Source organism: Arthrobacter antioxidans (genome assembly GCF_023100725.1).
Lineage (GTDB): Bacteria > Actinomycetota > Actinomycetes > Actinomycetales > Micrococcaceae > Arthrobacter_D > Arthrobacter_D antioxidans.
Map to the genome: position 1 here is coordinate 1191858 of NZ_CP095501.1, position 54968 is coordinate 1246825.

Annotated in this window: 54 protein-coding genes, 2 tRNA genes, 1 pseudogene and 1 riboswitch (2 of these 58 cut by a window edge); of the genes and pseudogenes, 33 read left to right on the plus strand and 24 right to left on the minus strand. The window is 70.2% G+C overall.

The genetic code is table 11. From position 1 onward, the window contains the following. The 6 genes from MWM45_RS05440 to MWM45_RS05465 all read right to left on the minus strand — a co-directional run. A protein-coding gene (locus MWM45_RS05440) for an ABC transporter permease subunit (protein ID WP_418909757.1) crosses the window boundary here: on the minus strand, nucleotides 1-432 show its start. 1278 nt of this gene lie to the left of the window's left edge; the window shows 432 of its 1710 coding nt (coding positions 1-432); it begins with the start codon at nucleotides 430-432; its stop codon lies beyond the left edge, outside the window. Nucleotides 433-512: 80 nt separating this feature from the next. Further along, on the minus strand, nucleotides 513-2039 hold the full coding sequence (locus MWM45_RS05445) for an ABC transporter substrate-binding protein (protein ID WP_247828575.1): 1527 nt from the start codon (nucleotides 2037-2039) through the stop codon (nucleotides 513-515). Next, on the minus strand, nucleotides 2036-3349 hold the full coding sequence (locus tag MWM45_RS05450; protein ID WP_247828576.1) for an MFS transporter: 1314 nt from the start codon (nucleotides 3347-3349) through the stop codon (nucleotides 2036-2038). Before MWM45_RS05450 ends, MWM45_RS05445 begins: the two co-directional genes overlap by 4 nt. A 32-nt stretch (nucleotides 3350-3381) precedes the next feature. Next, nucleotides 3382-4185, minus strand: coding sequence for an ABC transporter ATP-binding protein (locus MWM45_RS05455; RefSeq protein WP_247828577.1), 804 nt, complete (start codon nucleotides 4183-4185; stop codon nucleotides 3382-3384). Then, nucleotides 4182-4928: an ATP-binding cassette domain-containing protein gene (locus MWM45_RS05460; protein WP_247828578.1), complete on the minus strand. Its 747-nt coding sequence runs from the start codon at nucleotides 4926-4928 to the stop codon at nucleotides 4182-4184. Before MWM45_RS05460 ends, MWM45_RS05455 begins: the two co-directional genes overlap by 4 nt. Before the next feature lie 322 nt (nucleotides 4929-5250). Next, a complete protein-coding gene (locus tag MWM45_RS05465) occupies nucleotides 5251-5535 on the minus strand; it encodes a DUF1540 domain-containing protein (protein WP_247828579.1) in 285 nt (94 codons plus the stop codon). A 152-nt stretch (nucleotides 5536-5687) separates the two neighbouring features. Here MWM45_RS05465 and MWM45_RS05470 point away from each other — a divergent pair, with 152 nt between their 5' ends. Next, a complete protein-coding gene (locus MWM45_RS05470; RefSeq protein ID WP_247828580.1) occupies nucleotides 5688-6494 on the plus strand; it encodes a CPBP family intramembrane glutamic endopeptidase in 807 nt (268 codons plus the stop codon). A gap of 7 nt (nucleotides 6495-6501) precedes the next feature. Here the strand turns inward: MWM45_RS05470 and MWM45_RS05475 are convergent, their stop codons facing one another. Continuing rightward, the gene (locus MWM45_RS05475) at nucleotides 6502-7143 is read right to left on the minus strand and encodes a VOC family protein (protein ID WP_247828581.1); all 642 of its coding nucleotides are present in this window, start codon (nucleotides 7141-7143) and stop codon (nucleotides 6502-6504) included. Between the two features lie 166 nt (nucleotides 7144-7309). Continuing rightward, nucleotides 7310-7426, plus strand: a riboswitch (SAM riboswitch). A gap of 80 nt (nucleotides 7427-7506) precedes the next feature. Here MWM45_RS05475 and MWM45_RS05480 point away from each other — a divergent pair. The 3 genes from MWM45_RS05480 (at nucleotide 7507) to MWM45_RS05490 (ending at nucleotide 10328) form a co-directional block, all read left to right on the plus strand. Continuing rightward, a complete protein-coding gene (locus MWM45_RS05480; RefSeq protein WP_247828582.1) occupies nucleotides 7507-8823 on the plus strand; it encodes a bifunctional o-acetylhomoserine/o-acetylserine sulfhydrylase in 1317 nt (438 codons plus the stop codon). 6 nt (nucleotides 8824-8829) lie between these two features. After that, complete coding sequence (gene metX, locus MWM45_RS05485) at nucleotides 8830-9972, plus strand: homoserine O-acetyltransferase MetX (RefSeq protein ID WP_247828583.1); 1143 nt, start codon at nucleotides 8830-8832, stop codon at nucleotides 9970-9972. Nucleotides 9973-10085: 113 nt separating this feature from the next. After that, nucleotides 10086-10328: a hypothetical protein gene (locus tag MWM45_RS05490; RefSeq protein WP_247828584.1), complete on the plus strand. Its 243-nt coding sequence runs from the start codon at nucleotides 10086-10088 to the stop codon at nucleotides 10326-10328. Nucleotides 10329-10351: 23 nt separating this feature from the next. On the opposite strand, the gene MWM45_RS05495 is transcribed toward MWM45_RS05490, so the two are convergent. After that, entirely contained in the window at nucleotides 10352-11170 is an 819-nt protein-coding gene (locus tag MWM45_RS05495; RefSeq protein ID WP_247829145.1) for an SGNH/GDSL hydrolase family protein, read from the minus strand. Between the two features lie 137 nt (nucleotides 11171-11307). Between MWM45_RS05495 and MWM45_RS05500 the strand changes: the two genes are divergently transcribed. Continuing rightward, entirely contained in the window at nucleotides 11308-11988 is a 681-nt protein-coding gene (locus MWM45_RS05500) for an alpha/beta hydrolase (RefSeq protein ID WP_247828585.1), read from the plus strand. A gap of 18 nt (nucleotides 11989-12006) precedes the next feature. Here the strand turns inward: MWM45_RS05500 and MWM45_RS05505 are convergent, their stop codons facing one another. Beyond that, nucleotides 12007-12243: an RNA-binding S4 domain-containing protein gene (locus MWM45_RS05505; RefSeq protein ID WP_247828586.1), complete on the minus strand. Its 237-nt coding sequence runs from the start codon at nucleotides 12241-12243 to the stop codon at nucleotides 12007-12009. A gap of 40 nt (nucleotides 12244-12283) precedes the next feature. On the opposite strand from MWM45_RS05505, the gene MWM45_RS05510 reads away from it, so the two are divergent. Then, a complete protein-coding gene (locus MWM45_RS05510) occupies nucleotides 12284-13246 on the plus strand; it encodes a DMT family transporter (RefSeq protein WP_247828587.1) in 963 nt (320 codons plus the stop codon). A gap of 122 nt (nucleotides 13247-13368) precedes the next feature. Here MWM45_RS05510 and MWM45_RS05515 read toward each other — a convergent pair whose 3' ends face one another. Beyond that, nucleotides 13369-14991 carry a M28 family peptidase gene (locus tag MWM45_RS05515; RefSeq protein ID WP_247828588.1) on the minus strand — a complete coding sequence of 541 codons (1623 nt, stop codon included), beginning with the start codon at nucleotides 14989-14991 and terminating at the stop codon, nucleotides 13369-13371. 278 nt (nucleotides 14992-15269) lie between these two features. Between MWM45_RS05515 and MWM45_RS05520 the strand changes: the two genes are divergently transcribed. Further along, nucleotides 15270-16658 carry a glycine--tRNA ligase gene (locus MWM45_RS05520; protein WP_247828589.1) on the plus strand — a complete coding sequence of 463 codons (1389 nt, stop codon included), beginning with the start codon at nucleotides 15270-15272 and terminating at the stop codon, nucleotides 16656-16658. Continuing rightward, nucleotides 16658-17569: a GNAT family N-acetyltransferase gene (locus MWM45_RS05525; protein ID WP_247828590.1), complete on the plus strand. Its 912-nt coding sequence runs from the start codon at nucleotides 16658-16660 to the stop codon at nucleotides 17567-17569. Before MWM45_RS05520 ends, MWM45_RS05525 begins: the two co-directional genes overlap by 1 nt. Before the next feature lie 39 nt (nucleotides 17570-17608). On the opposite strand, the gene MWM45_RS05530 is transcribed toward MWM45_RS05525, so the two are convergent. The 4 genes and pseudogenes from MWM45_RS05530 to MWM45_RS05540 form a co-directional block, all read right to left on the minus strand. Further along, the gene (locus MWM45_RS05530; RefSeq protein ID WP_247828591.1) at nucleotides 17609-18424 is read right to left on the minus strand and encodes a lysophospholipid acyltransferase family protein; all 816 of its coding nucleotides are present in this window, start codon (nucleotides 18422-18424) and stop codon (nucleotides 17609-17611) included. 100 nt (nucleotides 18425-18524) lie between these two features. Next, nucleotides 18525-18788 carry a DUF1295 domain-containing protein gene (locus tag MWM45_RS17685; RefSeq protein ID WP_336296693.1) on the minus strand — a complete coding sequence of 88 codons (264 nt, stop codon included), beginning with the start codon at nucleotides 18786-18788 and terminating at the stop codon, nucleotides 18525-18527. 71 nt (nucleotides 18789-18859) lie between these two features. Beyond that, a pseudogene (locus tag MWM45_RS17690) lies at nucleotides 18860-19057 on the minus strand (DUF1295 domain-containing protein); the annotation flags it as partial. Between the two features lie 37 nt (nucleotides 19058-19094). After that, nucleotides 19095-19829, minus strand: a complete 735-nt coding sequence (locus MWM45_RS05540) for an alpha/beta hydrolase (RefSeq protein WP_247828592.1) — start codon at nucleotides 19827-19829, stop codon at nucleotides 19095-19097. A gap of 121 nt (nucleotides 19830-19950) precedes the next feature. Between MWM45_RS05540 and MWM45_RS05545 the strand changes: the two genes are divergently transcribed. The 6 genes from MWM45_RS05545 (at nucleotide 19951) to MWM45_RS05570 (ending at nucleotide 27788) form a co-directional block, all read left to right on the plus strand. Next, nucleotides 19951-21321: a YibE/F family protein gene (locus MWM45_RS05545; protein ID WP_247828593.1), complete on the plus strand. Its 1371-nt coding sequence runs from the start codon at nucleotides 19951-19953 to the stop codon at nucleotides 21319-21321. Then, nucleotides 21318-22661 (plus strand): tRNA dihydrouridine synthase DusB, encoded by a 1344-nt coding sequence (gene dusB / locus MWM45_RS05550; protein WP_418909738.1) that lies wholly within the window; start codon nucleotides 21318-21320, stop codon nucleotides 22659-22661. Before MWM45_RS05545 ends, dusB begins: the two co-directional genes overlap by 4 nt. Before the next feature lie 70 nt (nucleotides 22662-22731). Continuing rightward, nucleotides 22732-24015: a deoxyguanosinetriphosphate triphosphohydrolase gene (locus MWM45_RS05555; RefSeq protein WP_247828594.1), complete on the plus strand. Its 1284-nt coding sequence runs from the start codon at nucleotides 22732-22734 to the stop codon at nucleotides 24013-24015. 73 nt (nucleotides 24016-24088) lie between these two features. Then, nucleotides 24089-26029: a DNA primase gene (gene dnaG, locus MWM45_RS05560; RefSeq protein WP_247828595.1), complete on the plus strand. Its 1941-nt coding sequence runs from the start codon at nucleotides 24089-24091 to the stop codon at nucleotides 26027-26029. Nucleotides 26030-26083: 54 nt separating this feature from the next. Then, nucleotides 26084-26156 (plus strand) — tRNA-Asn (locus MWM45_RS05565). Nucleotides 26157-26270: 114 nt separating this feature from the next. After that, entirely contained in the window at nucleotides 26271-27788 is a 1518-nt protein-coding gene (locus MWM45_RS05570) for an SDR family oxidoreductase (RefSeq protein ID WP_247828596.1), read from the plus strand. A gap of 36 nt (nucleotides 27789-27824) precedes the next feature. Here MWM45_RS05570 and MWM45_RS05575 read toward each other — a convergent pair whose 3' ends face one another. Further along, nucleotides 27825-29054, minus strand: a complete 1230-nt coding sequence (locus MWM45_RS05575) for a multidrug effflux MFS transporter (RefSeq protein ID WP_247828597.1) — start codon at nucleotides 29052-29054, stop codon at nucleotides 27825-27827. 304 nt (nucleotides 29055-29358) lie between these two features. On the opposite strand from MWM45_RS05575, the gene MWM45_RS05580 reads away from it, so the two are divergent. From MWM45_RS05580 to MWM45_RS05610, 7 genes are all read left to right on the plus strand, one after another. Beyond that, nucleotides 29359-30795 carry a sugar porter family MFS transporter gene (locus MWM45_RS05580; RefSeq protein ID WP_247828598.1) on the plus strand — a complete coding sequence of 479 codons (1437 nt, stop codon included), beginning with the start codon at nucleotides 29359-29361 and terminating at the stop codon, nucleotides 30793-30795. Nucleotides 30796-30953: 158 nt separating this feature from the next. Next, nucleotides 30954-31760, plus strand: coding sequence for a phage holin family protein (locus MWM45_RS05585; protein ID WP_247828599.1), 807 nt, complete (start codon nucleotides 30954-30956; stop codon nucleotides 31758-31760). Between the two features lie 104 nt (nucleotides 31761-31864). Beyond that, the gene (locus tag MWM45_RS05590) at nucleotides 31865-32488 is read left to right on the plus strand and encodes a CDP-alcohol phosphatidyltransferase family protein (protein ID WP_247829147.1); all 624 of its coding nucleotides are present in this window, start codon (nucleotides 31865-31867) and stop codon (nucleotides 32486-32488) included. Further along, on the plus strand, nucleotides 32476-33351 hold the full coding sequence (locus MWM45_RS05595) for a DMT family transporter (protein WP_247828600.1): 876 nt from the start codon (nucleotides 32476-32478) through the stop codon (nucleotides 33349-33351). The genes MWM45_RS05590 and MWM45_RS05595 overlap by 13 nt, the downstream gene beginning before the upstream one ends. Before the next feature lie 51 nt (nucleotides 33352-33402). After that, nucleotides 33403-34632 (plus strand): glycosyltransferase, encoded by a 1230-nt coding sequence (locus tag MWM45_RS05600; RefSeq protein ID WP_247828601.1) that lies wholly within the window; start codon nucleotides 33403-33405, stop codon nucleotides 34630-34632. Between the two features lie 62 nt (nucleotides 34633-34694). Then, nucleotides 34695-34768 (plus strand) — tRNA-Ile (locus tag MWM45_RS05605). Between the two features lie 205 nt (nucleotides 34769-34973). Continuing rightward, entirely contained in the window at nucleotides 34974-36164 is a 1191-nt protein-coding gene (locus MWM45_RS05610) for an acyl-CoA dehydrogenase family protein (RefSeq protein ID WP_247829148.1), read from the plus strand. On the opposite strand, the gene MWM45_RS05615 is transcribed toward MWM45_RS05610, so the two are convergent. Then, nucleotides 36161-36976, minus strand: coding sequence for a murein hydrolase activator EnvC family protein (locus MWM45_RS05615; RefSeq protein ID WP_247828602.1), 816 nt, complete (start codon nucleotides 36974-36976; stop codon nucleotides 36161-36163). The two genes, MWM45_RS05610 and MWM45_RS05615, sit on opposite strands and share 4 nt — an antisense overlap. A gap of 288 nt (nucleotides 36977-37264) precedes the next feature. Here MWM45_RS05615 and rpsB point away from each other — a divergent pair, with 288 nt between their 5' ends. The 6 genes from rpsB (at nucleotide 37265) to MWM45_RS05645 (ending at nucleotide 42394) form a co-directional block, all read left to right on the plus strand. Continuing rightward, nucleotides 37265-38221, plus strand: coding sequence for a 30S ribosomal protein S2 (gene rpsB / locus MWM45_RS05620; protein ID WP_247828603.1), 957 nt, complete (start codon nucleotides 37265-37267; stop codon nucleotides 38219-38221). A 76-nt stretch (nucleotides 38222-38297) separates the two neighbouring features. Further along, nucleotides 38298-39134 (plus strand): translation elongation factor Ts, encoded by an 837-nt coding sequence (gene tsf, locus MWM45_RS05625; RefSeq protein WP_043447389.1) that lies wholly within the window; start codon nucleotides 38298-38300, stop codon nucleotides 39132-39134. A 177-nt stretch (nucleotides 39135-39311) separates the two neighbouring features. Then, on the plus strand, nucleotides 39312-40052 hold the full coding sequence (gene pyrH / locus MWM45_RS05630; RefSeq protein ID WP_247828604.1) for a UMP kinase: 741 nt from the start codon (nucleotides 39312-39314) through the stop codon (nucleotides 40050-40052). Nucleotides 40053-40169: 117 nt separating this feature from the next. Next, entirely contained in the window at nucleotides 40170-40727 is a 558-nt protein-coding gene (gene frr, locus MWM45_RS05635) for a ribosome recycling factor (protein WP_043447395.1), read from the plus strand. After that, nucleotides 40727-41737, plus strand: a complete 1011-nt coding sequence (locus tag MWM45_RS05640; RefSeq protein ID WP_247828605.1) for a phosphatidate cytidylyltransferase — start codon at nucleotides 40727-40729, stop codon at nucleotides 41735-41737. Before frr ends, MWM45_RS05640 begins: the two co-directional genes overlap by 1 nt. A 78-nt stretch (nucleotides 41738-41815) precedes the next feature. After that, nucleotides 41816-42394 carry a DivIVA domain-containing protein gene (locus MWM45_RS05645; protein WP_247828606.1) on the plus strand — a complete coding sequence of 193 codons (579 nt, stop codon included), beginning with the start codon at nucleotides 41816-41818 and terminating at the stop codon, nucleotides 42392-42394. A gap of 1 nt (nucleotide 42395) precedes the next feature. Here the strand turns inward: MWM45_RS05645 and MWM45_RS05650 are convergent, their stop codons facing one another. The 4 genes from MWM45_RS05650 to MWM45_RS05665 are packed head-to-tail and all read right to left on the minus strand — an operon-like array spanning nucleotide 42396 to nucleotide 46217. Continuing rightward, complete coding sequence (locus MWM45_RS05650) at nucleotides 42396-43895, minus strand: sodium/solute symporter (RefSeq protein ID WP_247828607.1); 1500 nt, start codon at nucleotides 43893-43895, stop codon at nucleotides 42396-42398. Next, on the minus strand, nucleotides 43888-44274 hold the full coding sequence (locus MWM45_RS05655; RefSeq protein WP_247828608.1) for a DUF485 domain-containing protein: 387 nt from the start codon (nucleotides 44272-44274) through the stop codon (nucleotides 43888-43890). Before MWM45_RS05655 ends, MWM45_RS05650 begins: the two co-directional genes overlap by 8 nt. A gap of 16 nt (nucleotides 44275-44290) precedes the next feature. Further along, nucleotides 44291-45010 carry a LytR/AlgR family response regulator transcription factor gene (locus MWM45_RS05660; RefSeq protein WP_043447407.1) on the minus strand — a complete coding sequence of 240 codons (720 nt, stop codon included), beginning with the start codon at nucleotides 45008-45010 and terminating at the stop codon, nucleotides 44291-44293. 19 nt (nucleotides 45011-45029) lie between these two features. After that, complete coding sequence (locus tag MWM45_RS05665) at nucleotides 45030-46217, minus strand: histidine kinase (RefSeq protein ID WP_247828609.1); 1188 nt, start codon at nucleotides 46215-46217, stop codon at nucleotides 45030-45032. A gap of 211 nt (nucleotides 46218-46428) precedes the next feature. Here MWM45_RS05665 and MWM45_RS05670 point away from each other — a divergent pair, with 211 nt between their 5' ends. Then, the gene (locus MWM45_RS05670) at nucleotides 46429-46812 is read left to right on the plus strand and encodes a DUF485 domain-containing protein (RefSeq protein WP_247828610.1); all 384 of its coding nucleotides are present in this window, start codon (nucleotides 46429-46431) and stop codon (nucleotides 46810-46812) included. An 8-nt stretch (nucleotides 46813-46820) separates the two neighbouring features. Continuing rightward, the gene (locus tag MWM45_RS05675) at nucleotides 46821-48446 is read left to right on the plus strand and encodes a solute symporter family protein (RefSeq protein ID WP_247828611.1); all 1626 of its coding nucleotides are present in this window, start codon (nucleotides 46821-46823) and stop codon (nucleotides 48444-48446) included. A gap of 74 nt (nucleotides 48447-48520) precedes the next feature. Here MWM45_RS05675 and MWM45_RS05680 read toward each other — a convergent pair whose 3' ends face one another. Then, entirely contained in the window at nucleotides 48521-48997 is a 477-nt protein-coding gene (locus MWM45_RS05680) for an Lrp/AsnC family transcriptional regulator (protein ID WP_247828612.1), read from the minus strand. Between the two features lie 188 nt (nucleotides 48998-49185). On the opposite strand from MWM45_RS05680, the gene pdhA reads away from it, so the two are divergent. The 3 genes from pdhA to MWM45_RS05695 are packed head-to-tail and all read left to right on the plus strand — an operon-like array spanning nucleotide 49186 to nucleotide 52825. Next, entirely contained in the window at nucleotides 49186-50376 is a 1191-nt protein-coding gene (gene pdhA / locus MWM45_RS05685; protein WP_247828613.1) for a pyruvate dehydrogenase (acetyl-transferring) E1 component subunit alpha, read from the plus strand. Continuing rightward, nucleotides 50376-51410 carry an alpha-ketoacid dehydrogenase subunit beta gene (locus MWM45_RS05690; protein WP_247828614.1) on the plus strand — a complete coding sequence of 345 codons (1035 nt, stop codon included), beginning with the start codon at nucleotides 50376-50378 and terminating at the stop codon, nucleotides 51408-51410. Before pdhA ends, MWM45_RS05690 begins: the two co-directional genes overlap by 1 nt. A gap of 2 nt (nucleotides 51411-51412) precedes the next feature. Continuing rightward, nucleotides 51413-52825 carry a dihydrolipoamide acetyltransferase family protein gene (locus MWM45_RS05695; RefSeq protein WP_247828615.1) on the plus strand — a complete coding sequence of 471 codons (1413 nt, stop codon included), beginning with the start codon at nucleotides 51413-51415 and terminating at the stop codon, nucleotides 52823-52825. Between the two features lie 24 nt (nucleotides 52826-52849). On the opposite strand, the gene MWM45_RS05700 is transcribed toward MWM45_RS05695, so the two are convergent. The 3 genes from MWM45_RS05700 to MWM45_RS05710 all read right to left on the minus strand — a co-directional run bounded on the left by MWM45_RS05700 (nucleotide 52850) and on the right by MWM45_RS05710 (nucleotide 54616). Further along, on the minus strand, nucleotides 52850-53389 hold the full coding sequence (locus MWM45_RS05700) for an SRPBCC domain-containing protein (RefSeq protein ID WP_247828616.1): 540 nt from the start codon (nucleotides 53387-53389) through the stop codon (nucleotides 52850-52852). A 39-nt stretch (nucleotides 53390-53428) separates the two neighbouring features. Next, complete coding sequence (locus tag MWM45_RS05705; RefSeq protein WP_247828617.1) at nucleotides 53429-53896, minus strand: GNAT family N-acetyltransferase; 468 nt, start codon at nucleotides 53894-53896, stop codon at nucleotides 53429-53431. A 108-nt stretch (nucleotides 53897-54004) separates the two neighbouring features. Further along, nucleotides 54005-54616 (minus strand): TetR/AcrR family transcriptional regulator, encoded by a 612-nt coding sequence (locus MWM45_RS05710; protein ID WP_247828618.1) that lies wholly within the window; start codon nucleotides 54614-54616, stop codon nucleotides 54005-54007. Nucleotides 54617-54753: 137 nt separating this feature from the next. Between MWM45_RS05710 and MWM45_RS05715 the strand changes: the two genes are divergently transcribed. Next, a protein-coding gene (locus MWM45_RS05715; protein WP_247828619.1) for a carboxyl transferase domain-containing protein crosses the window boundary here: on the plus strand, nucleotides 54754-54968 show its start. The gene runs 1387 nt beyond the window's last position; only the first 215 of its 1602 coding nucleotides appear in the window; the start codon lies at nucleotides 54754-54756; its stop codon lies off the right edge, out of view.

Below are 54968 nucleotides of genomic sequence, written 5' to 3' on the forward strand. Positions count from 1 at the left end.
CCAGACCGCGCCGATGACCAGGAACAGGGAGGCCAGCAGGAAATCGGGCAGGGAGGTCGCCGTCGTCGCGAGAAGCCCGGCCCCTCGCCGCCGCTCACCGCGGGAGCCGCGCAGGAGTGCGGGCAGCGCGAACAACCCGGCAATCAGCAGTGCCATGACACCGGCGCAGATCATGAGCGTCACGGACACAGCCAGGGCTGTAAGGGTTCCTGGCAGAACCGGGGAGGTGGAGATCCAGGATCGGCCGAAGTCCCCGGTGAGGATCCCGGCGAACCAGTCGAGGAAGACCAGGATCGGGCCCCGGTCCAGGCCGAGTTCGGCCCGGACCATCGCCAGCGATTCAGGCGTTGCTTCCAGGTCGGCGTACCGGGCCCGCAGGACCGTGTACTCAGGGCTCTGCCCGGAGAGCCAGGGCAGCATCCCGATCACCATGACGACGGCCAGCAGGGCCCCCGCCCGGGACAGTCCGACCAGGACCGCGCTGGCAGGGAATGCCCTGGTAGGGAACCGCGTCACTGCTCGACGCGGGTGTCGCCGGTCACCAGGGACCGCTCCCGGGGGTCCCGGGCTGCGCCGTCCACACCTGCGGCTTCACCCTGGATGACGCGCTCGTGCAGCATCGGGATCGCCGCGTCCCGGGCGAGGATCTCCGCCTCGGCGGCGATGATCGCCTTCCGCCGTTCGGCGCCCGCCGGGATGGCGGCGGCTTTCTGCAGGGCTTCGTCGACGGCCGGGTCGCAGAACTGCGAGATATTGAAGGACCCTTCGCAGGCGAAGTCGCTGTACATATAGGCCACAGGATCCCCGGAGTCGAGCACCGTGGCCCGGGACAGGATGAACGCGTCGAACGCCCCGTCCAGTGCATCGGCCTCGATGAACTGGTACTCCCTCACGTCCTGCTCGACGACGAAACCGGCCGCTTCGAGCTGCTGCTCGAGATGCACGGCGACCTCGGGAAGTTCCGCACGATCCGTGAACGTGCCCAAGCTGATCCGCACCCCGTCGACAGCTGCCGGCTCGGGCCGATGCTCGAGGATTCCCTGGTAGCCAGCGTCGCGTTCCTCTGCGGCCCACGGCAGGGCGGGCCCGAGGAGTCTTTCGGCGATGTCCGCACGGCCCTCGTACACGTTCGCGACGATCGTCGCCCGATCGATGGCCTCCCGAGCCGCGGCACGCACGGCGGGGTCCGCGAACGGGCCCGATTCCGTGTTCAGGTACAGGGTGTTCGTGCGCGGCATCGGTACCTCGAACACGAGGTCCTCGTCGATCTGCGCGACCTGACTGACCGGGATGGACTCGACGACGTCAGCGGTGCCTGCGCGCAGGGCGGCGGCGCGGGCGGTGCCGTCCGGCACGAACTGGACGTCGATGCCGGACGAGGCAGCGAGTTCACCCCAGTAGTCCTCGTTCCGGTCCAGGGTCGCACTGGAGGTGCCGTCCAGTGCGGTCAGGACGAACGGACCGGTGCCGGTGCCACGCGCATCGACCGTGTCGCCGTCGTAGGCGCCGGCGGCCAGGATGGAGAGCTGGGGGCTGGACATGCGCTGCGGCACGAGCGGGTCCTCGACCGCCGTCGTGACGGTCACCGTCATCTCCTCGGTGGCCGCAGCGGTCAGGTCGACGCCGTCCAGGATCCGCGGGGTGGGTGACGCGCCCGCGGCCGCGGTCAGGGACCGGGCGACGTCCTCGGCGGTCAGCGGGGTGCCGTCGTGGAAGCTCACCCCGTCGCGGACGGTGAACGTCCATTCCGTTGGAGCGGTCTGTTCCCACTCCGACGCCAGGGATGGCTGGGCCTCTCCCAGGTCATCGAGGATGACGAGCGTCTCGGCCGCGGACCAGCGTGAGAGCTTGAAGGCGTCATCGCTGAGCGGGGTGAGGCCCGATCGGGGTGGCTGCATATGAACGATCGAGATACGGCCGTCATCCGTCTCTTCCGTAGCAGCGGTCGACTCGGAAGGCCCGGTCGAGAAGCAGCCCGACAGGGCGAGGCAACTGATGGTCGAGACAGCGACAAGGGCGAGGGAGGGGCGGTGGGTCATGACTGGACCTTCTGATCGGGAACGGATGGAAGAACGGGCGGAAGAACGGGACGTGCAGGACGTCCGGGAGGTGCGGGATGCACGGAGGTGGCGGGGAGGAAGCGGGGAAGCAGTGTCGCGCTGACGAGGGCCAGGAGGATGAGGAGCACCCAACTGCAGGTGCTGCCGAGGGTGTCGCGGAGGACACCGGTCAGGCCGTTGCCCGTCAGCACGGCGATGCCACCGCAGCTGGCGAGGAGGCCGTAGTAGGCGCCCAGTGGCTGGTGGCCTGCGAAGCGGTGGACCTGTCGCATGCCGGCGGGTCCGACGAGCATATGCCCCAGACCGAGAAGGGTGACGAGGGCGACCGGTCCGGTCAGCACGGGGAGCCCTGGCAGAAGATGCAGTCCGGTACGTCCGAGGAGGATGATCGACGCGAATCCTGCCGCGATGCAGATGAAGCCGGTGCGCAGAGCAGCAGTTGGGCCGAGGCGGGTGGCCAGGGCGGACATCGGCAGCTGCAGCGCGATGGTCAGGACCGAGGCAATGGCGAACAGGATGGCCAGCGACCCGACGCCAGAGTCACCCTGGCCGAGTTCGAGCGGGAGGGCGAAGTACAGCTGGTTGTAGGCCAGCAGGTTCACGCCGAACAGTGCGGCAAAGAGAACGAACCGGCGATCCTCCAGACAGGCGAACGCACCGCGCATCCCTGAGGTGTCAGGCTCAGGCTCAGGTTCGCCACCGTTCCCGGTCGAACCGGCGTGGTGTGGCAGGAGGACCCAGAGCGTGGCACCGACGGCAAGGAAGAGGCCCCCGGCCGATGCGGCGACCACCGGGAACCCGAAGGGCAGAAGACCGAGGCCGATGAGGGGCCCGGCAACAGCGCCGATCTCCCCGATCAGCACGAGCCAGGCGAACACATTGTGCGGCGGGGTGCCTTGTCCTCCGCTGTCTGTCGTGGTTGCTGAGGTGCGGGCACGATCGAGTGTGCCGACGAGCCCTTCGATGGCCGGTGAGAAGAAAGCACCGCCAACACCCGTGAGCACGGCGCTGAGCAGGAAGGGCCAGAAGCTGTCGGAGGCCGCGAGCCCGAAGTATCCGGCGGCGCGGATAACGCAGCCGGTGAGGATGCTGCGGCGTGACCCCCAACGGTCGGCGATGACCCCGCCGAGCAGGAACATGCCCTGCTGGCTGAAGGTCCGCGCGCCCAGGACGAGACCGACCGCCGCGGCACCAAGACCGAGGTCCTCGCTCATGACGAGGGCAAGGAAGGGGACGACCGCGTAGAAGCCGATGTTGAACACCAGCTGGGTGGGCAGGAGCAAGGACACCGAGGCGGAGTTCCTCGGAGGAGTGCTACCGGTCATCGATCGACAGCCCCCGGTAACAGTCGTGCGGCATTGAGTTCGCGGGTCGCCTCGTGCTGCGGATCATCGAGGATCTGCTCGGTGGGTCCTTCTTCCACGATCCGGCCGTCGGCCAGGACCGCGGTCCTGGCGCACACGGCGGCGATCGCGTCGAGGTCATGGGAGACGAACAGCAACCCCATCCCCTGATCGCTGATCAGCATCTGCAGGACATCGAGCACCTGATTGCGTAACGGCAGGTCCAGCCCGCTCACCGGCTCGTCCGCGAGGATGATCATCGGGGAGACCACGAGGGCGCGGGCGATCGCCACACGCTGGTTCTGCCCGCCGGACAGTTCGGAGGGCCGCTTCCCGGAAGCCGCCGCGGGAAGCTCCACCCGGGACAGTGCGTCGCGGATCCGGGTGGAGTGGTGGCCGTCGACGCCGAGGCAGACCAGGGGTTCACGCAGGAGCTGGTCGACGGTCATCCTGGGATCGAGACTGCTCGCGGGATCCTGGGGTACGTACTGCACCTGTTGCCGGTACCAGCGGAGCGACGTCAGCGACCCGGGTCGGATCGCCTGGTCCTGCAGGGTCACCGACCCGGAGTCCGGTGTCTCGAGGGCCAACAATGTGCGCAGAAGCGTCGACTTTCCAGAGCCGGAGCCGCCGACAAGTCCGACGCTGCTGCCGCCGGAAACCTGCAGCGACACCCCATGAAGGACCTCCGTCGCCGCACTCCTGCGGAAGGCCCGCCCGGGCCGCGACAGTGAGAGCCGTAGATCCCGTGCCGTGAGCGTCGCGGTAGGAGTGGAAGTCATGCGGCCGTGATACCTTCCCCGCCAGGCGCAGGCCGTGCGGACTGCATCAGCGCACGTGCGCGCGGATGCGCAGTACTGCCGGCGAGGTCGACGAACGAACCCTCACCGACGACCATCCCGTCATCGATGACCACTGCCCGGGAACACAGGGAAGCGGCCGCCGCGACGTCATGGGTGATGAGCAGGATGCCGGTGCCGGCTTGAGCTGCTGTCCGCAACGCCGAGAGCACGAGCTGCTGTGACACGACGTCGAGGGCCGTCGTCGGTTCATCCGCAACCAGGAACGAGGCACGACAGGCCAGCGCCTGAACGATGCAGACGCGTTGCCTCTGTCCGCCGGAGAGCTCCATCGGGAAGCTTCGCAGGACCCGCAGCGGGTCAGCGAAACCGACCTCCTCGAGCATCGACGCAACCCGACCGGTCGCCGCTTCCCGGGTTGTGGCGGCACCTGATCGAAGGAGAACGGGAACGAGTTGCCGATCGATCCGCACCAGCGGATGAAGAGCAGTCAGGGAGTCCTGACGCACCGCGGCCACCTCCGGGCGGAGCCTCGTGGCACGACGAACCTCCCGACCATGGATCACCAGACGACCAGTAACGTGCGCGCTTCCCGGGAGGGATCCCGTGATGGCCGCGGCCGTCATCGACTTGCCCGACCCGGAAGCCCCGATCAAGGCCACTGTTTCACCAGGAGCAACCGCCAGGGTCACATCCCTGATGATCCGGCGGTCCCCGATGCGCACCGACAGACCACGGAGGGTAAGACCCACCCCGCACCCACCCTCCCATTATTGATTACCGTTCTCACCAACGGTAACGAAATGAGGATGGTTCTCAAAACGGTGACAGTCCTTCGAGCCGGGTAGCGTCCCGGTGCGGGCTCGTGTCGGGATGGGCACGGCAGGCAAAGCGGGTGCGGCCAGCGGACAATTCCTGCGGGACAGGCGCGAGGGGGTCAGGCACGCCGCCGCAGTGATGGGACTGACTGAGCCGGCCGCGAGCTGCCCCTGGGAGGTGAACCGTCTGGGGTCGACTCCGCCGAGTGTCGCTGGATCGTGATTCGCGCTACCGGTGGGTGTAGGTGAGGCAGTCAGCGTTGTCGGGTCCTGGGCCAACGCGGACTTCGGGCGCGTTGCACATCAGATGATCGTTGTGGGTGCATTCGGTGCGCTGGCACGCTCCGACGCCGGCCAGGACCTTGGGCAGGCCGCCGTGGACACCGATGTCGATGAAGGTGGCGCACGCTGCGTGGTCCTCTTCTCCGCCTACTGTGATGGCGGCTGCGTTGCAATGGGAATGGTCGTTGAAGGAACAACTGGCGACACTGCATTCTGCAACTTGTGTGCTCATGACAAAGGTCCTCCCTGGTTCAGCTGCCCGGCCGGGCAGCCTCCTGCGTCCACGGTAGGCCTGATGGAGGCGATCGAAAAGACCCAATCGGGTGACGTGATCTGCGACGGGATCCGGGGACAGGCTGTCCTTCCCGCTGGCAGGATAGCGTCATGACTGCCGAGTCCTCGTCCTCCACCGCGCCCTCCGCAGCGGACGGTCCCGCCGGCCCTCCGGCCTCGCGGCGACACATCACCGCCGAACTGCTGATCGTCTTCGGGCTCTCGCTCGGGCAGTCCGGCGTGTACGCCGTCGTCAGCCTGGCGGACAAGCTCACGCGCGGGCCCCTCGCCGGCCAGACCACCACCCTGAACCCGGTGCTCAACGAGCGCGAGTACTTCGACCTCGCCTACCAGCTCCTGGACATCCTCTTCGCGCTGATGCCCGTGGCGCTCGTCCTGTTCCTGCTCAGCGGCCCCGGCGTCTCGGCCGTCCGGCGCCTGGGCCTCACCTTCGAGCAGCCGCTGCGCACCGTCGGTTTCGGCGTGGGCCTCGCCGCGATCATCGCCGTCGGCACGCTCGGGGTGTACGCGGGAGGCCGCGCGCTCGGCATCACGACGGCGCTCGTGCCGGCCGCGCTCGACGACTACTGGTGGACCATCCCGGTGCTCGTGCTGTCCGCACTCCGGCACGCGGTGCTCGAGGAGGTCATCGTGGTCGGCTACCTGTTCATCCGCCTGCGAGACCTCGGCTGGTCCACCCCCGCGATCATCATCACGAGTGCCCTCATCCGGGGCAGCTACCACCTCTACCAGGGGTTCGGGCCGTTCATCGGGAACGTGCTGATGGGCCTGCTGTTCGCCTGGTTCTACACCCGGACGCGGCGGGTCATGCCGCTCGTGATCGCCCACGCGCTCATCGACATCACGGGGTTCGTCGGCTACGCGCTGCTCGGGCCCGCCCTGGGGATCGGCGCGTGATCGGAGGCTAGATCTCGACGCGACCGCTGTCGGTCTCGAACGTCACCGACATGACGCCGGGCGTCCCGTTGGGGGCGATCCACTGGACCTGCACGTCGTCGAGCGTCTTCTCGACGTCCGTCCCGAGCCAGTCGGTCACACGCTCCGACGAGCCGGCGATGGTGAGGCACTCCAGCTTCACCGAGGCGGGCCGCGCCTTCGAGGGATGGAGGTCCTCCGTGCCGTCGTCCCAGCGGAGCAGATAGGGGACCTGGGGGTCCGCGATGAGCCCCTTGATGCCGATCTGCTGCCACGTGAGCTCCTGGCCGTCCGGGAACTTCCGGTTGCCGGGTACGGCGCTGCGTCCGAGGCGCTCCTCGAACGGTGCCAGATCGTCGACGGCGACGCACCAGCCCATCCAGCCGCCGCCGGCTTCGGAGCGGGCGCGGACGGCCTGGCCGAACGGGGCCTTGTCCGACGCCGGGTGGTTCAGTACCTCGACGACCTCCAGGTACTGGCCGTTGACCAGGGGGAAAATCATGTTGCGCGTGCCGAAGCGGGGGTGCACACCACCCTTCACCGGCTCCACGCCGAGCTTGGCCGAGATTCGATCGGCCGTCGCGGCAAGTCCATCGGGTTCGCAGGCATAAGATACATGGTCCAGGCGCATGCGGCTATCTTGGCACTAAGTGATCTGGGTCTCGACTAAGGGTTGCCTTACTCCCTGGGGCGTGTCGGGGGAGAGGGCTGGGACCGGATCGGGAGTGCTCCCGCGGGCCGCTTCACGGAGGGTCACACGGTTGCCGGATCCGCCCGGATCGGCTTACATGAATGCAGGTCATGAGTGCCAGCACACAGCCCCGGCTTGCTGGCCGGCAACCCTCCAACCGCGGTGGGGTGCCCCGGGTGAAGACCAGGTCCGGCGTCCCATCGGCGCCGTTCAAGCGCGGGCTCCTGCGGGGTCCGGTCTCCCGGAGCGGCGTCCGCCGGCCGGAGCATCGGACAGGCGGAGCCCCTGATCAGAGGGAACACCATGTCCAACGATTGGTCCTTTGAAACACGCCAGATCCATGCCGGCCAGGTGCCGGATGCCGTCACGGGGGCGCGTGCGCTCCCCATCTACCAGACCACCTCGTTCGTCTTCCCGAGCGCGGAGAGCGCCGCGAACCGGTTCGCCCTGACCGAACTCGAGCCCATCTACACGCGGATCGGCAACCCGACCCAGGAGGTCGTGGAGACCCGCATCGCGAGCCTAGAAGGCGGCGTCGGCGCCCTGCTGCTGGCCTCCGGCCAGGCCGCGGAGACCTTCGCGGTCCTGAACATCGCGGAGGCGGGGGACCACATCGTGGCCAGCCCCAGCCTCTACGGCGGCACCTACAACCTGTTCAAGCACACCCTGAAGAAGTTCGGGATCGAGACCACGTTCGTCGAGGACCCCGACGACCTCGGGCAGTGGCGCGCGGCGGTCCGCCCGAACACCAAGCTCTTCTTCGGCGAGGTGGTCTCCAACCCGCGGCAGGACGTCCTCGACATCGAGGGCATCAGCGCCGTCGCGCACGAGCACGGCATCCCCCTGATCGTCGACAACACGCTGTCCACGCCGTACCTGATCCGGCCCATCGAATGGGGTGCGGACATCGTGGTGCACTCGGCCACCAAGTACCTCGGCGGCCACGGCAACGCCATCGCCGGGGTCATCGTGGACTCGGGAAACTTCGACTTCGCGCAGGACCCCGAACGGTTCCCCGGGTTCAACACGCCGGACGAGAGCTACCAGGGGCTCGTCTACGCCCGGGATCTCGGGGTGGGCAGCGCGCTCGGCGCGAACCTCGCCTACATCCTCAAGGCCCGCGTCCAGCTGCTCCGCGACCTCGGGTCGGCCGTCTCCCCGTTCAACGCCTTCCTCATCGCGCAGGGACTCGAGACCCTCAGCCTGCGCGTCGAACGCCACGTGCAGAACGCACAGGCCGTCGCCGAGTGGCTGGAGGGGCACGACGGCGTCGAGCGTGTCACCTACGCGGGCCTGGCCTCGAGTCCCTGGTACGAGCGCGGGAGGAAGTACGGGCCCAACGGCACGGGGGCGATCGTGAGCTTCGACATCGCCGGAGGGCTGGAGGCGGGGAAGCGCTTCGTCGACGGCCTCGAACTGCACTCGCACGTCGCGAACGTGGGCGACGTGCGCTCGCTGGTCATCCACCCCGCGTCGACGACGCACAGCCAGCTCGGGGCGGAGGCCCAGCTCACCGCGGGCGTGCGACCCGGCCTGGTGCGGCTGTCCGTCGGCCTCGAGAACCTCACCGACATCCTCGCCGATCTGGATGCGGGCTTCCGCGCCGCCAAGGGAGCCTGACCGTTCGTGACCACCTACCCTCCTGCTCCGCTGCCCGACTGGACCCACGACGCACCGCCCCACGGGGACGGGCTGCTCCGTTTCGCGTCGATCGGTCCGCTGGTCCTCGAGACCGGGGGTGAGCTGCCCGACGTCCAGCTCGCGTTCGAGACCTGGGGCAGGCTGAACCGGGACGGCTCCAACGCCGTCCTCGTGCAGCACGCCCTGACCGGCAGTTCGCACGTGGCGCGCGGCGCCTCGGAGGAGGAGGGCTGGTGGGACTCCCTCGTGGGCCCCGGCCGCACGGTGGACACCGACCGCTACTTCGTGGTGTCCGTCAACATGCTGGGAGGCTGCTACGGCTCGACGGGGCCGTCCAGCCTCGCACCCGACGGCGAGCCGTGGGGTGCACGGTTCCCGTTCGTCACCATCCGCGACGCCGTCCGCGCGGAGAGCCTGCTCGCCGACCAGCTCGGGATCGGCCGCTGGCACTCCGTGCTCGGCGGGTCGATGGGCGGCGCCCGGGCCCTCGAATGGGCACTGATGTTCCCTCGGCGCGTGGAGCGGTGCGCCGTCATCGCCTGCACTGCCGCCAGCTCGGCCGAACAGATAGCGTTCGCCCAGGCGCAGTTGCAGGCCATCCGGCTCGACCCCGCCTACCGCGGCGGCGACTACTACGACGGCCCGCATCCGGAGGCGGGCCTCGGCATCGCCCGGCGGATCGCGCACATCACCTATCGCGCGGAGCAGGAACTGGAAGCACGCTTCGGTCGTGCGGAGCAGGACGCCGAGCAGCCCCTCGGGGCCGTCCTGCCCGCCGACCGGGGCCGCTACCGGGTGGAGAGCTACCTCGACCACCAGGCGGACAAGCTCGTGGACCGCTTCGACGCCAACAGCTACGTGATCCTCACCGAGGCGCTCATGAGCCACGACGCGGCGCGCGACCGCGGGAGCCTCGGGGACGTGCTGGGGGCGGCGACGTCGGAGTTCTTCATCGCCGCAGTGGACACCGACCGGCTGTACTTCCCCTGGCAGTCGCATCGGCTCGCGGCCGGCCTGCCCGGCGACGTCCCCGTCCACATGATCTCCTCGCCGATGGGCCACGACGCCTTCCTCACCCAGATCCACCAGCTCGACGACCAGCTCCGATCGGCGTTCTACGGCCGGTAGCGGATTCCGGCGGCAAGCACCTAGGGTGGAAGTAAGCCTGCTTAGGAAGTGGTGGCGGGCGCGGGCGGGGCGAAGGCGCCGGCCGATCGATCTGCGATGAAGAGGAGCTGTTCATGGAACTGAGCACCATCGGCTGGAACCAGGAAGCCCGCGACAAGATCCTGCTCGACGCCGACCGCGCGCTGCAGGGCGCGGTGAAGGAGGCAGCGGAGACCATGGACGGGAAGTCCCGCGACGAGGTCTACGAGTTCCTCTTCCAGAAACTGCAGCCGCAATTCGTCGACTTCAAGCCCGGGCCGGACCTCAGCGCCTGCGCCGACGCCGTGGCCAAGGGCGAGGTCTCGCTCGACGGCTGAACGCCGGCGGGTGCCGGCCGGAGCTAGTCCGCGGCACCCGGCGGCATGCCCGGTCCGAAGATGGGCCCGGGCTCGGGACGCTTCGCGATCACGCCGTCGCCGGAGGACTGGTGCCGGAGCCGCCGCAGGACCCAGGGCATGAGGTGTTCGCGCGCCCAGACCAGGTCCTCGCTCCGCGCCGCCCGCCAGCTCCGCGCCGGCAGGTCCTTGGGCTGCAGCGGCAGCAGGGTGTGCCGCACGGCGAGGGTGTCGAGCACCATGGCGGCGATGGTGTGGTGCCCGAGGGGGGAGAAGTGCAGCCGGTCCGCGGACCACATCTGCGGGTTGGTGAGCTGGCGGAGCGCCCACAGGTCGGCGATGACCGCTTCGTGCCGGGCGGCGATCGTCCGGAGGTTCTCGTTGTAGATGGCGGTCTTCGACCGCACGCTCCCGAGGACCGTCTCGCGGACGTCGGGGCCCGTGACCAGGACGACCGTCGCGCCCGAAGCGCCCAGCGTCCCGACCACCGGGTCGAGCTTCTCGGCGAGCAGGTCGGGATCGCCGGCGCGGCGCAGGAGGTCGTTGCCGCCGGCCGAGATGGTGACGAGGTCCGGGCGGAGAGCCAGGCCTGCCTCCACCTGCTGGTCGATGATCTGCTGCAGCAGGCGCCCCCGCACCGCGAGGTTCGCGTAGGCGAAGTCCGCCTGGCCGCGCGCCAGCTCCTCAGCCGTCCTGTCCGCCCAGCCGCGGTTGCCGCCGATACTCTCCGGGTTGGGGTCGCCGATGCCCTCGGTGAAGGAATCTCCCAGCGCCACGTACCGGTGCCACGGGTGCGGGTCGGAGTGGAGGTCGGGGTCGATCATCGGGCCGTCCGGAACGGGTGCGGCGTCGGGGGTCAGCGGGGTCTCGGCGTTGGAAGGGGTCACCGGGCCATTCTGCAACGGGCGCCGTTCGTGCGCCAGCGAGCGGCCCTGCGGGAAGAGGTGGAAGGATGGGAAGCATGACTGAACCTGCCACCGGCACTGCTGTGCCCTCCACCGACGCCCTGACCCCGGTGGTCCTGTGGTCGAAGCCGGAATCCGAGCGCGGGGGCACGCCCCTGCTCGTCCTGTTCCACGGCTACATGGCCGACGAGCAGGACCTCATGGGCCTCGCCGACCACCTGCCCGCCGATTTCACCGTGGTGTCCGTCCGCGCGCCCCTGCCGGCGGGGCCGGGCTACTCCTGGTTCCCGCTCTCCCGCGAGCTCGACTACTCCGTGGAGCGCGTCGTCGAGAGTGTCACGGCGGTGTCCGGCTGGCTCGACTCCGTCCGTGGGAACCACTCCAGCGTCAGCCTCCTCGGCTTCTCCCAGGGCATGGCGGTCGCCACGTCGCTCCTGCGGCACCGGCCCACGGACTTCGCGTGCGTCGTCGGGCTCTCGGGGTTCACCGTGCCGTCGGAGGGCCATGCGTTCTTCCGTGACGACGACGCCGCAGCCTCGCCCGTGCAGTTCTTCTGGGGACGCGACCAGGAGGACCAGGTCATCACGCCGGAGCTGATCGAGGTCACGCATGCCTGGCTGGTGAAACACACGAAGCTGACGAAGATCCTCTACCCGAACATGTTCCACAGCATCAACCAGCAGGAACTGGCGCACGTCCGGGAGTTCCTCACCATGACGGTGCTCGGACGCCGCTGACCCCGCCGGGCGGTCGGCTCACGCCCCGGCGCGGCTGATCCGGATCGTCTCGCCGTTGACGCTGACGGTATCCCCGGCGTGCAGCTGCCGGCCGCGGCGCTCCTCGATCTCGCCGTTCACCTGCACGAGTCCGTTGTCGATCAGCGTCTTGGCCTCGACGCCGTCCTCCGCGAGCGAGGCGAGCTTCAGCGCCTGCCCGAGCCGGATCATGTCGTCGCGGATGGGCAGTTCAGCGATGCCTGCGTCGTCGTTCATGCATCCCATCATGCCGGATGCGCCGCACTAGGCTGTACGGGTGTCTGATGCCCCCGCGCTGCCCCCTGCCCTCGGCTTCCCGCTCGCCCTCGCTGCCGGCCTCGCGATTCCCGTCCAGGGCAGGATCAACGGCGCCCTCGGCACGGTGCTCGACGACGGGATCGCCGCGGCGCTGATCAGCTTCGGGACGGGACTCGTCATCATGACCGCCCTCACGCTCGCGCTGCCGAGCGCGCGGGCGGGAGCGCTGCAGATCATCCCGTCCGTGCGGGAGCGGCGGTTCCCGCCCTTCTACATCGCGGCCGGGGCCATCGGGGCGTTCTTCGTGTTCTCCCAGTCGCTGACCATCGGGATCCTCGGCGTCGCCCTCTTCACGGTGGCGACGGTCATGGGCCAGTCGCTCAGCGGGCTCCTCGTCGACAAGGCCGGGATCGGCCCCGGGGGCAGGCGCGCCGCCACGCCCATGCGGGTGATCGGCGTCGTGCTGACGGTCCTGTCCGTCATCTGGGCGGTGTCCCCGCGGTTCGGGGCCGCCGGCGAGGTCTCGGCCTGGCTGGTCCCGGTCCTGCTGCCCGTCGCGGCGGGTGTGCTCATGAGCTTCCAGCAGGCCATGAACGGGACGGCGGCACTCCACTACGGCACCCCGCTCGCCGCCACCCTCATGAACTTCATCGCGGGCACCGTGGTCCTGCTGTCGGCCTGGCTGATCAAGATCGCCCTCGCGGGGCCCGGCAATCCGCTGCCCACCGAGTGGTGGTACTACCTCGGCGGGCCTATGGGATGCATCTTCATCGCGCTGGGCGCGCTGCTGGTGCGCAGCCTCGGGGTCCTGCTCACGGGGCTGTGCATGATCGGTGGCCAGCTCGTGGGGTCGCTCCTCCTGGATCTCGTGGTTCCCGCGCCCGGCACCATCGTGGTGTTCGCCACGGTGGCCGGCACGCTCCTGACCCTCGCGGCGATCATCCTCACGACGCTGCCCTGGCCGCGGCGCGTCCGGGCCTAGCGTCACCGGGCCCAGCGTCCGCCGGGTCCAGAGTTCACCGGATCCCGCGTCCACGGGGGAGGGCTCCGGCACGCAGCAGGGGCCGGCCCCGGAGGACCGGCCCCTGCCGTGAGCGGTTCCGGCTAGCGGTCCGCGACCTCGTGGTCGTGGTCGTGCTCCGGGTGGAGCCCGCCGCCACTCTCGGTGCCGCCGCCGAGGGGGTTGCCCTCGAAGCGGTCCTTCGTGCCCTTGCCCTTCACCGGGGCGCCGGCGCCGTTCACCTCGACCGTGCTCATGGCGTAGCTGATCGTGAGGTGGGCGACGGCATCGCTCAGCTGGTCGAGGGCCTCGATGCTGAGGTTGTTGGTGTCGTCGCATGCCGCGTGGTAGCAGGCGTCGTAGGGAGCGCCCGCTTCGCCGCCGAAGAGCTCTGCCTGCTCGGCGGTCTTGATGCCCTCGGCACCGGTGAACAGCCCGCCGGCCGGGATGCCCTCGGCGATGAAGGGCCCGTAGTCGCTGCGCCCGCTGAACGCGGTCTCACCGGAGGCCAGGCCCACCGAGGCGAAGTAGTCGTGGAAGTCCTGCTCGATCTGCCCGGAGCCTGCGGGTCCCGCTGCGGCGCCCGGGCCGACGGGGAAGGCCGAGTTGTCGCCGTCGTACACGAAGCGCCCGAAGTTCGGCGAGCCGATCATGTCGAAATTGAGGTACAGGCCCACGGAGTCCAGCTGGTCCTTCGCGACGAGATCGGTCACGTAGTGCTCGGCGCCGAGCAGGCCTTCCTCCTCCGCGCCCCACCAGGCGAAGCGGACCTTGTTCTCGGGCTTGACCTTGCTCATGCCCTCGGCCACGGCGAGGATGCCCGCGCTGCCCGTCCCGTTGTCGTTGATGCCCGGGCCGGCGAGGACGCTGTCCAGGTGCGCCCCCACCATCACGACGTTGTCCGGGTTGCCGGTGGCCGTCTCGGCGATCACGTTGTACGTCTCGCGGTTCTCCGAGACGGTGTCCACCACCACGCGGCCGGTCACGCCGTCGCCGATCAGGTCGGTGCCGGCCGCGAAGCTCGCCCCGACGACGGGGATTCTGACGAGGTCCGGCGCTCCGAGCGTCCCGGCCACGGGACCGGTGTTCGCCCCCACCCCGGTGTTGAAGATGACGACGGCGCTGGCGCCCGCCGCCTCGGCGTTGGCGGCCTTGACCGCGAAGGTGCAGCTCCCTCGCTGGACGAGGGCGATGGCCCTGTCCGGGAACCCGACGAAATCGGAGGCCTCGCAGCCGCTGGTGCCGGTCGCGCTCGCCGTGCCGGTCGTGTCGACGGCCTCGACGACCCCCGCCGCCGCACCGGCGCCGGAGAAGGTCATGGTGGCCACGTCGTCGGGGCCGTAGGTGACGCCGTCGGGCGTGGTCTGTGCCAGCACGGCGGGGCTGAGTTCCGCGAAGTACGGGAAGGTGAAGGGCTGGACGGTGGGCTTGTAGCCCGCCGCGGTCAGCTTGCCCACGATGTAGTCGACCGAGTCGGAGTAGCCCTCGGTGCCGGAGGCCCGGGTATCACCGTTGGCTTCGGCGATGGCGTCCAGGGCGGTGAGGTGACCCACCACCTTCTCCACCGTGACGGCGGTCCGGAGTTTCTTGGAGGAGTTGTTGTTGCTGTTGTCGAAGGTCGGGGCTGCATTGGCCGCGAAGCTGCCTCCGGCCACGAGGGCAACGGTGCCCGCGAGGGCCAGCGCCGAGCGCCCGAGGCGGGAGCGCGGCGGTAGGGATGTGGTCATGGGATTCCTCAGGGTGCGAGCGCCCGGTCGGTCCGGACTGACGTGACATGGATCACACGTCACATTGGACCCAACCTAGGAACACAGGGGGCGCCGCGTCAAGGACCGGCGGGCCACGGGATGCGAGCCGCCGGGCGGAACGGGCCCCAGCCGCGCGGGACGGACCCGGTAGGCTGGCGGGTAGCCTCCGCGCCCGTCCACCGGGCCGGATCACCCGATCCACGCGACCCCCACCAGCGGACCGCACCCAGCGGCCTGCCCAGAACTGGAGACACACCATGGCAGCAGCCAAGTCAGCACTCGACCCCATCATCTCGCTCGCCAAGCGGCGCGGCTTCGTGTTCCAGTCGGGGGAGATCTACGGCGGTTCACGGTCTGCCTGGGATTACGGGCCCCTCGGTGCGGAGTTCAAGGAGAACATCAAGCGGCAGTGGTGGCAGACGATGGTGCGCGGCCGCGAGGACGTCGTCGGGCTCGATTCCGCCGTCATCCTGCCCCGCCAGGTCTGGGAGGCCTCCGGGCACGTCGAGGTCTTCAGCGACCCGCTGGTCGAGTGCCTCTCCTGCCACAAGCGGTACAGGGCCGACCACCTCGAGGAGGAGTACGAGGAGAAGAAGGGCCGCGCCCCGGAGAACGGGCTGAAGGACGTCACCTGCGCGAACTGCGGCACGCGGGGCCAGTGGACCGAGCCGCAGGAGTTCTCCGGACTCCTGAAGACCTTCCTCGGCCCCGTGGCCTCCGAGGAGGGCATGCACTACCTCCGCCCGGAGACCGCGCAGGGCATCTTCGTGAACTTCAACAACGTGCTCACCACGGCGCGCAAGAAGCCGCCGTTCGGGATCGGGCAGATCGGCAAGAGCTTCCGCAACGAGATCACGCCGGGCAACTTCATCTTCCGCACGCGGGAGTTCGAGCAGATGGAGATGGAGTTCTTCGTCGAGCCGGGCACCGACGAGGAGTGGCACCGGTACTGGATCGACCAGCGGTTCTCCTGGTACACCGACCTCGGCATCAAGGCCGACAACCTGCGCCTCTTCGAGCACCCGCTGGAGAAGCTGAGCCACTACTCCAAGGGCACCACGGACATCGAGTACCGCTTCGGGTTCTCCGGTTCCGAGTGGGGCGAGCTCGAGGGCATCGCGAATCGCACCGACTTCGACCTGTCCACGCACTCCAAGCACTCGGGCACCGATCTCGGCTACTTCAACCAGGCCACCAACGAGCGCTACACGCCGTACGTGATCGAGCCCGCCGCCGGCCTGACCCGCTCGTTCATGGCGTTCCTCGTGGACTCGTACACCGAGGACGAGGCACCCAACGCCAAGGGCGGCGTGGACAAGCGCACCGTGCTGAAGCTGGATCCGCGCCTCGCCCCGGTCAAGGCCGCCGTCCTGCCGCTCAGCCGCAACGAGGACCTCTCCCCGAAGGCGAAGGACCTCGCGGCCCAGCTGCGGAAGTCCTGGAACATCGACTTCGACGACGCCGGGGCCATCGGCCGCCGCTACCGCCGCCAGGACGAGATCGGCACGCCGTTCTGCATCACGGTGGACTTCGAGACCCTCGACGACCAGGCCGTCACCATCCGCGAGCGCGACAGCATGACGCAGGAGCGCGTGTCCCTCGACAAGGTGCAGGGCTACCTCGCCGAGCGCCTGATCGGCGCCTGATGGCCCTGGACTACCGTGCCTGGCAGGACGGGGACGACCTCGAGCTGATCCAGCTCTGGGGAGGCCCCGAATCGGCGGCCGCCGAGCAGTTCCGCGGCTCGTTCCGCCCGCCGTCGGACAGCCCCTGGAACCGCTGCATCACCGCGGTGGACCATGGCGTCCCCGTGGCGGCCGGCTGCGTATACGGGGCGGCGCTCCACCCGGACCGGCTCTGGTGCTACATCGAGGTCGCCGAGGACCACCGGCGTGCCGGCGTCGGGTCGACGCTCCTCACGATGCTGCAGCACGAGGCCGCGGCGTCGCCGTCGGGCGTCACCGTCCTGCGGTCGAAGGTGTCGCCGGGGACCACCGGCGCGGCGTTCGCCGAGGCCACCGGGTTCGGCACCCTGCAGCGCTCGCGGCTCGTCGTCGTCGGGCCCGGGGCCCTCGCGGCGCCCGCCTTCGATGACGCGGCCGGGCCGCAGCTCGAGGAGGCGGCCACCGGGTCCGTGGAGCTCACCCGGGCCCTCGCGGCCTTCTACGAGTCAGTCCACGCCTGGGACCGGGCGGACCTCAGCCTGGGCCGTGCCCAGCAGCTGTTCCTCGGGGACGCGAGCGGCGCCGGGGGAGCGATCGTGCTGCGGGACCGGCCGAAGGCCGACGGCGGGGCCATCGCGGCCTTCGCGGTCAGCTACACGCAGGCGCGCACCGATGATCCGGCGGACGTGCTGCTCGGCTACGACACGACCCTGCCCCCGCAGGAGCAGCAGGCCGCCGTCGCCACCCTCATCGCGATGCTCGTGCACCAGTACCCCATCCAGCTGGAGGTCGACGACGCCATGGAGGCGCTGGCGGCCGTCGTCGACCCCCTGCTGGCCACGGGCGCGGCACGGCTCGCCGGGCCGGAGACGCTGGTCGTCGCGACGGGCTGAGGACGCTGGTCGTCGCGACGGGCCGGGGACCGGGGCGCGTCAGCCGCGGTCGTGCCGTCCGGCCTCCTGGTCCGCGAGGTCCGCGGCCTCCCGCTCGGTCACGGTCATGGCCCCGCCGCCGAGGTGCGCGGGCATCCACCAGGCGCCGGGCTCCGGGGTCACCGGGAAGTCGGCGATGCACGTCTCGATGCCGTCCTGGAGCTCCCGGCGGAGCTTCTCCGTCTCCTCGGCGACGTCGAGCCCCGGCGCGTGGCGGATGGCGGGGCTGATGTGGACGCGGACGGGGGACCTCCACGCGCGCCGGAGGGAGAAGCCGTGGCCGCGGGTCAGCAGCCGGTGGGAACCCCAGACGGAGACGGGGATCACGGGGACCCCGGCCTCGGCGGCGAGCCGTACCGCGCCGGTCTTGAGCGCGCGGACGGTGTAGCTGCGGGACACCCCGGCCTCGGGGAGGATCGCCACGTACTCGCCGGCCCGCAGCTTCGCGAGGGCGTCGTCGTACGCGGGCGCGCCCGCCTTCCGGTCCGTGACGACGTGCCCGAGGCCGAAGACGAACGGGCTGACGAACCAGTGCTCCGCCGCGCGCCGGGAGATCATGTAGCGCGCCTGGATGCGGGCGTGGTTCCACAGGACGAGTTCCGCGAAGGCGAAGTCCAGGTAGCCGAAGTGCGTGATGACGACGACGGCGCCGTGCCCGGGCACGGCGCGGCGCGACCGCCCGTTCAGCGGGTCCGACGCGGGCAGGTTCTCCGTCCCGGTGACCGTGACCGGCAGGCGCAGCGCCGCGAACGCGGTCTTGCCCGCATACACGACGAACCGGTACATGCGGTCGCTCTGCCGCGGTTTCCATCCCATGCTCAGATCCCTCTTCCTGCCCTCGGTGGTCGCGGGAAGAACCCGCTGGTGCTCTCTATGTACTCTTTGTACCCCGGCCGGGCGGACATCCGCTGCTCGGTCAGGGGTTTTCCGGTCTTCGCGGCGAGGGCCCAGCCCATGAGGGCGGGGGAGAGGACGTCAGCACCCCGGGCCAGGAGTCGGCGGCCACGAGGAAGAGCCCCGTCCGGACCAGGGCGTCGCCGAAAGAGTTCGGGTGCCGCGTGTACCGCCACAGGCCGGTGTCGAGCACCGTCCCGCGGCGCGACGGGTCGTTCCTGAAGGAGGCCAGCTCGTGGTCACCCACGGCCTCGAGGACCAGGCCGGCGGCCCAGACCGGGAGCATCTCCTCGTACCGGGGTCCTCCTCGCCGCCGCGGCCGCGCCAGCCGATGAACGCGGCGAGCCGGAGGCCCCAGACCGCCACGAGGACCAGCACGAGGGTCCGCCGTCCGTCGTCGCCCTCGCCCGCCGAGGCCAGGAACACGACGACGGCGATCACGCCGTGGCGTCGCTGCGCGGTCGCCACGGCGGAGGTGAGCGCCATCAGCAGGACGACGGCGTCGATCGAGAGGCCGAGGCCGCCGAGGAAGGAGGAGAGGGCGAATCCGGTCATGGGCACCGTCGGGGGGATCGCGGGTGGGGGGAGGGGGTCATGCGGTGATGTCGAGCGGATCCCCGGCGCGGAAGAGCGGGGCGGACCGTTCGAGGACGCGGCGGTCGATCACCGCACCGGTGTCCTCGGCGAAGCGGCCCAGGAGGAACGAGGTGCTCATGCCGTGCCAGACCGGCACCGTCCGGAACATGAAGTGGCCGGCGCCGAGCATCCGCACGTAGCGCACGTCCGCCGCCACCGGTTGGGCCCGGCGGGCGAAGGCGAGCGACGCCGTCGGGCTCGTCCACCGGTCGGTGTCACCGTGCATGATCAGGAGGCTGCGGCCGCGGACCGGCTCGACGGGGCTCGAGGGCGCAAGCCACGGGGCGAGGGCCGCGACGGCGCGGACCTGCGGGTGCCCCGCGGCGGAGAGCGCCGTCAGACCGCCCATCGAGTGGCCGAGGAGGTAGACCGGCACGTCCGGGTGCTCCACGCTGATCCGCCCGAGCGCCCACCGGGCGTCCCGGAGGGCCGACCGGTCCTCCCCGTTCCACCCGCGGACCCGGTTGCGCAGCGTCCAGACCGCGAGTCCCTGCCCGCCGCCGCCGGAGGCCAGGCGCGCGGCGAAGGGGCGCATCCGGAGGGGGCTGAGGTGCGTGGGCCGCACCGCGTCGTAGCTGTCCGCCCGGCCGCCGTGCAGGACGAGCGCCACACCGCGCACCTCGGACGCCGCGCCGCCGATCGAGAGCACGGGATCCCTCTCCCGTGCCGGGGGTGTTGCCTTCGCTGCCACGTGCCACCTCTCTCCGCCCCGGACGGGGCTGCCTCGGCCCGGGGCGGGCTCCCTGCGTAGAATCGCAGACGGTGCCCGGCACGCCTGTCACCGCACCATCCAACCAGCCCGACCACCGAGGATGCCCGTGGGCCACAGCCACCAGCACACCAGCGGGAGTTCGGAGCCGTCCGCCCCCGCGATTGCCGCGCGGCGCCGGGCGAACCTCCTGCTCGCGGCCATCCTCGTGCCCCTGGGCGTGGTCACGCTCATCGCCATGATGCTCCTGTGGCCGAGCGGGGACCGCAGCTCGCTCACCGTCGCCAGTCCGTACGCGACGGCGGAGGGCGTCAGCTTCGACCGCGGCACGGTCCGCGAGGTCCGGGAGGCGGACTGCCCGTCCTCCCGGCCCACGGTCGACGCGGGCGGGACGGCGCTCACCTGCACCGTCGCCTACACGCAGCCGGCCCTCGGGGGCGACCTCGTCCCCGTCGAGGTGACGCCCGAGCTCGCGAAGGCCGAGGCCGTCGAGCCGGGCGACGAGATCCGCTACCTCGACCTGGCGACCGTCGTGCAGGGCGGGGCGGCGCCCTACGTCTTCGTCGACTTCGTCCGTTCCGTCCCGATCGTCGCGATCGCCGTCCTGTACGCCGTCGTCGTCATCGCCGTGGCGCGCTGGCGGGGGCTGCGGGCCATGATCGGCCTCGTGGGCGCCCTCGTGGTCCTCGCGCAGTTCATCCTGCCCGGCCTCGTCGAGGGTGCGCCGCCCCTGCTGCTGGGCCTCGTCGGCTCGATCGTCATCATGTACGGCGTCCTCTACTTCGCGCACGGCGTCTCCGCGCGCACCTCGACGGCGCTGCTCGGGACGGTCTTCGGCCTCGGCATCACGGCGGTGCTCGCGGCCTGGGCCACGGACGCCGCACACCTGACCGGCGTGGGCGACGAGAACGCGTACACGCTCGCGAACGCCTCGGACGAGCTGTCGATCTCCTCGATCATCCTGTGCGGCCTGATCATCTCCGGGCTCGGTGTCCTCAACGACGTGACGATCACGCAGTCCTCGGCGGTGTGGGAGCTGTACGAGCTCGCCCCGAACACCTCCGGGCGCCGGCTCTTCGGGTCCGCCATGAGGATCGGCCGCGACCACATCGCCTCCACCGTCTACACCATCGCCTTCGCGTACGCCGGGGCCGCGCTGCCGGTGCTGATCCTCGTCTCCCTCTACGAGAGGAACCTCCTCGACACGCTCACGAGCGGCGAACTGGCCGAGGAGGTGGTGCGGACCCTGGTGGGCTCGATCGGCCTCGTCCTCGCCATCCCGCTCACCACCTTGGTCGCGGTGCTGGTGGTCAAGGCGGTCGGTCCGAGGTCCGCGCGCGGTAGGCACGACGACGGCGACCCGGCCGAGGGTGCGACGCCGGCCGTCCTCGCCGCCGAGGGGGCGGGGACCCTCGCCCCCGGCGAGCGGCTGGTGGCGCTCGGTGATCGGCGCACCCCGGAGGCGGGCGCATGACGAACGCGTGGCGCAAGGCGGCGAAGGCGGCGAAGGCGGACAGGGCTCGTGCGGCAGGCAGCGCCGCCGGATTTGCGGGTGCTTGCGACAATGGAGGGGTGACCGCAGTACCCACCCTCCCCGTCCCCTCCGGCGACCCCGGCTACGGCGACCCCTCGGATGCTCCGTTCGACGCACCCGACGGCGCGCTCAGGCTCGATCTGCCGCCGCTCACCCTCGGCCCCATCACCGTCGACACGCCGGTGATCCTCGCCCCCATGGCCGGCATCACCAACAAGGCGTTCCGCCGGCTCTGCCGCGAGTACGGCGGCGGCCTGTACGTGTCCGAGATGGTGACCTCCCGCGCGCTCGTGGAGCGCAGCCCGGAGTCGATGCGCATCATCTCGCACGACGACGACGAGGCGGTCCGTTCGGTGCAGCTCTACGGCGTCGATCCGAAGACCGTCGGAGCGGCCGTCCGCCTCCTCGTGGAGGAGGACCGCGCGGACCACATCGACCTGAACTTCGGCTGCCCCGTCCCGAAGGTCACCCGCAAGGGCGGCGGTGCGGCCCTGCCGTGGAAGCTCGATCTCTTCACCGGGATCGTGCAGACCGCCGTGCGCGAGGCGTCGAAGGGGAACGTCCCGCTGACCATCAAGATGCGCAAGGGCATCGACGAGGACCACCTCACCTTCCGCGAGGCCGGCAAGATCGCGCGTGACAGCGGGGTCGCCGCCGTCGCCCTCCACGGCCGCACCGCCGCGCAGTTCTACTCGGGGCAGGCCGACTGGAATGCCATCGCGGAACTGCGCGAGGCCCTGCCGGACATCCCCGTGCTCGGCAACGGCGACATCTGGAGTGCGGAGGACGCCGTCCGCATGGTGCGGCAGACCGGCGTCGACGGCGTCGTCATCGGGCGCGGCTGCCAGGGGCGGCCGTGGCTCTTCGGCGACCTGGTGAACGCCTTCGAGGGCAGCTCGTCCCGGCACCGGCCGGGCCTCGGGCAGGTCGCCGCCACGGTGTACCGGCACGCGGAGCTGCTCGTGGAGACCTTCGGCAGCGAGATGATGGGACTGCGCGACATCCGCAAGCACATGGCCTGGTACTTCAAGGGCTACGTCGTCGGCGGGGACCTGCGCGCCAGGCTGGCCACCGTGCCCACCCTCGAGGTGCTGCGCGGGCTCCTGGACGAACTCGACAAGGACTCGCCGTACCCCGGGCAGGACGCCGAGGGGCCCCGCGGCCGTGCCGGCTCACCCAAGAGGACCGCGCTGCCCGAGCGCTGGCTCGACGGCCGCGTCCTCAACGCGGCGCAGCAGGCGGACATCGCCGCCGCCGAGGTGGACGTATCCGGCGGATGACCGCCCTCCCGCAGTCCACATCGGTGCGGGCCTGCACGCACACCCTTCCCCGTTGCGCTAGAAAGGCACCATGAGTTTCCGCGATCCGTCCGTCCCCCCCGGCTACAGCGCCGGGGACACCGAGCGGTGGGTGGAGGAACCGCCCAAGAGTTCGCACCGGACCGACTTCGAACGCGACCGCGCCCGCGTGCTGCACTCGTCCGCGCTGCGCCGGCTCGGCGCGAAGACCCAGGTGGTCGCACCGGACACCGACGACTTCGTGCGGACGCGCCTCACCCACTCGCTGGAGGTCGCCCAGGTGGGCCGCGAACTCGGCAGGACCCTCGGCTGCGACCCGGACATCGTGGACACCGCGTGCCTGGCCCACGATCTGGGGCACCCGCCCTTCGGTCACAACGGCGAGTCCGCCCTCAACGACCTCGCCCACGGGATCGGCGGGTTCGAGGGCAACGCCCAGACCCTGCGGCTCCTCACGCGGCTGGAGCCGAAGGTCCTCGCCCCGGGCGGCGGGCCCGCAGGGCTGAACCTCACGCGGGCCAGCCTCGACGCCGCCTGCAAGTACCCGTGGACGGCGTCGGCAGCGCCCGTCATCAGCGGTCAGCGCACCACGAAGTTCGGTGCGTACGACGACGACCTCCCGGTGTTCGCGTGGCTGCGCGACGGCGCGCCGGACGGGCGCTCGTGCCTCGAGGCGCAGGTGATGGACCTCGCGGACGACATCTCCTACTCCGTGCACGACGTCGAGGACGCGATCGTCGCCGGGCACCTGCAGCTGAAGTGGATGGACAGCGCCGACGCCCGTGCCCGCGTGGTGGGCTACACGCAGCAGTGGTACCTCCCGGGCAGCGACCCGGCCGCCGTCGACGCCGCCCTCTCCCGGCTGGAGAGGACGCCGGTGTGGGTGCGCGAGGCGGACGGCACGCGGCGGTCCATGGCGGCGCTCAAGAACATGACGAGCCAGCTGATCGGCCGGTTCTGCCTGAGCGCCATGCAGTCCACGCGGTCCATCTACGGACCCGATCCGCTGACGCGCTACAACGCGGAGATGGTGGTCCCGGAGGAGACGGTCATGGAGATCGCCGTCATGAAGGGCCTGGCCACCACGTACGTGATGACCACGGACCACCGCCAGCCCCTCTACGAACGCCAGCGGGAGATCCTCGCGTCCCTCGTGGCGCAGGTCCACGCCGACGGCGACCGGCACCTCGAACCGATGTTCGCCGCGGACTGGCGGGAGGCGGAGGACGACGACGCCCGCCTGCGCGTGGTCGTCGACCAGGTCGCCTCGCTCACCGACGTGTCGGCCCTCGGCCTCCACGAACGCATCGTCGGGCCCGTCCCGGCCCTCTGGTAGGCCGCTCCCGCGCCTGCCCGCCTCCGCCCGGAGGACGGTCGGAGAGTCGGTGGGGCGGGCCTAAACTGGGGGCATGGCCGGACTCATCAAACGCGAAGACATCGATGAGGTACGCCAGCGCACGGACATCAAGGAGGTCGTCGAGGCCTATGTCACGCTGAAGTCCGCGGGCATCGGCTCGTGGAAGGGCCTGTGCCCGTTCCACGACGAGCGGTCGCCGTCCTTCCACGTGCGGCCGCAGATGGGCTCGTACCACTGCTTCGGCTGCGGCGAGGGCGGGGACGTCATCAGCTTCGCGCAGAGGCTGGACCACACCTCCTTCAGCGAGACGGTGGAGAAGCTCGCCGCGCGGATCGGCTTCGAGCTGCACTACGAGGACGGCGGGACCGGGCCGCGCCGCGAGGACGTGGGCCGGCGGCAGCGGCTCCTGGACGCGCACAAGATCGCCGCCGAGTTCTTCCGCGACCAGCTCCTCACGCCGGGCGCCGGCACGGCCCGCCAGTTCCTGCAGGATCGCGGCTTCGACCGCGAGGCGGCCGCGCACTTCGGCGTCGGCTACGCACCCCAGGGCTGGGACGGCCTGCTCAACCACCTCACGGGGCGCGGCTTCACGCTCGACGAGCTGAAGCTCACGGGCATGTTCAGCGCCTCCTCGAGCAACGCCGGGCGCTTCTACGACCGGTTCCGGGGGCGCCTGATCTGGCCCATCCGCGACATCACCGGGGACACCGTGGGCTTCGGTGCGCGCAAGCTCTTCGAGGACGACCAGGGGCCCAAGTACCTCAACACCCCGGAGACCTCGCTCTACAAGAAGTCCCAGGTGCTGTACGGCATCGACCTCGCCAAACGGGACATCGCGAAGAACCGGCAGCTCGTGGTCGTCGAGGGGTACACGGATGTCATGGCCTGCCACCTGGCGGGCGTGGGCACCGCCGTCGCCACGTGCGGCACGGCGTTCGGCACGGACCACATCAAGATCGCCCGCCGGCTCCTGTCCGACGACGGCACCGGCGGCGAGGTGATCTTCACGTTCGACGGCGACGCCGCGGGCCAGAAGGCCGCGCTACGTGCGTTCGAGGAGGACCAGCGGTTCAACTCGCAGACCTATGTGGCCGTCGAGGCCTCCGGCGCGGATCCGTGCGAACTGCGCCAGACCCGGGGCGACGACGCCGTGCGGGAGCTCATCGCCGACCGTCGGCCGCTGTTCGAGTTCGCGATCAAGGCGTCGTTCGCCAACTTCGACCTCTCCTCCGGTGAGGGCCAGGTCAAGGCGCTGCGCCATGCAGCCCCGATCGTCGCGCAGATCCGCGACGTGTCGCTGCGGTCCACCTACACGAGGGAGCTCTCCCGCTGGCTCGGGATGCAGTACGTGGGGGAGGACCAGGTGGCACGGGCGGTGTCCGCGGCCGCGCGCCGGGACACCTCGTCCTCGGCCGGCGGGCGCCGGCAGGGGCAGCAGGCCCACCAGTCCCACCAGGGGGGCCAGTCCGGGAACGCGGCGTCCGGCGGTCCCGGTGCGGTGCCGTCGGAGGAGCCGTTCTTCGAGCGGCCGGACCCCCGGGACCCGATCGCCCGCATGGAGCGGGAGGCGCTCGAGGTGGTGCTGCAGCAGCCCACGCTCCTCACGGCGCCCCAGTGGGAGAGCTTCTCGACCATGCACTTCGCCGTCCCGGTCTACGAGGCGCTCCACAACGCCGTCCTCGCCGCGGGCGCGGCCGGTACGGAGCTGTCGCGCTGGGTGGAGTCGGTGCGCGACGGCGTGCCGGACGTGCTGCGCCCCCTCGTGAGCGAACTGGCGGTCCGGCCGCTCCCGGCCAAGGACGCCGACGCCATGGTGAGCTACTGCCGGGACATCCTGAACCGGCTCACCGAGCTGCGGATCACGCAGCAGAAGGCGGAGAAGCTCGGGCAGCTCCAGCGCATGGATCCCGCGGCCGATCCGGCCCTCTACAACCAGCTGCAGAGGGACCTGATGGAGCTCGAGATGCAGCGGCGGCAGCTCCGCGAGGAGTGAGCCCGGGCCGATTTCACTTCGCTGCCCGGGGTATGTAAAGTAGAGACCGCGCTTTCCTCCGTAGCTCAATTGGCAGAGCATTCGACTGTTAATCGAAGGGTTACTGGTTCAAGTCCAGTCGGAGGAGCAACGAAGGGCCGGTGGCCAGGGTCGAGACCCGGGCCGCCGGCCCTTTTCCTTTGCCCGGGTGCAGCAGGACCGCTTCCGGAAACCTGTCAGGGGGCAGGCGTAGGCTTCGGCCATGAACACTGAAGGTACTGACGGCAAGCTCATCCTGGTCACCGGGGCCACGGGGTACATCGGCGGTCGGCTCGTGACGAAGCTGGTCGCCGAGGGCCGCCGGGTCCGCGTCATCGTCCGGTCCCCCCAGAAGCTCAAGGACGTCCCCTGGGCGGGATCCGTCGAGATCGTGGAGGGCGACCTGCAGGACCGCGAGGTCATGCGCACGGTCACCCGGGGCGTCGACACGCTCTACTACCTCGTCCACTCCATGGGGTCCGGACGGAACTTCGACCAGCGCGAGGCGGACATCGCCACCACGGTCTCCGAGGCCGCCACCGCCGCGGGGGTGCGCCGCATCGTGTACCTGGGCGGCCTCCACCCCGAGGGCGTGGAGCTGTCCACCCACATGCGCTCACGCACGCAGGTCGGCACGATCCTCCTCGAATCCGGGACGCCGACGATCGCCTTCCAGGCCGGCGTGGTCATCGGGTCGGGATCGGCGTCGTTCGAGATGATCCGCCACCTGTCCGACGTCCTCCCCGTCATGCCCGCGCCCAAATGGGTCCTGAACCACATCGAGCCGATCGCGGTCCGCGACGTCATCCACTACCTCATCGGGGCGCTCGACCTCCCCGAGGGCCTGAACCGGACGTTCGACCTGGGGTCCCGCGAGGTACTCACCTACGCCGAGATGATGAACCAGTACGCCGAGGCCGCCGGGCTGCCGCGCCGCAAGATCCTCGCGCTGCCGGTCCTGACGCCGCGCCTGGCCGGGCACTGGGTCAATCTCGTCACTCCCATCCCGCGGGCGATGGCCATGCCGCTCATCGAATCCCTGCAGCACGACGCCGTCACCGCCGAACACGACATCGACCCGTACATCGCCGTGCCCGAGGGCGGGCTCACGGGCTACCGTCGGGCGGTGGACCTGGCACTCGGCAAGATGCGCGGGGGAGAGGTGGAGACGAGCTGGGCCGGTGCCACGCAGGTGGACGCCGAGGCCGACCCGCTCCCCTCGGATCCGCAGTGGGCCGGCCATACGGTCTTCACCGACGTCCAGACCTACAGCTCGAGCGCCTCTCCGGAGAAGCTGTGGACCGTGGTCGAGGGGATCGGCGGCGAGAACGGCTGGTACTCGTGGCCCGTGGGCTGGGCGGCCCGCGGCTGGATGGACAAGCTCGCCGGCGGCGTGGGCCTCCGGCGTGGACGGCGGGACGCCAAGGAGCTCCTCACGGGCGAGGCCCTGGACTTCTGGCGGGTGGAGGAGATCGTCCGCGGCAAGCGCCTGAGGCTCCGCGCGGAGATGAAGGTGCCCGGCAGGGCGTGGCTCGAGTTCAGGGTGGAGCCGGACGGCTCCGGCAGTTCCCTCTACCAGCGGGCGGTCTTCTTCCCGCAGGGGCTCTCCGGGCGGCTGTACTGGCTGGCCGTGCTGCCCTTCCACGGTTTCATCTTCAAGTCGATGGCACGCAACATCGCGACGACGGCGGAAGGCCTGCCCTCGGAATCAGGGTCGGCGTCCGAGACCACGGCGGCCTGAGGCGGGTCCCCTGCAGTGGCGCGCGCTGACGCCGCGCTACTGCAGGGCGGGGACGGTCCTCGGCCGGACGACCGCCCAGAGGAACACCACGCCCAGGGCGATGCACGCGGCCATCACGACGGCCATGGGGGTGGCGGATTCGATGCCCTCACCCAGCAGGCCGACGAGCGGCGAGATCAGGCCCGCCGTCCCGAAGGTCACCGCACCCAGGAGGGACGCCGCCGTGCCGGCCTGCGCTCCGTTGTTGATGAGTGCCAGGACCTGGACGCACGGGAAGACGAAGCCCGTGGCCATGATGTAGAACCACAGCGGCACGGCCGTACCCCAGAAGCCGAAGCCCAGCTGGTCGAAGGCGATGATGAGGATCGCCATGGTCAGCTGGACGATCGTCGCCGTCGCGATGACCCACTGCGGGCCCACGCGCCGGAGGACGCGCGCACTGATCTGCACGCCGGCGACGATGCCGAGCGAGTTGACGGCGAACAGCAGCCCGTACTGCTGCTCGTTCAGCCCGTAGGGGCCCTGGAACAGGAAGGGCGAGGCCGAGAGGTAGGAGAACAGCCCGGAGAAGTTCATGCCGCCGACCAGCAGGATGCCGATGAAGATGCGGTCGCTCAGGACCGTCCGGTAGCGCTGGGCCACGGTGAGGCCGGACCGGCGGCGGTTCTCCCGGGGGAGGGTCTCGATGATGAACAGCGAGACAGCGGTGATGACCAGCACGCCGTAGCCGGCGAGGAACCAGAAGATGCCGGGCCAGGGGAAGAGCAGCAGCAGTTGGGAGCCGATCACCGGGGCGAAGATGGGCGCCATGCCGTTGACGAGCGCCATGTAGGACAGCATGCGGACGAGGGTGTAGCCGCCGAAGAGGTCGCGCACCATGGCCATCGCGACCACCCCGCCGCCCGCGGCTCCCATGCCCTGGAGGACGCGGAACAGCATGAGCGTGTTGATGTCCTCGGAGGACGCTGCGCCGATGGAGGCACCGACGTGCAGCGTGGTCGCGAAGATCAGGGGCAGGCGACGGCCGATCTTGTCGCTGAGCGGTCCCACGAGGAGCTGTCCGCCCGCGAAGCCGATGATCGTTCCCGTCAGCGTCAGCTGGATGGCTGCCTCGGAGACCCCGAGGTCCGACCGCAGGGCCGGGAAGGCGGGCAGGTACAGGTCGATCGTGAACGGCCCGAGGGCGGTCAGGGTGCCGAGGATGACCACGTAGATGATCTTCTCGCGGCGGGAGAGGGCGTCGCCGGGATGGGTGGTGGTGCTCACGCTGGTGCTCAAGATGCTGCCTAACGGAAAACGGTGGTGCGGCCGGGGTTCTGATCGGTGGAGCAGGGGATGCATCGACTGCGGCGGCGGCCCGGCGACGACGGCGGAGCGGCTCGCGACGTGCAGCAGGTCGTCCACGGTGGGACGATTTGGTTGCTGCGGCGAATCAACGGTGTTCCTATCGTACGACCCCCGTCAACCCTCGCACCGTCCCGGGTCGCGGCCCGGGCGGCGGATGCGCTGCTAAGCAGGCTTCGGATTGACGTAGGGTGTTGAAGGGCCGAACGAGCAGGGAGAACCAAGCATGAGCGAGCACGACGTCGATACGGAGACCACGGAGCCGCCGCGGCATCTCGCACGGGTCATCGGCATCACGATGGCCGCCGCCGTCGGGGGCCTCCTGTTCGGGTTCGACACGGCCGTCATCAACGGTGCGGTCGATTCGATCCAGGCCGACTTCGGGTTGAGCGCGAGCGTCCTCGGGTTCACCGTCGCCATCACGCTGCTCGGCTGTGCCGCGGGCGCCTGGTTCGCCGGGGGGCTCGCCGACCGCTGGGGGCGCAAGAAGGTGATGATCGCGGCAGCCTTCCTGTTCACGATCAACTCCGTCGGATCGGCCTTCGCCGTCTCCGAGTGGGACCTCATGGCCTGGCGCCTCGTCGGAGGTCTGGCGATCGGTATCGCCTCCGTCATCGTCCCCGGGTACATCGCCGAGATCGCGCCGTCGAAATGGCGCGGGGGACTGGCTTCGGTGCAGCAGCTCGCCATCACGATTGGCATCTTCGTCGCACTCCTCTCCGACGCCTCGTTCGCCAGTGCCGCCGGCGGCGCCGGGAACGAGTTCTGGTGGGGCCTGTCCGCCTGGCGCTGGATGCTCCTGGTCGGTGTGCTCCCCGCCGTCGTCTACGGCGTCCTCGCGCTGATCATCCCCGAGTCGCCGCAGTTCCTCATCCGTGCCGACCGGGACAAGGACGCCGCCCGCATCCTGTCGCGCGTCTCTGGTGTCAGGGACACCGAGGGCAAGATCCGCCAGATCCGGGAGAGCTTCGAGCGCGAGGACCGTGCGAGCTACCGGGACCTGCGTGGTCCCGCGCTGGGGCTGCAGCCCATCCTGTGGGTCGGCATGGCCATCGCGGCGCTCCAGCAGCTCGTCGGCATCAACGCGATCTTCTACTACTCCACGACGCTGTGGAAGTCGGTGGGCTTCAGCGAGAGCGACTCCTTCACGACGTCGGTGATCACCTCGATCATCAACGTCACCATGACGTTCGTCGCCATCTTCTTCGTCGACCGCATCGGGCGCCGCAAGCTGCTGCTCGCCGGATCCATCGGCATGACGGTCGGACTGCTCGCGGCGACCCTCGCGTTCCTCCAGGCGGAGGGCACCGGCGAGGACGTCGCACTGCCCGGGGTCTGGGGCCCGGTCGCCCTCGTGGGCGCGAACCTCTTCGTCATCTTCTTCGCCGCCACCTGGGGCCCGGTCATGTGGGTCACGCTCGGCGAGATGTTCCCCAACCGCATCCGTTCGATCGCCCTCGGCGTCGCGACGATGGTCAACTGGGTCTTCAACTTCATCGTCACCCTCACCTTCCCGTGGGTCAGCGCCAACCTCGGCCTGTGGGTCATGTACGCGGCCTTCACGGTCTTCGCCGTCGTGTCCTTCGTGTTCGTCAGGACCAGGCTCCCCGAGTTCGCGGGCAAGGACCTCGAGGACAACGCCGAGCTCGCGTCGGCACGATGACGGGCGCCGGGGAATGCAGGGCGGGCGGCGGTACCGCATGGGGGCGCATCGTGCTCCCGGCGACGCCGGGACCGGCGGGCGGCTGACGTGCCCGGGCCCGATGGTAATTTTGGTTCAGCGAATGTCCAGCAAGACACACACGAATGGAGGCAGGGCCTATGAACAGCTCGGCTAGTACGCGCGGCAAGCGGTCCACAGGCTCACTCTCGCTCTACGGACTGGTCAGGCTGCTTGCGCGCCTGACGCCGAAGCAGGTCAGCGACGAGGTCTCGATCGCCCTCGAGCAGATGAAGCGGAAGGGCACGAAGGCCGGCATCGCTGCCGCCTTCCTCGTCGTCGCCCTGGTCTTCATGCTGTTCTTCGCCGTCGCGCTCGTCGTCGCGGCCATCATGGGCCTCGCGGAGATCATGCCCGCCTGGCTGGCAGCCCTGCTGGTGGCGCTGATCTTCCTCGTCATCGGCGGCATCCTCGCGCTGATCGGGGTCTCCCGCCTCAAGAAGCAGCTCCCGCTGGTGCCCGAGGACGCGATCCGCGGCATCCGCTACGACCTCGGCGTGCTCAAGGAGGGCCGCAGCTTCGACCCGGCCACCCTGGACATCAAGAAGCCCAAGGAGGAGAAGAAGCCCAAGGACGCCGACAAGGACACCCAGCCGAAGGAGCCCACGCCCTCCTACGAGGAGCTGCGCGGCCGCACCGGCGAGCGCCGGATGCACATCGCCGACGCCCGCGATTCCCTCGGTGCGCGCGTGGACGTCAAGGCACGCGTCGACAAGGCTCGGCACCGCTCGCCCCAGGGCGCGCAGACGGTCGGCAGCCCGACCGCCGGCGACAGGACCGCGGCAGTCGCCGTCCGGCGCGACGTCCCCCTCAACACGAGCCTGGCCGACCGCTGGAAGCCGCTGAGTGTCCTCGCCGCGTCCGTCGCGGCGATGCTCGTCATGCTGCGCCGCCTCCTCAGCAAGTAACAGCGAGTCCGACCGACCGACGGCCGGTCCGCCGATCCCCGCCCGCGAGCGGGGGACGGGGGGCCGGCCGTCTGCCTGCATAATGGGACGGGGAGGCACGGGTGATGAGACTGATCGGGGCTGGAGGACGGCCGGGTGGCGATGCCACGGTACTGACGACGGCCTGGACCCTGCCCAACCTCGTCACCATCGTCCGGTTCCTCGGCGTCCCGCTGTTCGTGTGGTTCATCACGCAGCAACGCTACGGCGCGGCCGTGATCACGCTCGTGGTGATCGGTTCGACCGACTGGGTCGACGGGTACCTCGCCCGGCGGCTCAACCAGGTGTCCGTCGTCGGGAAGTGGCTCGACCCGGTCGCCGACCGCACCGCCCTGATCGTGGTGGCGGTGACCTTCGTCGTCGACGGTATCGCCCCCGCCTGGCTCGTCTGGACCATCGTCATCCCGGACCTCATCCTCATCATCAACGCACTCGTCCTCTTCCGCGGGCCGCTGCACCTCCCCGTCATCACGGTCGGGAAGATCCGGACCGCGCTGCTGCTGGTCGGAGCGCCGCTGCTCCTGCTGCACGAGGTCGAGGGCTTCGAGCAGGACTGGATCTCCGGTCTCGCCCAGGTCCTGCTCGCCGCGGGGTGCGTCCTGCACCTCGTCGCGTTCGTGGCCTACTTCATGGCAGCACACCGCAAGTACCGGCTGGAGCGGGCCGAGCAGCAGTCGTGCCCGCCCTAGCCATCGCGCTCGCGCTGCTCGGCGCGGTCTTCCTCGCGTTCGGAGCGCAGCGCCAGGGCAGCGCCGTCCGGGCGAACACGGGCGGACTGAACCTCAGCTCGTCAGGCTTCACCCGCCTCCTCACCAACCCGCGCTGGCTGTTCGGGCTCCTCCTGCTCGTCACGGGGACAGCGCTGAACGTGATCGCCCTGTCGCTCGCCAGCCTGACGGTGGTGCAGCCCATCGGGGCCATCGCGCTCGTCATCACCACGATCGTCAACTCCCGGGACCAGGGCATCCGCCTCAACCGCCCCACCGTCGCCGCGATCACCGCGTGCGTGGCGGGCAGCGCCCTCTTCGTCGTCCTCGCCGTGAACGTCACCCGCGAGAACCACGCGATCGAGCCGGCCCAGGAACTGTCGGTGGTGCTCCTGCTGGCGGCCGCGGTCCTGCTGTTCGGTTCCCTGGCCGTGGTGGGCCGCCACCGCCTCAACGCCTTCGCCTACATCCTGGGGGCCGGCGTCCTCTTCGGGTTCGTCGCCGTCCTGACCAAGATCGTGGCGGGCCACCTGCTCGAGCCGAACGGCCGGTTCCTGCTCAATGTCCCGATCACCACCCTGCTGGCCCTCGCCGCCGCCGTGGCACTGGGAATCTGGTTCGTGCAGAGCGCCTACGCGACGGGCCCGCCCGACCTCGTCATCGCAGGCCTCACCGTGATCGACCCGATCGTCGGCATCGCCGTGGGCATCACCATCCTCGACGAACTCCAGCCCGATGTCCGGACGGTGACCGCGTTGGGCATGGGCGCGGCAGCCCTCGTTGCTATTGTTGGGGTCGTTGCCCTGGCCCGACACCACCCCGACGTCGTGAAGCGGCAGCGCTGATCCGCCCCATCGAAGCACTTGTCCAGCACACCGACGTAGGGATCCCCTTCCGTGAGTTACCCGGCTGATTCCAAGCCCCTGACCATCCTGATCGCCGCGGACACCTACCCGCCCAACGTGAACGGTGCGGCGCAGTTCGGCTACCGGCTGGCGAAGGGGATGTCAGGACGCGGCCACGCGGTGCACGTCCTCGCTCCGCGCCCCTCCAACGGCCCGAGCGTCACCGAGCCGGACGGCGACTGGTCCGTCCACCGCCTCCGCTCGCACAGCGTCCCCACGCACGACTACTGGCGCATCTGCTACCCCTGGGAGATCAAGCGTGACATCAGCCTGCTCTTCGACCGCGTCCAGCCCGACGTCGTCCACATCCAGTGCCACTACATGGTGGGGCAGTACGCGCTGTACGAGGCTGTGCAGCGGGGCATCCGGGTCGTGGCCACCAACCACTTCATGCCGGAGAACATCAACCCCTTCCTGCCCTTCCCCGAGTGGTTCAAGAGGATCGTGGCGAAGAACTCGTGGCGCGACATGGGCAGGGTGATGGGCAAGGCCGCCGCCGTCACCACCCCGACGCCGCTGGCCGCGAAGGCCATGCACGACCACGCCTTCCTGCGCGAGGTGCTGCCCGTCTCCAACGGCATCGATGCCGCAGCCTACGAGGTCCGGCCGGGCGAGGTCATCGAACCGAACGAGCACCCGACGGTCCTCTTCGTGGGCCGGCTCGCCGAGGAGAAGCACATCGACGTGCTGATCGACGCCGTCGCCGGGACCCCCGAGCACCTCGACGTGCACCTCGAGATCGTGGGAGGTGGCGAGGTGAAGCCGGCGCTGCAGGCGCAGGCCGCACGTCTCGGCATCAGCGACCGCGTCTCGTTCCGCGGCCTGATCGACGACGAGGAACTGCGCCGGAGCTACATCCGGGCGTCGCTGTTCTGCCAGCCGGGTACCGCCGAGCTGCAGTCACTCGTCACCCTCGAGGCGATGTCCGCGTCCACGCCCGTGCTGCTCGCCAACGCCATGGCGCTGCCGCACCTGGTGTCCGACGGCGAGAACGGCTACCTGTTCGAGCCGGGGAACGCCGACGAGCTGGGCAAGCGCATCACGGAGATCCTCAGCCTCTCCCGCGAGGAGCAGCAGGAGATGGGCGCCGTGAGCCGGGCCATGGTGGGCAAGCACGACATCAACGCGACGCTGGAGACGTTCGAGGGCCTGTACTACGGGACCCTCTCCTCGCAGCCCCCCGCCCCCCGTGAAGCGGATGTCCCCGTCCGCATACAATAAAACCTGCGTCCGCTGCCGGGACGGTCGTCCCGGCAGCGGCGCACCAGGGGCCCCGCTCCCTGGGGGCTGTAGCTCAGCTGGTTAGAGCAGCGGACTCATAATCCGTTTGTCCTGGGTTCAAGCCCCAGCAGCCCTACGCACCCGGTCGACGACGACCCCACGGATGCGCCGCCCTCCAGGGACGGCGCATCCGTCGTTCCCCGATCCATCGATCATGGCCCGGCGGTGCCACTGGCGCCCTAAGTTACCCGCGGGTAACATTGGGGCGTGGGCGCGTGCCCATTCAGGACTCAGTGGTCGAGGAACAGCTGGTCGCCGACGACCAGAGTGAGGGGCATCCCATGAGCAGGACGACGATCGACATCGACAACCTCCCGTACGCCGACGGCGACTTCTTCGCCTTCGAGGAGCTGCTGTCCGACAAGGAGCGCTCCCGGCTGCAGGAGATCCGGGGCTGGCTCACCCGCGAGGTCCGCCCGCATGCCGTCGACTGGTGGAACAAGGGCGTCTTCCCCCAGGACCTCATCCCGAAGATCGCCGAGCTGGACCCGATGAGCCCGGTCTACCGCCAGGGCTACTCCAACCTCTTCGCCGGCATCACCCATGCCGAGTTCACCCGCGCCGACACCTCGTTCGCGACCTTCATGGGTGTCCACGACGGGCTCTTCACGGGCTCCATCGAGGCCCTCGCCTCGAAGGAGCAGCAGGAGGAATGGCTGCCGGACATCTACGCGATGAAGAAGATCGGCGCCTTCGGACTCACCGAGCCGCTCGGCGGCTCCGACGTCGCCGGCGGGACCCGGACGACGGCGCGCCGGGACGGCGGTTCGTGGGTGCTCAACGGCGCCAAGCGGTGGATCGGCAACGCCACGTTCTCCGACTGGGTGGTCATCTACGCGCGGGACCTCGCGGACAACCAGGTCAAGGGCTTCATGGTGGACACCACGCTCCCGGGCTTCTCCTCCTCCAAGATCGAGAACAAGATCGCCCTGCGCACCGTCGAGAACGCGGACATCGTCCTCGACGACGTGGTCGTCTCCGACGACTTCCACCTGAAGGGCGCCAACAGCTTCCGCGACACGAACAAGGTCCTCAAGGTCACACGCCTGGCCGTCGGCTGGCAGGCCGTCGGCCAGCAGCTCGCCGCCTTCGACGTCGCCCGCCGGTACGCCGTGGAGCGCGAGCAGTTCGGACGGCCGATCGCCAGCTTCCAGCTCGTCCAGCAGCAGCTGGTGCTGATCCTGGGCAACGCCATGAGTTCCATGGGCATGATGGTGCGGCTGTCCCAGCTCGAGGACGCGGGCAGGGCGAAGGACGAGCAGTCCGCCCTCGCCAAGGCGTTCACCACGGCGCGCATGCGCGAGAGCGTCGCGGCGGGACGCAACATCCTCGGAGGCAACGGGATCGTCGTCGACTACGAGATGGCGAAGATCTTCTCCGACGCCGAGGCGATCTACTCCTACGAGGGCACGCAGGAGATCAACACCCTCGTGGCCGGCCGGTCGATCACGGGCATCGCCGCGTTCGTCTAGGCTCCACCGAGTGGCAGCAGTACCGACGGTCGCCGGTCCGTCACGAAGGACAGCGGGTCCACGTACTCGCCGTCCTCGCGGACACCCCAGTGGAGGCACGGCTCTCCGCAGTGCACCCGACCGGGCCCGCGGGCGGGGCCGTCCGCAGGGTGGGCGTCGAGCGTGGCCACCACCTGCCCCCGGGCGACGCGCACGCCCCGGGACAGCTCCGTGGAGACGGGCTCGAAGCTGCTGATCCGACCACCGCCGTGGTCGATCGAGAGGATGCCCCGGTCCACCACCGTTCCCGCGAAGGACACGACGCCGTCCGCCGGACTCACCACCCGGACGGGTCCGCCGGCGCCGGTGGACAGGTCGACGCCCCGGTGCCCGCGTTTCCACTTCTGCGGCGGCCTCTCGAACGGGCGCAGCACCTCGGGTACAGGCTCCAGGGGCCACGACCACTCCGGCACGAACGGTGCCGGACCGGTCCCCTCGCCGACACCCGACGTGGAGGCAGGGGCAGCAGCGGACGCGGCAGCGGAAGCAGGGGGAGGGATCTCGACTCCGGGCAGGACGCCGACCAGCACTGCGAGGAGGGCGACGACCACGGCGCGGACGGCATGCCCGCGGGGACCGGCGCGACGACGCCGTGCCCGGGGTGTCGGAGGATCAGGGGGACGGGGCATGGCTCCAGTCTGGATCGCCCGTCCGCCGGGGACGCCGGCCGGCGCCCGTATGTGGACATCGCGCAGGGGAGCGGAGGGGATGCGCACCCGCGGGAGGGCCGCCGGGACCGCCGCCCGGCCGTCCTCGTCGGCCTGATCCGGCATGGTCGCTGTAGTACACTGGACACAGCAGTCTGCTGCTCCCACACCCGCGTGCCCCGGCATCGATGGGGCGTGGAATCCGCAGGCTGACTACGCGTATCTGTGATTCAGCGCCGACGTACGGCGCCGAAGTGCCCACCCTGCGGTCCGGACCAGTCCGGTAGGGGAGGGCATGTCCATCCGACGACCGGGTACCAGGACGTACCGGCCACCCCGGCCGGCACCGAGACAACCGTCAACAAGCTTCAGGCGGCGCACCGCGCCCGAGCCGAAGCTGAAGAAAGGCATGACATGCCAGTCGTAACCATGCGCCAGCTGCTCGACAGCGGCGTCCACTTCGGTCACCAGACCCGCCGTTGGAACCCGAAGATGAAGCGCTTCATCTTCACCGAGCGCAACGGCATCTACATCATCGATCTCCAGCAGTCGCTGGGCTACATCGACCGCGCCTACGAGTTCGTCAAGGCCACCGTCGCCCACGGCGGCACCGTGCTCTTCGTCGGCACCAAGAAGCAGGCCCAGGAAGCGATCGCCGACCAGGCGACGCGCGTCGGCCAGCCCTACGTCAACCAGCGTTGGCTCGGCGGCATGCTCACCAACTTCCAGACGGTCTCCAAGCGCATCCAGCGCATGAAGGAACTCGAAGAGATCGACTTCGACGACGTCGCCGGTTCGGGCCACACCAAGAAGGAGCTCCTGCTCCTCAAGCGTGAGCTCACGAAGCTGCAGAGCAACCTCGGTGGTATCCGCAACCTGACCAAGGCCCCCTCGGTCGTGTGGGTCGTCGATACCAAGAAGGAGCACCTCGCCATCGACGAGGCGAAGAAGCTCAACATCCCCGTCGTCGCGATCCTCGACACCAACTGCGATCCCGACGAGGTGGACTTCCCGATCCCGGGCAACGACGACGCCATCCGCGCCGTCAACCTGCTGACGCGGGTCGTCGCCGACGCCGTGGCCGAGGGCCTCATGGCCCGCCACAACCGTTCGGGCAACAACGAGGCCGCTGCCGACGAGCCCATGGCCGAGTGGGAGCGTGAACTGCTCCAGGGCAACTCCGCCGCTGCCGCGCCCGAGGCGACCGAAGCCGCAGCTCCCGACGCTGCAGCCGAAACCCCCGCCGCCGAGGCCCCCGCCGCCGAGGCTCCCGCCGTCGAGGAGGCGCCCGCAGGCCTGCAGGCTCCCATCGCCGAGGAAGTCCCCGAAGCAGTAGCTCCCGCCACGGAAGCCGCCAGCGACACCAAGTAGTCCTCGATGCGTAAGGGGTGTGGGTCAAACCATGCCCCTTACGCATGTTCCGATCCACCTCAACTTAGGAGTTCATATGGCAAATTTCACTGCCGCTGACATCAAGGCCCTGCGCGAGCGCACGGGCGCAGGCATGATGGACGTCAAGAAGGCCCTCGACGAGGCCAACGGCGACGCCGACAAGGCCCTGGAACTGATCCGCATCAAGGGCCTCAAGGGTGCCACCAAGCGCGAAGGCCGTTCGACCGCCGAGGGCCTCGTCGCCGCTCGCGTCGACGGCAACGTCGGTGTCATGATCGAGGTCAACTGCGAGACCGACTTCGTCGCCAAGGCAGGCCCCTTCATCGAGTTCTCCAACAAGGTGCTCGGTGCGGCCGTCGAGTCCGGCGCCACCGACGTCGAGTCCCTCCTGGCCTTCGAGCTGGACGGCAAGCCCGTCTCCGAGCACGTCATCGAAGCCGGCGCGCTGCTCGGCGAGAAGGTCGACGTCCGCCGCGTCGCCCGCATCGAAGGCCAGATCGTCGATGCCTACCTGCACAAGACGTCCAAGGACCTCCCCGCCCAGGTCGGCGTGCTCTTCGCCGTCGAGGGTTCGGGCGACGCCGCCGTCACGGCGACGCACGACGTGGCCGTCCACATCGCCGCGTACTCGCCCACCTACCTGACGCGCGAGGACGTCCCCGCCGAGCTCGTCGAGTCGGAGCGTCGCATCGCCGACGAGACGGCCCGTGCCGAGGGCAAGCCCGAGCAGGCCCTGGCGAAGATCGTCGAAGGGCGCCTGACCGGCTTCTTCAAGGAGGGTGTCCTGGTCGACCAGGCATTCGCCAAGGACGCGAAGAAGTCCGTTGCCGCGGTCCTCACCGAGGCCGACGCCAAGGCCACGGCCTTCGCACGGTTCCGCGTCGGAGCCTAGTCCTCCAGGCCAGGTCGACAGCACGACGGTGAAGGGCGGCCACCCCTCGAGGTGGCCGCCCTTTCCTGCGCCCGGGAGGCGCGCCGTATCCTGTAACGGGTCCGGCACCATCCCACCTTCGCACCACCGGCCGTCCGACCAGGACCGGCCCACAGCACTATGCCCGGGAGGCACTTCATGGACACCACTTCCACTGCTCCGACGGGTGGTCCCACGGGGCGGCGCCGGGTCCTGCTCAAACTCTCCGGTGAGGTCTTCGGCGGCGGCAAGCTGGGCGTCGACCCGGACACCGTCCGCGGTATCGCCGAGCAGATCGCCGCGACCGTCGGCGACGTCGAGGTGGCGATCGTCGTGGGTGGCGGCAACTTCTTCCGCGGTGCCGAGCTGTCGCAGAGCGGCATGGACCGCTCCCGCGCCGACTACATGGGCATGCTCGGCACGGTCATGAACTGCCTGGCCCTGCAGGACTTCCTCGAGCAGGCCGGTGTGGAGACACGCGTGCAGAGCGCCATCACCATGGGCCAGGTCGCGGAGGCGTACATCCCGCGGCGCGCCATCCGCCACCTCGAGAAGGGCCGCGTGGTCATCTTCGGCGCCGGGGCCGGTCTGCCCTACTTCTCCACCGACACGGTCGCGGCCCAGCGTGCGCTGGAAGTGCACGCGGACGAGGTCCTCATGGCCAAGAGCGGCGTCGACGGCGTCTACACCGCGGATCCGCACAAGGATCCGACGGCGGAGAAGCTGGAGAGCCTGTCCTACGACGAGGCCCTGCGCCGGGACATCCGCGTGATGGACCAGACGGCCATGACCATGTGCAAGGACAACAACCTGACCATGGTGGTCTTCGGGATGCAGGGCGAGGGCAACGTCACGCGTGCCATCCGGGGCGAGAAGCTCGGCACCCTCGTCACCACCTGACCCGGAGCGGGATCGGCGCCGCCGCACCGGGCCGCGCCCGGGCGCGGTGCGCCGTTGAACTAGGATTGACCACTGGAACGGTTGCCGTGCAGCCGACTGCAGATCGAAGGAGACATTGTGATCGAAGAGACCCTGCTGGAAGCCACCGACAAGATGGACAAGGCCGTGGAGGTCGCAAAGGAGGACTTCGCGACGGTCCGTACGGGCCGCGCCAACGCCTCCCTGTTCTCCAAGGTGGTCGTCATGTACTACGGCGCCCCCACCCCGCTGCAGCAGCTCGCGTCCTTCCAGAACCCGGAGGCGCGCACCCTGCTCATCACCCCGTTCGACCGCGCCTCCCTCAACGACATCGAGCGTGCGCTGCGCGACTCCGATCTCGGCGCGAACCCGTCCAACGACGGCAACGTGATCCGGGTGGTCCTGCCCGAGCTGACGCAGGAGCGCCGCAAGGAGTACGTGAAGCTGGTGAAGACCAAGGCCGAGGACGCCAAGATCTCCATCCGCAACGTCCGCCGCAAGGCCAAGGACGGCATCGACAAGGCCGTCAAGGACGGCGACGCCGGTGAGGACGAGGGCTCGCGTGCGGAGAAGGAACTCGACGCCATGACCAAGGCGCGCGTGGACCTCATCGACGAGCTCCTGAAGCGCAAGGAAACGGAGCTGCTCGAGGTCTGATGGCAGATCACAATCCTCCCGGCGCGGGCCTCGGGCGTGTCCCGGAGCCCGACGCCGGGACAGCGACCGCCGCGGCGCCCCTCGCCGGTGCCGCCCCGGGCGACGCCGCCGGCTCCCGCCGGGCACGGCGCGCCGGCGGGACGTCCGGGTTCGGACTGCTGAAGCGGCGCAGGCCCCCCCGCGATCCCGGTGCCCCGTCGCGCGCCGGGCGCAACCTCCCGGCGGCGATCGGCGTGGGCGCGGGACTCCTCATCCCTGTCCTGGTGGGGCTGCTGTTCTTCCCGGTCGTCTTCGCGGGCATCGTGACCCTCTTCGCGGCCGTGGGCGTGTGGGAGATCTCCCGGGCGCTGGGTCTGCGCCGCATCCGCGTGCCGTTCGTGCCGACCATGGCGGGAACACTCGTGCTCCCGTTCTCCGCCTACTTCGCCGGCCCCGAGGGGCTCGCCGCAGCGACCGTCGCCGCCGTCGTCGTCATCTTCCTGTGGCGCTCGCTCGACCCTGCACCGGATGCCGCGAAGAGCCTCATGGCCGGGACGTTCACCCTGCTCTGGGTGCCGTTCATGATGAGCTTCGCGATGCTCCTGATGCGCGCGGAGGAAGGCTACCTCGTCATCGCCACGATCCTGCTGCTCGTGGTCGCGAACGACACCTTCGGGTACCTGGTCGGAGCGTTCTTCGGCAAGCACCCCATGGCGCCGAAGATCAGCCCCAAGAAGTCCTGGGAGGGCTTCGGCGGATCCATCGGTGGCGCGATGATCATCGGCGGGCTGTGCGCGGTGCTCCTGCTCGGTCAGCCGCTGTGGATCGGGCTGGCCCTCGCGGTCGTCGTCGTCGCCTCGGCCACCGCCGGCGACTTCGCCGAGTCGATGATCAAGCGGGAGCTCGGCGTGAAGGACATGGGCACGATCCTCCCCGGTCACGGGGGTGTGATGGACCGGCTCGATTCGATCGTCCTGGCGTGCCCGGTGGCGTATCTGCTGTCCGCTACATTGGTACCGGGGTTGCTCTGACCGCAGGCCGGCGGGCGATCCCGGGGCCTGCGGGCCCTTGACTGTCCCTCGATGGCTCAGGCGGAAGGATCAGCCCACATGGACCTCGCTCGCCCCGACAGCCCCCCGTTCGCGCGCGTCGGACGCCGGGAGGTCGGCTACAACACCCGCCAGGTGGACCGCTTCCTGACCAGGGCACGCAGCTCCTACGACGGGGAGGGTCCGGCGACGGACGCCATCACCAGCGGGGACGTCCGCTCCATGGCCTTCGACCCGGCCCGCGGCGGGTACGAGCCGCAGGCCGTCGACGCCGCACTGGACCGGCTCGAGGACGTCCTCGCGCAGCGGGAACGCGACCACCTGATCAGGACCGAGGGCGAGGACGCGTGGCTGCGGCAGATCGGCCGGACCGCCGCCGTGCTCCGCCGCAGGCTCCACCGCCCGGCGGGCGAACGTTTCCGCCGCCCCTCGAAGCCGGGCACCCCGAGCTACAGCGTCGAGGACGTCGACCGCCTGTGCGACGACCTCCTGCAGTACCTCGAGAACCATGTCCCGATGAGCGTCGACGTCGTCCGCCGCGCCGTGTTCCGGGAGGCCCAGGGAGCGGACGGCTACGAGGAGGCCCAGGTGGATGCCTTCCTGGACCGCGTCATCGAGCTGATGGCCGGGATCGACTGACCTAGCGCGGTTCGGGCGTGTGGAGGCGCGCCAGGACGCGCGACGCCGTCGTCGGCCGCCGTCCCGCCGTGGCGCGCGAGACGAGCACCATGGTGAGGAACGCCGCGGGTACCGTCCACAGGGCCGGCTGGCTGAGCCACACCCAGCGGTCGTCCGCCTCGGGCCCCAGCAGGGCGGTGGCGGCGATCGCCCCGCCGCACAGGACGGCGCCGACGAGCATCCCCGCGATCGCGCCGGCGTCCGTGAGGCCCCGCCACCAGATGCCCAGCAGCAGCAGCGGGCAGATGGTGGAGGCGGTGAACGCGAACACGGACCCGACGCTTCCGGCCAGCGCGAGGGTGTCCGTGAGGAGGGCGATCACCAGGGGGACGATCGTGGACAGCAGTGCGGCCCGCCGGAAGCCCGTCACGCTGCCCTGGAAGAACTCCTGGCTGATCACGCCCGCGAGGGAGACCACGAGGCCGCTCGTCGTGGACAGGAACGCGGCGAAGGCGCCCGCGGTCACCAGGGCGGACAGCAGGTCGCCCGTCGCGCCGTCGAAGATGCGCCCGGGGAGCAGGAGGACCGTCGCGTCCGCGGCGCCTCCCGCCGCGAGTTCGGGGGTGTGGATCCGCCCGAGGATCCCGTACACGGTGGGGAACAGGTAGAAGACCGAGAGCAGGCCGAGCACGAGCACCGTGGTGCGCCGCGCCGACGCCCCGTCGGGGTTCGTGTAGAAGCGCACGAGCACGTGGGGGAGCCCGAGGGTGCCGAACAGGAGCGCGATGACGAGCGAGATCGTGCCGTACAGGGAGGCATGCGCCGTCGTGTTCAGGTCGGTGGTGAACGCGCTGCCGCCCGCCGTGATCGAGGCCCCGTCGGCACCCAGGCGGAACAGGATGAACGCCGCCGGGACGGCGAGGGCCGTCAGCTTCAGCCAGTACTGGAAGGCCTGGACGAACGTGATGGAGCGCATGCCGCCCGTGACCACGCTCAGGCACACCACGACGACGACGGCGAGCGGTCCCACCCACGACGGCAGCCCCGTGGTGATCTGCACCGTCAGGGCCGCCCCGTGGAGCTGCGGCACGATGTACAGCCAGCCGACGACGACGACGAGCATGCTCGTCACGCGGCGCACCAGCAGCGAGTCCAGCCGCGCCTGCGCGAAGTCGGGGATGGTGTAGGCGCCCGAGCGGCGCAGCGGCGCGGCGACGAACAGCAGGAGCATCAGGTAGCCGGCGGTGTACCCGATCGGGAACCAGAGGGCGTCCACCCCGGAGATGAGGATGAGCCCGGCGACGCCGAGGAAGCTCGCCGCGGACAGGTACTCGCCGCCGATCGCGGAGGCGTTCCACCAGGGGCGGACCGTCCGGGAGGCCACGTAGAAGTCCCCGGTGGTCCGGGAGATCCGCAGGCCGTAGATGCCGATGAGCACGGTGCTGAGGGCCACGAGGAGCAGGGCCGTGTAGCCGACGGCGGGGCTGAGGTGCAGGCTGCCGGCGTCGAGCGCGTCAGTCATCGTCGACGAGGTCCTGGAAGCGCCGCTCGTTGCGGGAGGCGCTGCGCACGTAGAGGACCGCGCAGCCGATGACGAGCGGGTAGACCCCGAGGCCGAGGATCAGCCAGGGGACGGGGACCGTCAGGACGGTCATCGTCTCGATGTCCGGGAACACCGCGAGCAGCACCGGGATGCCCATCAGGATCACCAGGAAGCCGCCCGCCACCACGAGGGCGAGGCGCAGCTGCGACCGGATCAGGGAGGCGACGAACAGCTGGCCCAGCTCCGACTGCTCGGCCATCTCGCGGGCCACGGGGAAGGACGCCCCCGTGGCGCGGGCGGCCGTCCTCGGGGCGGTCACCCGGACACGGCGGGGCTGCTCGGGCTGCTCCTGCGTCATCGGGGGGCTTCGGGGCTCACTGGCCCGGCCGGAGGCGGGTGGCCTCGAGCTTCTCGCGGACGTCGGGGAGGTGCCGGCGGCTGACCGGCAGTTCGGCGTCGCCGACGAACAGGCTCGCCCGGCCGGCGCTGATCCGGACCTTCCGGACCTGGTCCATCGCCACGAGGTAGGAGCGGTGCGTTCGGAGGAAGCCCGCCTCGGCCCACTGGCGCTCGAGGTCGTTGAGCGGGATCCGGATGAGGTAGCTCGCCTCGGACGTGTGCAGGCGCGCGTAGTCGCCCTGCGCCTGGACGTAGCGCACGTCGTCGCGCCGGATCATGCGGCTGACGCCGCCCTGGTCCACGGTGATGACCTCCGGCGCCGGCGTCGAGCCCTCCATCAGCTCGCACACCCGGCGGACCGATTCCGCGAGGCGTTCGGTGCGCACGGGCTTCAGCAGGTAGTCGACCGCGCGCAGCTCGAAGGCCTCCAGGGCGCGGTCCTCGTCGGCGGTGACGAACACGACGGCGGGCGGACGGCTGAAACGGGAGATCACCCGGGCGATGTCCAGCCCCGAGAGGGACGGCATGTGGATGTCGAGGAACAGGGCGTCGACGCTGTGCTGCTCGAGGGCCCTCAGCGCCTCCGCGCCGCTGGAGGCGCGGTGGATGGTCCCCACCCGCGCGTCCCTGCCGAGCAGGAACGCCAGTTCCTCGACGGCGGGGAGTTCATCGTCGGCGACGACCACAGTGAGCATGCGTTATAGATTACGCGTCTCAGGCCCGGTGGTCGGGCTGCGACTTGGGCACGCGCATCGTGATGAGCGTCCCGGCGCCGGGCGCGGTGTCGATGATCAGCCCGTGGTCGTCGCCGTACACCTGGCGCAGGCGGGAGTCGACGTTGCGCAGGCCCACGTGCACGCCCTCCGTGTGCCCGGCCAGCACGGACCGGAGGTGTTCGGGCTCGATCCCCACGCCGTCGTCCTCGATGGTCACCTCGGCGAAGGCCCCGACGTCGTGCGCGGTGATGGTGATGTTCCCGATGCCGTCCTTCGAATCGAGGCCGTGGCGTACCGCGTTCTCGACGAGCGGCTGGAGGCTGAGGAACGGGATGACGGTGCTGAGGACCTCCGGGCCGATCTCGAGGCTGACCTTGAGCCGGTCGCCGAACCGGGCGCGTTCCAGCAGGAGGTAGCGGTCGATGCTGCGCAGCTCCTCCGCCACCGTCGTGAAGTCGCCGTGGCGGCGGAAGGAGTAGCGCGTGAAGTCGGCGAACTCGACCACGAGGTCGCGGGCACGCTGCGGATCCGTGTTGATGAAGGACGCGATCGCGTTGAGCGAGTTGTAGATGAAGTGCGGGCTGATCTGCGCCCGCAGGGCCCGCACCTCCGCCTCCGCGAGGAGCCGGCGCGAATAGTCCAGCTCGGCGAGCTCCACCTGGGTGGACACCCACCCGGCGAGCTCGTTCGTGGCCCGGACGAGGCCGGCGTTGACGTCCTCGGCGACGGCCCCGACGGTGCCGACCACGCGGTCGTCCACGCGGACGGGGGAGAGGACCAGCTCGCCGGGTTCCGCCAGCCCCGCGGCCTCGAGGCGCTGGCGCCGGAAGATCTGGGTGCGGCCGCTCTCGAGGACCTGCCGGACCAGGGGCATCACGTCCGGCGGCGTCCCGCGCCCGCCGTCCCAGGCGAGCACCCCGGCGTCGTCGCTGATCATGAGCACGTCGCACCGCAGGAGTCCGTGGAGGTACCGGCTCGCCTTGGACGCACCCGCCGGCGTGAGTCCCTCGCGCAGGTGCTCGGAGGCGAGGGAGGCGGTGTGGAGCGTGGCGTAGGTGGCGCGGTCGGCGTCGGACCCGAGGTCCCGGTACGAGCGCGACAGCCGGAAGCCGAGCGAGGCGACCACGGCGAGGGTGATGACGACGACGGCGCACACCAGGGCGGTGTCGACGGCGGCGCTGAACATGGCTCCAGCGTATCCGTCCGGGCTCCCCGGTCGTCCCGCCGGATGACCGTTCACCGCACCTACCGGCGCGCTCGGCGACGAACGCCCGTGTCCGGCTGGTGCGACCCGCGGCCGTCCCGCACAGTGATGGGAGTCACACCGACGTGCCTTCCTGTGCTGCGACGGTGCCGCCCTCGCGGCTGGAGTGACTCCCGAACTAGAAGGAGGAACCATGGGCTCGCACCCAGGAGAGCCGGACGCCGGCTCCGGTCCTGCCGTCGACTTCACCGAAGTCCAGCAGACCGAGCAGTTCAGGGAACTGCGCAAGCGCCACCGCAGTTTCGTCTTCCCCATGGCAGTGTTCTTCCTGCTCTGGTACTTCGCCTACGTGCTGCTGGCCGCCTACGCGGTCGACTTCATGGCCACGCCGGTGGTCGGCAACATCAACATCGGCATCATCCTGGGGCTGCTGCAGTTCGTCAGCACCTTCGCCATCACCATGTGGTACGTCAGCTATGCCAACCGGCGCCTCGACCCCATCGCCGCGAACCTCCGCCACGAGCTCGAGGAAGCGGCACCCGAAGCGTTCATCGACCCGTCAGGTGGAAAGAAATGATCCCTCTCATGAGTGCGGGCGTCCGCGTCCCGCTCCAGACCGCGGAGACGACGACGGTCGGCTCGCCGCTGCTCAACATCACCATCTTCGGACTGTTCGTCGCCGTCACCCTGGTGATCGTGCTCCGGGCGAGCCGCAACAACAAGACCGCGGCCGACTACTACGCCGCAGGCCGCTCCTTCACCGGCGGGCAGAACGGCACCGCGATCGCGGGGGACTACCTCTCGGCGGCGTCGTTCCTCGGCATCGTCGGCGCGATCGCCATCAACGGCTATGACGGGTTCCTGTACTCGATCGGCTTCCTCGTCGCGTGGCTCGTGGCGCTGCTGCTGGTCGCGGAGCTCCTCCGCAACACCGGCAAGTTCACCATGGCGGATGTGCTCTCCTTCCGCCTGAAGCAGCGTCCCGTCCGCATCGCCGCGGCCATCACCACGCTGGCCGTCTGCTTCTTCTACCTCCTCGCGCAGATGGCGGGCGCCGGTGGGCTCGTCTCGCTGCTGCTCGGCATCGACGACCGCCTCGGCCAGTCCCTGGTCATCACGGTCGTCGGCGTGCTGATGATCATGTACGTCCTCATCGGCGGCATGAAGGGCACCACCTGGGTGCAGATCATCAAGGCCTGCCTGCTGATCGCCGGCGCGTTCATCATGACCGTCTGGGTCCTGGCCATCCACGGCTTCAACCTCTCCACGCTGCTCGGTGCGGCGATCGAGACCTCGGGCAACGCGGCCATCACGAGCCCCGGCCTGCAGTACGGCCTCAGCTCCATCACGCGCCTCGACTTCCTCTCGCTGGCGCTCGCGCTCGTGCTCGGCACCGCGGCCCTGCCGCACGTGCTCATGCGCTTCTACACCGTCCCGACGGCGAAGGAGGCCCGTCGGTCCGTGGTCTGGGCCATCTGGCTCATCGGCGCGTTCTACCTCTTCACGCTCGTCCTCGGCTACGGTGCCAGCGCGCTGATCGGCTCGGACCGCATCCTGGCCGCTCCGGGCGGCGTGAACTCGGCGGCCCCGCTGCTCGCCTACGAGCTCGGCGGGTCGATCCTCCTCGGACTCATCTCCGCCGTCGCCTTCGCCACGATCCTCGCGGTCGTCGCAGGCCTGACCATCACCGCCGCGGCCTCCTTCGCCCACGACATCTACGCGAGCGTCATCCGCAAGGGCAAGGTCAACCCCGACGGCGAGGTCAAGGTGGCACGACGCACCGTCATCGTGATCGGCCTGCTCTCGATCGCAGGCGGCATCGGCGCGCAGGGCCAGAACGTCGCGTTCCTCGTGGCGCTCGCCTTCGCCGTGGCGGCCAGCGCCAACCTGCCGACCATCCTCTACTCGCTGTTCTGGAAGAGGTTCAACACCCAGGGTGCGGTCTGGAGCATGTACGGCGGCCTCGGCTCGGCGATCCTGCTGATCGCGCTCTCGCCCGTCGTCTCCGGCGGCGAGAAGTCGATGATCCAGGGCGCCGACTTCTCGGTGTTCCCGCTCAGCAACCCGGGCATCGTCTCGATCCCGCTGGCGTTCTTCCTCGGCTGGCTGGGCACCACGCTCTCCCGGACCCCGGAGGACCCGATGAAGCAGGCCGAGATGGAGGTGCGCTCGCTGACCGGTGTCGGAGCCGAGAAGGCCACCGACCACTGATCCGGTCCACCTGAGCACTGCCGGAGCCGCCCCACCGCATGGTGGGGCGGCTTCGTCCGTTCAGCGAGGGGCGATCAGGACGTCGGTCGCGGTCCGCGGGCCAGCAGCGGCTCGACCCGGAACGGGATCAGCTCGCCCATGGCCAGGGAGGTGTCGCAGCGCTCCACACCGTCGCACGCGAGGATCTTGCCGTTGATCCGGAACAGGTCCTCGGCGTCGACGGCGACCACGCGGACCAGGATGTCGGCCTGCCCGGTCAGGCCGAAGGCCTCGATGACCTCGGGCACCGCGGCGATGCTGCGGGTGATGGCCGCCAGTTCCCGCTGCTGCACATGGACGTGGATGAACGCCGTCAGGGGGTAGCCGAGGGCCGCGGTGCTGATGCGCCGCTCGAAGGAGAGGAAGACGCCCTTCTTCTCGAGCTGCGCCATCCTCGCCTGGACCGTGTTCCGGGACAGGCCCAGCTTCTGGGCGAGGGCGACGACGGTGCGCCGGGGGTCCTTCGCCAGGGCCTGCAGCAGGCGTGTGTCGGTGAGGTCCAGGGGATGCATAGTGCGCAACGCTAACACGGCCCTCGCGACCCCGGCAGGGCACTCTGCTCAATCGGAGGCGTTCCGGTTGTGCCGCCTGTGCGGTGTGAGTAGGGTCACAATCACTTCGGGCAACGGCGCCCGGATTCCCTCCCAGCCGTGCGGACAGCCGGCGGAGGGTCCTCTGCGAACTGCGAAGGTTGCGTGCAATGGCTCAGGACGGCACCCGGCCAGGACCGGGATCCACCGGCGGGATCGACGACGCCGCACCGGCGGGCGGGACGGTGCTCCCGGGCCCCGCCCATGCGGGGGCGGACGACCTCGTCCAGCTCATCGACCACCTCGGTGTCCGCCACGCCCACGCACGCTACGACGCGCTCGTGGCCGACGTCGACGGCGCCGCGCTGCAGAAGCTCTACGAGGACATGGTGGTGGTACGGCGCATCGACGCCGAGGCCACCGCGCTCCAGCGCCAGGGGGAGCTGGCCCTCTGGCCGCCCCTGCTGGGACAGGAGGCGGCGCAGATCGGGTCCGGCCGCGCCCTGCGTGCCGACGACTTCGTGTTCTCCAGCTACCGGGAGAACGCCGTCGCCTACTGCCGCGGCGTGGACCTCGCGGACATCCTCCGGGTCTGGCGGGGCAACGCGTCCTCGGGCTGGGACCCGTACACGATCAACATGGCCACCCCGCAGGTCATCATCGGGGCGCAGACCCTCCACGCCACGGGGTACGCGATGGGCATCGTCAACGACGGCGCCGATTCCGTGGCGGTCGCCTACTTCGGTGACGGCGCCACGAGCCAGGGCGACGTCAACGAGGCCATGGTCTTCGCCGCCAGCTACCAGGCGCCGGTGATCTTCTTCTGCCAGAACAACCACTGGGCCATCTCCGAGCCGGTGGGGCTGCAGGCACACGTGCCGATCGCGCGCAGGGCGCCCGGTTTCGGCATCCCGTCCGTGCGCGTGGACGGCAACGACGTCCTCGCGTGCCTCGCCGTGACCCGGGAGGCCCTCGCCCGCGCCCGCTCCGGCGGCGGCCCCACCTTCGTCGAGGCCGTCACGTACCGCATGGGCCCCCACACGACGGCTGACGATCCCACCCGCTACCGGGACGCCAACGAGCTCGAGGACTGGGCGGCGCGGGACCCGCTGGCCCGCCTCGCGACCCTGCTCGACTCCCTCGGCCTGCTGGAGGCCGGGTACACGGACTCCGTGAAGGCGAAGGCCGACGCCGTGGCCGCCGAACTGCGGGAGGGCTGCCTGTCCATGCCCGAACCGGCGCCGTCGGACGTGTTCAGGCACGTGTACAGCACGCCGAACTCGTGGCTGGACCGCCAGCAGGACCACTACGAGCGCTACCTCGCCTCCTTCGCCCAGGCACCCCAGGAAGGACCCCGCTGATGTCCACCATGACCTTCGGCCGCGCGATCACCGCCGGTCTCCGCCGCGCCATGGACGACGACCCCAAGGTGATCCTCATGGGTGAGGACATCGGCAAGCTCGGGGGCGTCTTCCGCATCACCGACGGCCTGCAGAAGGACTTCGGGCCGCACCGCGTCATGGACAGCCCGCTCGCCGAGGCCGGCATCATGGGCACGGCCGTCGGCATGGCGTACCGCGGGTACCGGCCGGTCGTCGAGATCCAGTTCGACGGCTTCATCTACCCGGCGTTCGACCAGATCGTGTGCCAGGTGGCCAAGCTGCACTACCGAACGCAGGGTGCCGTGAAGATGCCGATCACCATCCGCGTGCCCTTCGGCGGTGGCATCGGCTCCCCGGAGCACCACTCCGAGTCCCCGGAGGCCTACTTCACGCACACCTCGGGCCTGCGGGTGGTCAGCGTCTCCAACCCGCAGGACGCCTACACGATGATCCAGCAGGCCATCGCGAGCGACGATCCCGTCCTCTACTTCGAGCCCAAGCGGCGCTACCACGTCAAGGGCGAGGTGGACGAGGGCGTGGACCCGGCGTCGTCGGACATGGGCGCCGCGCGCGTGGTCGCTCGTGGGACCGACGTCACGCTCGTGACCTATGGCCCGCTGGTCCCGACCGCCCGCGACGCCGCCGTCGCGGCGTCCGACGACGGCATCTCGATCGAGGTGATCGACCTGCGCTCGCTCGCGCCGATCGACTTCGCGACGGTCGAGGCCTCGGTGCGGAAGACGGGCCGGCTCGTCGTCACGCACGAGGCCGCGCAGTCCGGCGGGCTCGGAGCGGAGATCGCCGCGAGCATCACGGAGCGGTGCTTCGACTACCTGGAGCACGCGCCCGTGCGGGTCACGGGCTTCGACATCCCCTACCCGTACTCGAAACTCGAATTCCACCACCTCCCGGACCTCGACAGGATCCTCGACGGAGTGGACCGCGCCCTGCGCCGGCCGAACTCCCTCAGCGGACTCGACCGCCCGGATGGCAGCCAGGGAGCAGGACAGTGACCGTGACCGCGTCGAGGACCACCACCAGCATCCGCGAATTCCGCCTGCCCGACCTGGGGGAGGGGCTGACGGAGTCGGAGATCGTCCAGTGGCACGTCGCCGAGGGCGACACCGTGGAGCTCAACCAGATCATCGCCGACGTGGAGACCGCGAAGGCCGTCGTCGAACTGCCGTCGCCCTACGCCGGCGTGGTGGTGCGGCTGCACGAGGCGGCGGGGAGCGTCGTCGACGTCGGAGCGCCGATCGTCTCGTTCGAGGTGGCCGGTTCCTCCGGGCCCGACGACGTCCCGGCCCCGCCGTCGGCCACTCGCGGGCCGGTGCCTGCCGAGCCCCTGCCCGACGGGCCGGTGCCCGCCCGGCGCGAGCCGAACCTCGTGGGCTACGGAGCCGCCGTGGAGAAGGGTGGCCGCCCGCAGCGGCGCGGCCGCGTACTCCCGGCGGTCGGCGCCCCGCAACCGGCAGCAGTCCAGCAGCCCGCAGCGAGCACCCCGCACCCTGCGGCCCTGCAGCATCGTGAGCGGCCGCGGTCGACGCCGCCCGTCCGCAAGCTGGCACGCGACCTCGGCGTCTCCCTCGACGCCCTGACGGGCACAGGTCCCGGCGCGCTCATCACCCGGGCGGACGTGCTGGCCGCGCTCGCGGGCACGGCGGGGAGTCCGGCCGGGCCCGCTGCGGCGCCGGCCTCGCCGGGACCCCTCCCGGCCCGCTCGAGCGCCGGGGAGATCCGGACGCCGATCCGTGGCATGCGGAAGCACACGGCGGCCGCCATGGTGGCCAGTGCGTTCTCGGCTCCGCATGCCACCGAGTTCCTGACGATCGACGTCACGCCGACCATGGAGCTGCTCGCGGAGCTCAGGGCCGGCCGCGCGTTCGAGGGCACCCGGGTGACGCCGCTGACCGTCGTGGCGAAGGCCGTGTGCATCGCGATCGCGCGCAACCCGACCCTCAACTCGTCCTGGGACGAGCAGGCGCAGGAGATCGTGCAGTACGCGGACGTGAACCTGGGGATCGCCGCCGCGACGCCGCGCGGACTGCTCGTGCCGAACATCAAGGCCGCGCAGGCGCTGACCCTGAAGGACCTCGCCCAGGCGCTCGGGGCCCTGACCGAGACCGCCAGGGCCGGCAGGACGCCGCCGGCCGATCTCACGGGCGGCACCCTCTCGATCACGAACATCGGTGTCTTCGGCATCGACGCCGGCACGCCGATCCTCAACCCGGGGGAGGCGGCGATCCTCGCGATGGGCGCCGTCCGCACCACGCCGTGGGAGTACCGGGGGGAGATCGCCCTGCGGTCCGTGATGACGCTCAGCCTGTCCTTCGACCACCGGCTCGTGGACGGCGAGCAGGGCTCACGCTTCCTGGCGGACGTCGGCACCATCCTGAGGAACCCGGCGATGGTCCTGGCGATGGTCTGACCGGTCCGGCCGGCGGCCCAGGGGTTACGAGTAGAGGCTGCGGTAGCCCTCGGAGCGCTCGAGGTAGGGCTCCCACAGGATCGTCCCGGGGTCGGCGCCGCCGATCGCGGCACCGAGACGGTCGAGGTAGTAGTCCCACCCGGGTCCCACACTGGCGGCCATGGCCGCGCCGACCGGGCCGTCGGGGACGGCCTGGGTGAAGACGAGGGTCGTCAGCCCGTCGGCCTCGCCGAGCTCCAGGGTGTGCTGCCACGCGATGCGCGGACCGGATCCGTCGGCCGAGAAGGGGGCGCCGTCGCGGCTGCGGACCTCGAAGCGGCGCGGCGGCTCGCAGGCCTCGACGAGGTAGACCTCCTCGGGCACGTCCTCGCCTTCGGCGGTCATCCGGAAGGCGACGTCGCCGGAGGCCGGGTTCCCCGTCCACGTGCCGATCCAGCGCTCCATCCGCCGCGGCTCGGTACAGGCGGCCCACACGTCGGCGATCGGCGCGGCGAACGTGCGCGTGAAGACGATCCGGTCCACGCCGTTCCGTGTCTCGCGGCGGCCGAGCGGGGTGGTGCTCATGCGGTGTCCTCCTGGCGGTTCGGCAGTGCTGCGGCAGTGCTACGGCAGTTCGAGGATGAGTTCCCTGACCACGGCGCCGCGGGCGGGGGCGAAGCCCTGCGTCTCGCCGACCTGCCGGAATCCCCAGCGCTCGAGGATGCGGATGGAGCTCACGTTGTCGGCGACCGCGCGGGCGCGGATGGGCCGCTGCGTCACCTCGTTCAGGAACTGGCCGACGGCGGCGGTGGTGATCCCCTGCCCCCAGCGGGACCGGTCGATCCAGTAGCTGATCTCGGGCGTCTCGCCGTCGTGATAGGCGAGGATGCTGCCCACCACGTCACCGTCGGAGAGGATGGTGCGCACCGTGATCCGGGAGTCGTTGAGGATGTCCTGCCAGTGGTTGTCGAACACGCCGCGGTCGGACGGGTTCTTGGCCCCGAAGGCGGCCATGTGGTTGGCGCTGGGGTCCAGCTGGTGCGAGAAGAACTCGTCGAGGTCGGTGGCTTCAACGGGACGTAGCGTGATCACGGCGGTACCTTCAGTCGGTGGTGTGGCCGGGCGGTCGGCGCGGCAGGAACTTCTCGTGCTTCAGCCTACTAGGCGGGGCGGTCCGCGGCCCGGGTGCGGCGCGGTCCGTCACACCGTCAGCGCCGCCCACGCCATCTGCTCCAGGAGGTCCCGGAACGCGGCGAGTTCACGCGCGGAACTGGGACGGTGGGTGGTGTGCGGGGTCGAGTTGATCAGCCCGAACACGGCGTGCACCTTGCGCCGCAGCAGCGACGCCTCGGTGTCCGGACGGTAGGCGGCCAGCTCGTCGACCCACACCTGGACATAGGTGCGCTGCAGGGACCGCACGGCGCGCTGGTCGTCGGCCGCCAGCGCGCCGAGGTCACGGTCCTGGACGCGGATGACATCGGCATGGCTGACGGCGAACTCCACCTGGAACCGGATGAGGCCCTTCAGGGCCTCCTCGGGCGACGCGGCCGCCCCGGCGACCTCCCGCCCGCCGTCGAGCAGGTCCTCGCTGACCCCGGTGAGCAGGGCTGCGAGCACCGAGGGCTTGCCCGCGAAGTGGCGGTAGACGGCGGGCCCGCTCACCCCTGCTGCGGCGCCGAGGTCCTCGATGGACACGCCGTTGTAGCCCCGCTCCGCGAACAGCGTGGCGGCGGCCCGGAGCAGCGCGGTGCGCCGCGTGGCCTTGGCGATGCTCCGGCCGGTCACGCGCTCTTCAATGGGCGATGCCTCCATGCGGGTCCTCGTCTGATGTGGTTCCGGGCGTGTCCAAGGGAAATGTCCCCCTCATTCTGATGGACTTCCGGGTTAATGACCACTAACCTGAAACCGGTTAGTGTGTGCTAACTGAACCGTGCCCGAGGAAGTTGTCGATGGAGACCCTGACGTCGAAGGTGGATCCGCTCTCACCGGCGTTCACCGCGAACCATGCCGCCCAGACCGCACTCGTGGAGGACCTCCGCTCCCGCCTCGCCACGGCCGCCCTCGGCGGGCCCGAGCGGTCGCGGGAGCGGCACGTCGCACGCGGCAAGCTCCTCCCGCGCGAGCGCATCGACCGGCTCCTCGACGACGGCAGCCCGTTCCTCGA

What these genes read in the sequence shown, in the direction of transcription:
- MWM45_RS05580 (WP_247828598.1), top strand. Translation starts at nt 29,359, where the DNA reads ATGAGCGAGCACGACGTCGATACGGAGACCACGGAGCCGCCGCGGCAT.
- MWM45_RS05640 (WP_247828605.1), top strand. Translation starts at nt 40,727, where the DNA reads ATGGCAGATCACAATCCTCCCGGCGCGGGCCTCGGGCGTGTCCCGGAG.
- MWM45_RS05590 (WP_247829147.1), top strand. Translation starts at nt 31,865, where the DNA reads ATGAGACTGATCGGGGCTGGAGGACGGCCGGGTGGCGATGCCACGGTA.
- MWM45_RS05585 (WP_247828599.1), top strand. Translation starts at nt 30,954, where the DNA reads ATGAACAGCTCGGCTAGTACGCGCGGCAAGCGGTCCACAGGCTCACTC.
- MWM45_RS05520 (WP_247828589.1), top strand. Translation starts at nt 15,270, where the DNA reads ATGGCAGCAGCCAAGTCAGCACTCGACCCCATCATCTCGCTCGCCAAG.
- MWM45_RS05665 (WP_247828609.1), bottom strand. Translation starts at nt 46,217, where the DNA reads ATGTTCAGCGCCGCCGTCGACACCGCCCTGGTGTGCGCCGTCGTCGTC.
- MWM45_RS05500 (WP_247828585.1), top strand. Translation starts at nt 11,308, where the DNA reads ATGACTGAACCTGCCACCGGCACTGCTGTGCCCTCCACCGACGCCCTG.
- MWM45_RS05475 (WP_247828581.1), bottom strand. Translation starts at nt 7,143, where the DNA reads ATGCGCCTGGACCATGTATCTTATGCCTGCGAACCCGATGGACTTGCC.
- MWM45_RS05555 (WP_247828594.1), top strand. Translation starts at nt 22,732, where the DNA reads ATGAGTTTCCGCGATCCGTCCGTCCCCCCCGGCTACAGCGCCGGGGAC.
- MWM45_RS05455 (WP_247828577.1), bottom strand. Translation starts at nt 4,185, where the DNA reads ATGACTTCCACTCCTACCGCGACGCTCACGGCACGGGATCTACGGCTC.
- MWM45_RS05700 (WP_247828616.1), bottom strand. Translation starts at nt 53,389, where the DNA reads ATGAGCACCACCCCGCTCGGCCGCCGCGAGACACGGAACGGCGTGGAC.
- MWM45_RS05660 (WP_043447407.1), bottom strand. Translation starts at nt 45,010, where the DNA reads ATGCTCACTGTGGTCGTCGCCGACGATGAACTCCCCGCCGTCGAGGAA.
- MWM45_RS05465 (WP_247828579.1), bottom strand. Translation starts at nt 5,535, where the DNA reads ATGAGCACACAAGTTGCAGAATGCAGTGTCGCCAGTTGTTCCTTCAAC.
- MWM45_RS05570 (WP_247828596.1), top strand. Translation starts at nt 26,271, where the DNA reads ATGAACACTGAAGGTACTGACGGCAAGCTCATCCTGGTCACCGGGGCC.
- pdhA (WP_247828613.1), top strand. Translation starts at nt 49,186, where the DNA reads ATGGCTCAGGACGGCACCCGGCCAGGACCGGGATCCACCGGCGGGATC.
- pyrH (WP_247828604.1), top strand. Translation starts at nt 39,312, where the DNA reads ATGGACACCACTTCCACTGCTCCGACGGGTGGTCCCACGGGGCGGCGC.
- MWM45_RS05610 (WP_247829148.1), top strand. Translation starts at nt 34,974, where the DNA reads ATGAGCAGGACGACGATCGACATCGACAACCTCCCGTACGCCGACGGC.
- MWM45_RS05490 (WP_247828584.1), top strand. Translation starts at nt 10,086, where the DNA reads ATGGAACTGAGCACCATCGGCTGGAACCAGGAAGCCCGCGACAAGATC.
- MWM45_RS05545 (WP_247828593.1), top strand. Translation starts at nt 19,951, where the DNA reads ATGCCCGTGGGCCACAGCCACCAGCACACCAGCGGGAGTTCGGAGCCG.
- MWM45_RS05530 (WP_247828591.1), bottom strand. Translation starts at nt 18,424, where the DNA reads ATGGGATGGAAACCGCGGCAGAGCGACCGCATGTACCGGTTCGTCGTG.
- MWM45_RS05515 (WP_247828588.1), bottom strand. Translation starts at nt 14,991, where the DNA reads ATGACCACATCCCTACCGCCGCGCTCCCGCCTCGGGCGCTCGGCGCTG.
- MWM45_RS05645 (WP_247828606.1), top strand. Translation starts at nt 41,816, where the DNA reads ATGGACCTCGCTCGCCCCGACAGCCCCCCGTTCGCGCGCGTCGGACGC.
- MWM45_RS05445 (WP_247828575.1), bottom strand. Translation starts at nt 2,039, where the DNA reads ATGACCCACCGCCCCTCCCTCGCCCTTGTCGCTGTCTCGACCATCAGT.
- MWM45_RS05505 (WP_247828586.1), bottom strand. Translation starts at nt 12,243, where the DNA reads ATGAACGACGACGCAGGCATCGCTGAACTGCCCATCCGCGACGACATG.
- MWM45_RS05480 (WP_247828582.1), top strand. Translation starts at nt 7,507, where the DNA reads ATGTCCAACGATTGGTCCTTTGAAACACGCCAGATCCATGCCGGCCAG.
- tsf (WP_043447389.1), top strand. Translation starts at nt 38,298, where the DNA reads ATGGCAAATTTCACTGCCGCTGACATCAAGGCCCTGCGCGAGCGCACG.
- MWM45_RS05655 (WP_247828608.1), bottom strand. Translation starts at nt 44,274, where the DNA reads ATGACGCAGGAGCAGCCCGAGCAGCCCCGCCGTGTCCGGGTGACCGCC.
- MWM45_RS05690 (WP_247828614.1), top strand. Translation starts at nt 50,376, where the DNA reads ATGTCCACCATGACCTTCGGCCGCGCGATCACCGCCGGTCTCCGCCGC.
- MWM45_RS17685 (WP_336296693.1), bottom strand. Translation starts at nt 18,788, where the DNA reads ATGCTCCCGGTCTGGGCCGCCGGCCTGGTCCTCGAGGCCGTGGGTGAC.
- MWM45_RS05495 (WP_247829145.1), bottom strand. Translation starts at nt 11,170, where the DNA reads ATGATCGACCCCGACCTCCACTCCGACCCGCACCCGTGGCACCGGTAC.
- MWM45_RS05470 (WP_247828580.1), top strand. Translation starts at nt 5,688, where the DNA reads ATGACTGCCGAGTCCTCGTCCTCCACCGCGCCCTCCGCAGCGGACGGT.
- MWM45_RS05675 (WP_247828611.1), top strand. Translation starts at nt 46,821, where the DNA reads ATGAGTGCGGGCGTCCGCGTCCCGCTCCAGACCGCGGAGACGACGACG.
- MWM45_RS05650 (WP_247828607.1), bottom strand. Translation starts at nt 43,895, where the DNA reads ATGACTGACGCGCTCGACGCCGGCAGCCTGCACCTCAGCCCCGCCGTC.
- MWM45_RS05615 (WP_247828602.1), bottom strand. Translation starts at nt 36,976, where the DNA reads ATGCCGGATCAGGCCGACGAGGACGGCCGGGCGGCGGTCCCGGCGGCC.
- MWM45_RS05680 (WP_247828612.1), bottom strand. Translation starts at nt 48,997, where the DNA reads ATGCATCCCCTGGACCTCACCGACACACGCCTGCTGCAGGCCCTGGCG.
- MWM45_RS05525 (WP_247828590.1), top strand. Translation starts at nt 16,658, where the DNA reads ATGGCCCTGGACTACCGTGCCTGGCAGGACGGGGACGACCTCGAGCTG.
- MWM45_RS05670 (WP_247828610.1), top strand. Translation starts at nt 46,429, where the DNA reads ATGGGCTCGCACCCAGGAGAGCCGGACGCCGGCTCCGGTCCTGCCGTC.
- rpsB (WP_247828603.1), top strand. Translation starts at nt 37,265, where the DNA reads ATGCCAGTCGTAACCATGCGCCAGCTGCTCGACAGCGGCGTCCACTTC.
- MWM45_RS05710 (WP_247828618.1), bottom strand. Translation starts at nt 54,616, where the DNA reads ATGGAGGCATCGCCCATTGAAGAGCGCGTGACCGGCCGGAGCATCGCC.
- dnaG (WP_247828595.1), top strand. Translation starts at nt 24,089, where the DNA reads ATGGCCGGACTCATCAAACGCGAAGACATCGATGAGGTACGCCAGCGC.
- dusB (WP_418909738.1), top strand. Translation starts at nt 21,318, where the DNA reads ATGACGAACGCGTGGCGCAAGGCGGCGAAGGCGGCGAAGGCGGACAGG.